The sequence below is a fragment of the Roseimaritima sediminicola genome, assembly GCF_009618275.1.
GTDB lineage: Bacteria > Planctomycetota > Planctomycetia > Pirellulales > Pirellulaceae > Roseimaritima > Roseimaritima sediminicola.
In genome coordinates this window covers 1-57,671 of sequence record NZ_WIAD01000029.1, presented here as the reverse complement: position 1 = coordinate 57,671, position 57,671 = coordinate 1, and the positions used below count along the sequence as shown (strand labels likewise).

Genomic DNA, 57,671 nt, shown 5'->3' with positions numbered 1-57,671 from the left:
GGATGTCGCGAAACAGGGGCCGCACGCGGCCGATCCAGGTGCGGTGCGTGATCCAGACCGCAGGCAACAGCATCAATCCGCCCAGCATCAATTTCCAGTCCACCCACATCAGGATCAGCAGACTGCCGGTGAACTGAATGATCGCTCGCGCCGGGTTGTAGAGCATGCTGAAGATCAGGTCGGACACCCCGCCGGCATCCTCGCGGATCAAGCTGGCCACGCCGCCGCTTTTCAGGCCGTGCACGTCGTGCAGCGGCAGCCGAATGGCGTGCTCGAAAACTTGATTGCGGATCGACACTTGCGATTTGTTGACGGCTTTGGTGGCCAGCCAACGGCTCTGCAAACGCACCGCGGTGGCCAGAATCGTCAGCACCGTGACCACCGCAGCGATGGCCACCAACAGACCCATCGGCGAGCTGGGCAGGGGCAGCGAGCGCAGGACCGCCGGCAGCGGTTTGGGCGGATCGGTCAACACCGAATCGATGGCCAGCTTGGTTCCGGCCGGCGGGATCAGACTGAGCAGGACGCCGATCGACATCAAGGCGACCGATTGCAGGATCATCGCTCGATGACCCGTGACCAGCGACCAAAACGCACAGAACAGCTCCCAGAATCCTCGCTGCCGAGTGCCTAGTTTGCGCTCGTGCTTTTCCTGGGCGGCCGGTCCTTTGGCAGGAAGCCCCGAGCGATGACGCTCGCGGATCTGCTGGCGGTACTGGCGAAAACGGATGCGTGACGGGGAAGTGCTTGACATGCCATTAGTCGTACGTCCCAAGACGCTGGCGGGCAACCGGGCGCCGGCGGACAACCGGGGCGCCGCTTTCAGGAACTGGCACTGCGGTAGCTGCCGAGGGCTCGTTTGAAGACCCAGCGGCTGACGAACAAACTGATGGCCGTGGCGGCGATGGCAAACAGCGCCAGCGGCACTTCCCACCAAGCTCGCGGATCCAAGGGGCGAGCCAAGATCCGTGCCGGGACGTTCACCACGACCAACACGGGAACGGCAAACGTGAACAGGCCCCACAACGACCACCCCCAGCTCCGCTGATAAATCTCCATCGGGTAACGGCTGAAGTTGGTGATGTAGAACCAGAAGTTATACAGCGTCTGGTTGCGGCCCAGCCAAATGCTGGTCGCCGACAAACAGATCATCAGGCTGTACATGATCATCACCCCGCACAGCACATAGAAAATGTACAGCGAGATCGCCAGCAGCGAAAAATCGATGGGGTCCACCGGCCGCGTGGCCAAATGCACCATGCTCCACACCAACATCACCACGCCCACCGCAAAATTCGATAGCGCGCTCCAGTCGACGCGGCGAAAGGAAATCAGGAACTGGGTGTCGATGGGTTTCAGCAGGGCAAAGTCCAGCCCGCCGGTGCGGATCAACTCGCTGAATTCCTCGGCGTTGGGCATGAAGAACGCCTGCACCAGACTGTTGATGAACCAGGTCGTGGCCAGGAACAAAAAGAATTGGTACTTGCCCCAACCGGTGTCCTCGCCGATCGACGAGGTGAACTGGAAGATGATCAGGTAGAAGCCCACGTTCATCAGCGTCCAGGAAATACTGCTGATGCACTGGAACAGAAAATTCGCTCGGAACGTCATGTCGCGCACCAGCGAATTCCGCGCAAAGGTCAGAAAGACTTTGGCGTAGCGAGTGCGGTGCGTCGAAAGCGGCGGAGTCACGGGAGTGGCGAGTGGCGAGTGGCGAGTGGCGAGTGGCGAGTGGGCTTGTACGTTGCGGTGGCACAGCATAACCGATCCGGCGCGCTGGCGGCAGCGCCGTCGGTTCTCCCGCTCAGATTAAGCACGTCGGCATGAATCTTTCGGTGAAACCCCGCGACAACACCCTCCCACGCAGCGGGAGGGTCGGGTTCTTAGGCCCGGGGAGGGCCCTACGAAAACCCTCTCCGGGCCTAAGAGCCCGACTCTCCCAGTGGGAGAGTAAAGCCGAATGAAATGTTGCGACGTGCTTAGTGTTGCATTAGTGAGGATTCGTGGTTTCCTCACGTCCACCGCCCGCGGGATTATTCGACGGGGATGGTGTCCATAAATCCGATCATCATCTCGTTCCAGCTTTGGTCGCCCCAGCCGACGGTTCGGCTGGGATCGGGATTGGCCAGATTCTCGGCGGAATTGTCGAACACGGCCGTGCACTGGATGATCGTGCCCCGCGGCAGCCGTTTGGGTTGCTCGAGGATGTACTTGAGTTGCCAGTTGAAATCGTATCGCGGCACGTCCAGCAAGGTTTCCTCGCGGCCGTCGGGATAGCGGGCGTCGTAGCGGAACGATTTACCGCGCAGGTGCATGTGCGGGGTCATGCTCAGCAGCATTTCGTCTTTGCGACTGACGTACCTTGCGACCACCTCGTGATCCGATTCCTCGGGGGGGATCTGAAATTGCGTATTGACCGCGATGCGACCTTTCACATGTTTCTCGACCTTCGACTCGTCGACAAAGCATACGCCGGCATAGCTCAAATCGGTCTGTTCGTATCCGTTGGGCGTGTAGTGCATTTCGAACAGCAGCTTGCTGCCGGCGGCGACGTGGATCGCGACGCCTTCGGGCAGTTGGACGGGCAGACCACCGGGAGCGTAGCCGACGATGATCTGGCGTAGGTCGGCGCGGCGTTTGCCCGGCGGGATCACGTACACCAGGATGTGATGCACGACGCTGCGGTTCTGCGGTCGCGCTTCGGCGGCGTAGATGTATTTGTCCTCGTCCCAGCCCGGATCGACCACGAACCGCTGGTAATCCACAACGCCTTCGGCCGGGACCGTAAACGGTTCGTCGTCCATGACGATGATCTGATCGGGTTTGGGGATCTGCCAGCCCGGTGTGAATTCCGGCGGCGTCGGCAGATCGGCCGGGTCGCCTTCGGGCATTCCGTTTTCGACCCATTTTCGCAGCAGTTCCTTGTCCTTCTCGCTCAGCCGCGGATCGTTGGCGAAACGGCCGTGGGCCGGATTGGCCGACCAGGGCGGCATGCGGCGGTCCTTGATCACTTCCAGGATCGTGTCCTCCCAGCCCAGGATGTCTTCGTAACCGGTCAGTGTGAACGGTGCGATCTCGCCTTCGCGGTGACAGCTGACGCAGTGAGCGTTCAAGATCGGCGCGATGTGCCGGGTGTAGGTGATGTCGCCGGTGGGGGCCAGTTCTTTGACGCGGCCGATGTGGCAACCGATCACTTCGGTTTCCGGCACGCTGACCTCTTTGCCGGCCAGCAGTTCATCGAGGGCGTTTTCCAGATCCGCTCGCACGGTTTTGTCTCGCGACACGCCCACGCCGTATTGGTCGTCGATGCGGCCGTGGTAGCGAACCACGCGCTGGCGGTCCAGCAGAAACACCTCGGGCGTCCGCTCGGCGCCCATGGCGTCGGCCACGCGATTGCCGCGGTCTTTGAGGAAGGGGAAATTCAGCTCGTGCCGATTGGCATACGCCAGCATTTCGCTGAGGCTGTCCTGTTTGTTGGCATCGATGCCCAGCACGGCGACGCCCCGATCGGCGTAGCGGCTGTGCAGATCGCTCAGCCGTCGTCCGTACAGTTTGGCCAGCGGGCATTCGGTGCCCAGGAAGGCGACGACCAGATAGGGTTTGTCGGCGTAATCGCGGGTCGAAACCGGTTTGCCGTAGCAGTTGTCCAGCGTAAAGTCGGCGATCGAACGACCGATCGCCGGGGGCGAAGCCGCGTCGGAGGCCATCGCCACCGTCGCACTCACCCCGCCCAGCATCACCAACATCGCCGTCCACACTCGCAGCATCATCATTGTCCAACCTCAAATCCGGTAACAACCATCCGCGTCCTGCGCGCGACACATCACAGCTTATCAGCTTGACAGATCCGCCCCGCAGCGTCAGCCGGAATCCTGTATCGTTTTCGTAACGAATTGTAGGCCGGCCCGGGTTCGGCGGGTTCAGGCGTCGTGTTCTCGCAGCACGTCCAGCGTACGCTGCATGTCCTCGTGCAGCGGCGCGGTGAAGGTCATGGGTTTGCCGGACTGGGGATGCCGGATGGTCAACTGATGCGCGTGCAGGGCCTGTCGCTGGAGCACCAGCGTTTTGTCGTCGGCCGCGGGCCGCTTGAGCAGCTGGGCCAGCGTGCGGGTGGCGTGTCCGCTGTACAGTTTGTCACACAGGATCGGATTGCCGATGTGATCGAGGTGCACGCGGATCTGGTGGGTGCGGCCGGTTTTGGGGCGGAGCCGCACGTAGGTGACCGTAGAGAACCGCTGGATGACTTCGTAAAAGGTCGAAGCCGGCTTGCTGGTCGCATGGTTCTCGCGGATCGCCATCTTGTCTCGCTGGAACGGATGGCGGCCGATCGGCGCTTCGATGCGGTCGCGATCGTGGTCGATCCTGCCGGCGGCAATCGCCAGGTATTCCTTTTCCACCGTCCGGTCGGCGAACTGCGCCGCCAAGTCGATGTGGACCGCGTTGGTCTTGGCGACCAGGATGACGCCCGAGGTGTCGCGGTCCAGGCGGTGCACGATGCCCGGTCGCGCCGGCCCGCCGACGTCGGAGAGGGATTGAAAGTGGTAGGCCAGAGCGCTGGTCAGTGTGCCCGACCAATTCCCGCGAGCGGGATGAACAACCATGCCGGCCGGTTTGTTGACGACCACGAACCCGTCGTCCTCGTAGAGGATGTCCAGCGGGATGTTTTCCGGCAACGGGCCATCGGCCGGCGGCTCGGGGACTTCGAAACGGATCTGTTGGCCGGTGCGAAGCCGAAAGCTGGGGCGGACCTGGCGTCCGTCGACCTGGGCCGCGCCCTGGTGCACGGCTCGACGCAATTGTTCGCGGCTGTAGCCGTCGATGGCCGCAGCCAAAAAGATATCGATCCGCGTACCGGCCACCGATTCGGGCACGGAGAACTCCCGCACCGCCACCGGCGTGGAGGTTTTGGATTCACCGTCCTGCGGCGTCGGATTACTCACCAGTTGCCGGAGCCAGTTCGGTCGGTCCGTCCTCATCGGCCGAAACCTCTTCGACCGGCGTTTCCTCAGCCGGCGCGTCTTCAGCCGGTGTGTCTTCGGCCGGTGTTTCTTCGGCCGGTGTTTCTTCGGCCGGTGTTTCTTCGGCTGGCATTTCTTCGGCTGGCATGTCTTCGGCCGGTTCCGAAGCGGGCGGCAGCTGCATTTCGGTTTCGGCTTCCTCCGGCTCGGCAGCCTCGTCGGCGCCGTCCTCCGCGGTCGGTTCGTCCGTGTCTTCGGCTGCGGGCACAGTCATTTCCGCCGCTGGGCTGGGGGCGGCCGGGGGAGCGGTTTGCGGCAGGCTGATATCGGGCGTGTCGGGCAACAGGTCAACCGAGGGAACATCGGGCGAGGCGGCGGGATCGATCAGCTCGGGTTTCTGTTCGGCGAACCAGGCGAGGAATTCTTGGGTTTCCGGCCGTTCCAGCTGGGCGATGCGTTCTTCGGCGGCTTCGATCATCGCCTCGGTTTCGGCCGCTTCGATCACCTGCCGGTAGGCATCGATGGCTTCTTCGACGTTGCCGAGCGATTCCTGAGCGCGAGCCAGTCCGAGGGCGGCTCGCGAGCGGATCAGCGGCTCTTCGGTTTCCTCCAACACTTGTTGGTAATCCACGGCGGCCGATTCCAGCTGGGCGATCGACTTGTCGCGCAGGGTGTACATCCCGTCGATGCCTTCAGCCAATTCGATATCGGCTTTGGCCAACAGGGCGAGGGTTGCCGCCGGGGTGCCCGGATAATCTCTTTCGACGCCGGCCAGGGCGTCGAGATCGGCTTGATTGGAGTACAGCAGATACGACAGCGTGGCATCGCTGCGTTGGTTGGCGGCCCGACTTTGCAGGTAGCCAAAGGTCAATGCGGCGATGACCAGGACAATCAATCCGGTCAGGATCGCCGGGGCGTAGGGTTCGATTTTCTTGAAGAATACCGCCAACGCATCGGCCAGCTCATTCTTTTGCAGTTCGTGCCGACGTTCGCTATTCATCGTTCCGGTCCGTCTCAGAGAATTGGGGGAAGCCGGTAAGTATAGAAATCGCTTTGAATTAGCGTCAACACCATGCCCGCTGAAGCAGCTGGGATCAGTCCGCGGTCTTCAGCACCGCGAGCACTTCGCGGTGCAGCCGACCGTTGGTTCCCACGGCGTCGGGGCTGTGGTTGGTGACGTTGCCCTTCCAGTCGGAGAAGGTGCCGCCGGCTTGTTCGATCACCGGCCGGATCGCCGCGACGTCCCAAAGGTTGACTTCCGGGTCCACCATCACGTCGGCTCGACCCGTGGCGACCAGCAGGTACCCGTACCCGTCACCCCAGCTGCGGGTGATCCAGGCGGCCTGCTCGAGTCCCTTGTAGGCAGCGGCCGCGCCGCGGGCATCGAAGCCGTCGACCTGGCTGGTCACAAACACCGCATCGCTCAGGCGTTTGCGCTGTGAAACGCGGGCCGGCACCCAGTCCTCGCTGCCCATCGGACGGTGCCAGGCGCCTTGTCCTGTCGCCGCGGCCACGCATTCGTTCAGGGCCGGAATAAAAATCACTCCGGCCACCGTCTCCTCATCGTGCTCCAGCGCCAGCAGAGTCGAGTACAGCGGGACCCCGGCCACGAAAGATTTGGTGCCGTCGATCGGGTCCACGATCCAGCGATACCCGCTGGAACCGGGCTGAGGATCGAATTCTTCGCCCAGCACTCCGTCTTCGGGAAACCGTTCGGCGACCATTTTGCGGACCAGCTGTTCGGCATGGCGGTCGGCGGCGGTCACCGGCGAAGCGTCGGATTTGGCTTCCACCGCCAATTCGGCATTACCGAAGTAGGCGCGCGTGCTGCGGCCGGCCGCTTCGGCGATCGGGACCAATTGTTCAAGCCGACCATCGTGCAGGTCGGACCAGTTGTCGGGGCAACGCATGGGCTCAAGGGCTCAGGGGCTGGATGGAGCGTCGGGAGATCGAGGGTGTGTGGGGGCTGTGCCGGGCGAGCCGCCGTCCGCAGGGGCGGCCTGGGTCGGCTCGGTCGGCTCGGGCGGCTCGGTCGGCTCGGTCGTGGCGGCCTCGGGCGGCTCGGTCGCAGGGTCCTCGGGCGGATCGGGAAAGAATGATTTCCACAGCAGCATCCCGGCGCCGGCAACCAGCAGGCTGTCGGCGATGTTAAAGTTGGGCCATTTCCACTGCGGGCCCGCTTGCCACAGGATCCAGTCGCGAACCCCGCTCTTCCAGGGGTCCGGATAACCCGGTTGCCACCACAGGCCCAGACGATCGTACAAGTTGCCGATGATCCCGCCCATCACACACCCCAGGGCGATGGTCAGCCACCACTGCCGAGCGGCTTTGAAGACGAACAGCCAAACCACGATCCCGATGGCGGCCAGGATCGATAGGGCGGCGAACATCAGTCCGCGGCCGGCGCCGATGCCAAACACCGCACCGATGTTCACGGCCGTCTCGATGCCGACGTAGCCATCGATCACCCACCACACGTCTCGGGTGCCCGGCAGTCCCCGCCAGGCAAAGACGGCCTGTTTAGTGATCAGGTCAGCGGCTGCGCCGAGCACGGCCAGCGAGAGAAACGTGATGATTCGGCTTTTCGGCAGCGGCCGATCAGCTTTGGAGCTTGCTGGCACAGGTCACGCAGTAGGCGGTGAAAGGGATGGCGGACAGACGCTGTTTGGGAATCAATTTCCCGCATTCCAGGCAGTCACCGTATTGGCCGGTTCGCAGTCGCTCAAGGGCGGCGTCGATCTGCTGCAGCGTTTCCTCGTCGTTTTCGACCAAGGACAGCGTGAATTCTTGATCGAAAGCGTCGGTCCCCTGGTCGGCCAGGTGGGTGGGGACGTGCGAGAGGTCCCCATCGGCATCGCCGCCGTGCAGGGCCGCGTCGGACATCGACTGGACGTCGCCCTGCAACCGTTTTCGCAACCCGCGGAGCATGTCCTCGAAGGGTTGGTAGTCCCGTTTCTTCTTGCTGGCCATAAGCTTCATCAAACCGGAATTCGTGAAAGAATACAAGTCGCAGTACCATAGAGGGGCCGCCGCCGCCGAGCGAGGGCGGGTATTGTAAAAAGCCCTAAAGTTCCCCTCCTCGGTAGGTTACGTTCGATTGTCGGCGTTGTTCGGCCGATCCTCATTATGGAAACGGTAGGGTTCCAGTAGACTAAGGACGGCCTGGACCAAGACCCCGACCGCGGATCGGCGGTCCGGGCAACGTTGAGTTCGTACCAGGCACCGTTGAGTTATTGTCAGCAAGCGACCCGGGTCGCGAATCGGGAGAAACCCATGCTTCAGTCGGCAGGTACCACCGCTTCGAGTCAGCCGCACACCGATATCGCCTTCCAACGCTGCATCAATCCGGCCTGCGCAGCGGTCTACGAAGCCCGCAGCGTGCACACCTCCTGCGAGCGTTGTGGCGATCTGGTGGATATCGACTACGAATGGGATCGCGGGGCGGTGCCCAAGTCGCTGGACGAGTTCGAAGCGATGTGGAGCCGGCGGTACGAACCGATGCGGTTCAGCGGCGTATGGCGATTTCACGAACTGCTGCCGTTTTGCCGGCCCGACGAAATCGTCACCGTGGGCGAAGGCCAAACCCTGTTGCAGCAGAGCGATGCGGTGGGCAAGTTCGTCGGGCTGGACGCGGGCCGGCTGCACCTGCAGTACGAGGGCATGAATCCCTCGGGCAGTTTCAAAGACAACGGGATGTGCGCGGCCTTCACGCACGCCTGCATGATGGAAGCCAAGCGGGCCGCCTGTGCCAGCACCGGCAATACCAGCGCCTCGCTGGCCCTGTACTGCAGCGCCACGCAAAAAATGAAAGCCGTCATCTTTATCGGCAGCGGCAAGATCTCCTACGGCAAACTGAGCCAAGCCCTCGACTACGGGGCGTTGACGGTGCAGATCGCCGGCGATTTCGACGACGCCATGATCCGCGTCAAACAGATCTCCGAACAACTGGGCATCTATTTGGTCAACAGCGTCAACCCGTTTCGGCTGGAGGGCCAGAAGACGATCATGTTTCGGATCCTCGAAGCACTCCGCTGGGAAGTGCCCGACTGGATCGTCGTGCCGGGAGGAAACCTCGGCAACAGTAGCGCCTTCGGCAAAGCGTTCGCCGAACTGAAACAGCTGGGGTTGATCGATCGGATGCCGCGGTTGGCCGTAATCAACGCCGCCGGCGCCGACACCTTGTACGAGCTGTACGAGCGACGCGGCGTGCGCTGGAACGGCGGCCATGTCGATATGGAACCGATCCGCAGCTACAACGACCACATGGATCGAGAAGGTATCAAAGCCGACACGATCGCCAGCGCGATCGAGATCAATCGGCCGGTGAATCTGAAGAAATGCCTGCGGGCGCTCGATACGATGGACGGCGTCGTCCGGCAGGTCAGCGATCAAGAGATCCTCGACGCCAAGGCGCAAGTCGGTGCGGGCGGGTTCGGTTGCGAACCGGCCTCGGCCGCCTCGGTCGCCGGCACTCGGCTGCTACGCCGCGAAGGCGTGATCGCGCCGAGCGACCGCGTGGTGTGCGTGTTGACCGGCCACGAGCTGAAGGACCCCACGGCTACGGTCGCTTATCACACGACCGATCAAGAAGTCTTTAACGACGTCCTGGCCAGCCGGGGCGTGCAAAAAGCCAGCCACGCCAACCGCGCCATCGCCGTGCCCAACGAACTGGATGACATCGTCAAAGCCATTCAGTTGTATTCGTAGGGAGCGATTTGAGATTTGCGGATTTGCGGATTTGCGGATTTGCGGATTTGCGGATTTGCGGATTTGCGGCGGAATCTATGGTTGGTTCGGCGCGATAGAATGCAACGTTTTCTCCCCTCTCCCCCGCGGCGCCGCGAGCGTCAGCGAGTGAAGCAGGGGTGGGAGAGGGGCCGGGGGTGAGGGGGCTCGGGTGCAACGGAATGACCGTTTGCGTACGGTTTTTAAGCCGCGCCCCGCCTCGAGACACGGCAATGCTGGTGCTGCTCTGCTGGTCCCCCTCACCCCCGACCCCTCTCCCCCGAATCCTGACTCGCTTAGGCTCGCCAGGCTTCGGGGGAGAGGGGAGAAAACGATTCTCTTCATACATTGACTCCGGCGGAACCTGATCGCGGGGCGGGCGATCGGTCTGGGACCACTAATCGGCATTAATCAAACACTAATCACAGACAGAAATTTTTAATTAGTGTGCGATTAGTGAAGATGAGTGGTCAAACATCTTTCTCCGCGTCGTTGCCTCAGCGCCGCGGGGCGGCGAACTTGATCTTCTCGATCAGCTTGATGATCTGGTCGCCTTCTTTGCGGCCGCTGACGTGCGTGATCGCTTCGATCACGTATTCGTAGCGGAGATTGAAATCGGTATCGATTTCGACCTCCGGCCCGTCCTCTTCGCTGGCATCGGGGCCGGCCTGATTTCCGACCAGAGACGTGACCATGCTGCGGAGTTGTTCGAAGTCCGTGCCGAGGTTCGTCTCGTTCAGCTTCATCGAGATCAGATTTCCGTCGGCGTCGGCCGTCATCCGCAGCGTGATCGGGACGTCAAAATCGTCCATCGAACTGGACGAGGCGCCGGCCAGTGGCATCTTGATCCCGAAGTCGCCTTCGAGTTCGACGATTTTGAAGGTCAGGATGAAGAAGATCAGCAGCAGGAACACGACGTCGATCATGCTGGTCATCGACAGTTCGGTCTTGGTGGGTGCCTCTTTGTTACGGATCTTCATCAGCCCTCTCCTTTGCGACCGAGGTCTTCTTTGGCGCGCAATCCAAAGTTCACGAACTCCAGCGCCTGGCAGGCTCGGATCACTTCTTGAACCTCACCGGCGGCGGTGTTGCGATGGGCGCGGATGATTACGTTGGCGTCCTTCGGGCCCATGTCCTGGGCGCGGGCCACGGCCAGTTCCGCCCGCAAACCACTGCTCAGCGTTTCGGCCGTGTAATCCTTGCCGCCCAGGAACACGCGAGCGTCCTGGGTGATGTGCAGCATGATCGGAAACTCGAACGGCTGGTCCGGCGGTTTGATCAATTGACTGCTGGGCAACTTCACCAAGTCGTGCGATTCGGTCTGAGCGAAATTGATCAACACCATAAAGAACGCGATCAACTGAAACGTCATGTCGATCATCGGCGTCAGATCGGCTTCGGCCAGTTCGGTGCTTTTGTTTTTGACACGCATCGTGGCTTACTTTTTCGCGGTCTGGGGCTGCACGTCTTCGAAACGGCTCATCAGGTTCTCGCTGCTCACGCCCACCTCCAGCAGCAGCCGAGCGACGCGGTTGCGGAGGATGTTGTAGGCGGCCAGTGCGGGGATGGCGATGGCCAGTCCCACCAGCGTCGTCAGCAGCGCGGTCGAGATCCCTTTGGCCAACTCGGCCGGCTCGGGCGTGCTGCCGGCGATGGCGATCACCTGGAACGATTTGATCATCCCGTGCACCGTTCCGAACAGTCCGATCATGGGGCTGAGGTTGCCGATCAGGGCCATGTAGCTGAGCCGATGATCCAGTTTCATGCTCTCCTCTTCGCCCACCTCTTGCATCGCTTCCAGGGCTCGGTTGTAGCCGCGTGACAACTTGGCCAGGCCGGCGGAGAGGACTTGTCCGAGGACCGATTCGTCGGTGCGGGCCATGTCGTAGGCCGCCTGGAATTCTTTCTCGTTCAGTTTCTCTTCAAAGCCATCGACCAATTCCTGCGGCACCAGGTTTTCGCGTCGCGAAGCCAGCAGGTTCATCACCAACAAACTGACCAGCGTGAACGACAGGGCCAGGAAGATCAGCAGGTAGCCCCAGCCCAGCGAATCGACGATCCAGCCCAGAAAGGTCTGATCGCTCTCGCGACTACTGTCACCGTCGTTACCGCCCGGATTGGCGTTTTCCTGGACAGGTGGTTGGTCGTCGGCGGGCTCCTCGACCGGTTCTTCGGCCACCGGTTCGTCCAATTCCAGCATGTCGTCTTGGGCCTGGGCCGGCAGCGACAGCGTCACCACGCCCACGGCCAACAAGGCCAGGACGAACAGTTTGATACGTAGAAGAACGGCGCTAGCACCGAGCGGCTGATTCATCGACAAGGCTCCGAGAACGGTTTCAATACGCGGTGTATTGGAGGTGTGAAGGGAAGGTGTGGAAGGACCTCGAGTGCGGGGTCCGACCGGTGAACGCTAGCCACCCCAGCCGGGATAGGTTTGCTGTAGGATCTGTCGCATCTCGTTGGCCCGATCGGTCTTGCCGACCTTGGGCCACAGCTGGACCAGCGCCTGGAGGGCTTCGACGTGGGCGTCGGGAACGCTGGAGAACATCAGGTGCGTGTGCAGGTAAGCTCGGATGGCAGCTTCGTTCTGGTCGGCCTGAGCGAGGGCTCGGCCGCGAGCGTTATAGATCCGAGCGGCCAGTTCGTTGTCGGTCGGCGAGAGTTCGGCGATCAGGTTCTGAGAAAGCTTGATCGCTTCGTCGGTCTTTCCTTGGGCCCCCAGGGCGGCCACCAATCCGGCTTTGGCCAAGCGTTGCAGGCGGGCGCCTTGCGGGGAATCGACGCGCGCCTCGGTTACTTTCTGAAAACCCGCTTGGGCCTGGTCGGCCTGGCCTTCGCGGAGCTGTACCCGGCTGGTTAGGTACACCGATTCTACCTTCCACTCCGGCGCGGCCGCTTTGCCGATCACGCCGTAGGAGCTGCGCGCCATCGAATACTTGCCTTCGGCCATCGCCAGGTCACCCAGCAAACGGGCCGCCTTGTAGTAGTGCCAGCTGTCGGAATGCTTTTGCACAAAGCCCACCAGGTTGGTCGTCGCGGTCGCTCGGCTGCCTTTACCGACCAGCGACAGTTTGGCTTCGGCCAACAGGCGATAATAGAGCGCGTCCTGGGTGATCAATTTGCGGCGGAGCTCGCCAAGATTAATTTTCTTCAGTTCCTCCAGCGCCATCTCGTACTGCCCGTCCAGAGCAAACTCGCGGCCGCGCGTCAGCGGGGCGGGGTCGCCGGCGTACATGATCTTTTCGATCCGGTTGGCCAGGATCTGTTGTTCCGCACCGCCGGCCAGGACGGCGATGCCGTTTTTGGTGACGGTTTGGACTTTGCCGGTGATGGGATTGCCGGTGACCGGAAAGATGCGATCGTTCTGGGCCCACACCGCGGGCGCGGAAAGGGCGATCGCCAGAAAGCAGATGGCAACTCGATGAAAGCGGGGCATGAGCATGGATGGCAGAAATGGATGAACGAACGGAGGCACTGAAGACAAGCATAATTCGGCCGCGGGGACCGGCCCGGCGGATCAGGACGATTCGAAGGCTTCCAGGCCCTCGGGTGGTTGGCCGGCGGCCGATTGCGCCTGTTGTAACAGCTGGTCGAACTTGGCCCGCCACTGCGGCCCCCCCATCTCAGGGTAGAACGTGTAGACGTCGCGGATCATGCTGATGCTGCTGAGGAAGATTTTCTTGTCGTTGATCGCTCGACCTTCGAGAAAGCGGTTGAGGGCCAGGTGGTAGCGGGCGTTGAAGAACGCTTCGCGGAACTTGGGATTGCCGGCGGTGCGTTTGCCGATCGTGTTCCAGCCCCAGATCTGATTCTTTTTGTTCGCGTCCGGATACACACCCCGCATGGCCCAGCCGTGCGCCTTCTGGGCTCGTTTGCCCTCGGAGGCCATGCCCCACTGCTCGAGTGCCAAAGCGGCTTCTTCTTGAGCGGTCAGCATCGTGGGTTTGCGTTTGACTACCTCTAGTAACTCTTTTACGGCCGCTGCGTACTCACCTCTTAGACGTTCGACACGTCCCAGCTGGTAATAAACGCGGAGCTCGGTGTCGGCATCCTCGACCTTGGCGAGGGCTTCGCGGAGCATCTCGCTGGCGCGGCCGAGCAGTTCGGCGGCTTTGCCCTCCGCCTTGCGGTCCGGGTTTTCCATCGCGCTTTCGCCGATCTGGGCGAAGGATTGACCGACCATGATCAGGGTCGACGCCTGGTTGTCGGCCGCCGCCAATCCGCTCATCAGGGTTTCAAAGGCCGACATCAGAGTGGCTTTCTTGGCCGGCGGCGCGGTTTCCAGTTGCTCGCGAATGTCACGGGCCAAGGAGCGAAAGTTGTCCGCCATGCGCGTTTTGGCTTCGTCACTGCCGGCGGCCACCTGCTGCATCTTGCCGACGATCTGCGACGCCTTGTCGGTCAGCGCCGCGGTGTCGGCATCCATGCTGGACATCTGGCCGATGATCACCTGCAGGGCGGTCGTGTAGGCTTTGAACTGGTAGTCCTGGTCGCCCTTGTCGGCATGCGTCAGCGGTCCGTAGGCGGGGTGTTCGAGGGCCGCGACGGCTTGTTGGTCTTTGTTCTGACGCAGCAGGACTTTGACGTAGACCAGTGCCGCATCCAATTCATTCTGGGTCAGGTCGGCGGGCTGGAGCGGTTTGAGTCCGGCCTGCAGATCGTTTTCGGCCACCGGCAACAGGTCCGCCGCCGCGGTGTCGTCGCTGTCGGCTTGCAAACGCAGCAGGTAACGATTCCACATCAGGTTGCCCATGATCCGCAGAAAATAGGCTTTGTCCGGCGCGTCATCGGGGGTGGCATCGAGGTGTTTGCGGGCGTCGTCCCAGCGTTCTTGATTGAGGGCCACGGCGATCAGAGCCCCGCGGGCGCTGGCGACCGAAGGATCGTTGGGCCAGTGTTGGATCAGCAGGGAACCGATGGCGTTCAGGCCGGTCAGCATCTCGTCGCGATGTTCGTCGTCGGCCGAGCGAACCAGGGACTGCATGGCGTTCAGGGCCGTCAGACCACCGCTCAGGCCCAGCGGGTCACCGGGGTTGGTCGTCGCCAGAAACTCGCCCACCGCGGCGGCTTCGCGAAAGCGTTCCAGCCGAAACAGCACGTAGCTGAGCAGGTTGCGGCCCACGTTCACCTGGTCCAGATCGCTGTCCGGGCGGACCAACGCCAAGCCCTGACGGAGCACGCTGGCGGCGGTCTGTCGCTGGGTGCGGAGGTTTTCGTGCAGGCTGTCCAGTTCGGCTTGCAGGGCCGCCTGGTCGCCGCCTTCCTTCATCTTGTTCTGCAAAATTTGCTCGGTCAGCACCAATTGGTCGCTGGTCTGGATCAGCGTTTTGGCGGCCGTGATGGCTTCATCCAAACTGGCCGGAGCTTCGGCGCTGGCCACCGGATCGGCCTCGCCGGTATCGATACCCAGCGAGGCGAGCAGGGTCTGTGTTTCTTCGACGTGGGGGCCGGGCACGCGGCGGGCATCGTTGAGCAATTGTCGGGCGCTGCTGAGAGCGTCCTTTTTCTCCTTGGGCGTCTCGGCGGTTTTGCGGTGTTCCAGGTAGGCCTTGGCCAGGGCCAGTCTCAGAGCCTGCACCTCGGGCATCCGTTTTTCGTTCGGCCGAGCGTCGTCGATCCAGGGTTGGCCACGCTCGATCGCCGCCAGGGGCTGCGGCGGCTTCTCGGCCAGACGCAGCTGGATCGTTCCCGTAGCCGCTTCGATCTTGGCCTTGCGAAGCCGGTCGTCATTGACCTGCTCCTGCACGCGTTGGTAGCTGTCCAGGGCCGCCTTGTCCTGTCCCAGCAACTGCTGGACCTGGCCTCGATACAGCATGGCCATCGCGCCGGGCGGAAACCCGCTGTACTTGTCACTGAATTCGGTCAGCCGCGCGAGGGCGTCTTCCAGCAGCGATTTGCCGTCTTGAGCTGGATTTTCGTAGGTTTCGGCGGCCAGGCGTCGCGCCTGTCCGGCTTGCAATTGGGCCTGCATGTACTCGCCGCGGTAGCGTTCACGTCGCTCGGTCAAACCCGGATTAGTCTCTTCGTCGATCTGTCCGGTGGGCATCGCCTCGAGTTCGGATCGCAGCGATTCGATGGCCGTGTCGAATGTTCCGGCGGCTTCGAGGTATTCCTCGCGGGCCTTGGTGCGCGTCGCATCGTCCAGGTTGCCCGACTGCATCAGGACCATCGCGTGGATCAATTGCCGCGTGCCCAGTTTCATGCGCGCTTCGCTGACTCGCGGGTGCTCCGGTTTGCTGTCGATGAATTCCCGCAGCGCCTCTTCGCCGGCTTCGAAATACTGCTCGCGTTCGTCGGCCAAACGCGTCGCTCCGGCGGCTTCCAGATAGATCTGTGCCCGCTCCAGGGCCACCGCATCGCGCAGCTCCGACGGTACGCCGGGGTAGGAATCCAGGTCTTCCAGGTAGTCCAAGGCCACGTCGTAGTAACCGGCCGCTCGCAATCGCTTCAGAAAGTTCTCGGCCGGTTCTCCGGCCGACCCCTGCGGACAGCCCATGCAGAGGATGGCCGCGGCGAGAACCGCCGCCGGCAGCAGGCGCGTGCGCCAAGCAGCGCGACCGGTACGAACGAGCACAGTGGGGTGACGCATATGGGCAATACCTGACCTAAGCGGGTCGACAAGAAAGGTGCGTTCCTTTCTTCAAGGATAACCGATCCATTCCATTATTCACACTAAAGCACGGGCGGCTTGATCCTGGCGGATCGGTTATGCTGAGGTTCGTAACGTTTGCAGGGTCCGTAGCGGTCCGCGCTGGTCGCCTGCGGGCTTTCTTGAATTCTCTCCGGTCGCCCTGTGCGAGTGCTGTTTCGATGCGGATCCCATCCAACTTCAGCGATCGCAACCTGTATCGTCAGCGCCGCGATGTTCGCCGTGAGTCGAGTCAGTCGATGCGGCGGGTGGTTCGGTTGGTGCTGGCCTTGGGGGTCGTGCTGGTGGTCATGCGCCAGGCCGCCGATCCGAAGATTTATCGGCCCTTCTTTCCCGAAGCCCCGCCCGAATTAATTCGCCCCGGTGCGGGTCCAACGTCTGGCGACTTCAGCGACGCGGCGGAGGAGGGTCCAAAGTCTGGCGAGGTCGGCGACGGGGTGGATGGGAGTCCAAAGTCTGGCGAGGTCGGCGACGGGGTGGATGGGGGGCCAAAGTCTGGCGACTTCAGCTACGGGGGGGATGAGGATGTGCGGCAGTGGGTTCGGCAGTTGGACCGGGAGCATCAGCAGCGATTGACGCGGTGGTTGGCCACGTGGCGCCAGCGGCAATCCGCAGCGTCGCCGGAGGAGTACGCGGTGCAAGCCGATCAGGCGGCGGCGCTGACGAATCTGCGGGCGGCCATCGAGTCGCAGGTGCCCGCCCACGATTCGGACGAAGCCGCAGCCACGCTCGGGGCGGTCCGCGCGGAGAACCTCCACGCGTTGCAGCAGGCGCTCGACCGGGTCTATCAGGCGGCCGTTTTGGATGGAACGATCTGGCGGGGCGCCGATGCCGATGCCTTTTATCGCTACCTGGAGCTGGCTGCGGAGCCGGGGTTTCGCGAAACCTTTTTAATGACCCAGCCGCCGCCGCGGCACGTGGGCGTGGTTCCGCTGATGCAGCAGCCCCAAGCGTATTTGGGCCGAGCCGTGTGGATGTACGGACGCGTCGCCCGCGCGGTGCCGGTCGAAGCCAAAGCGAATCCGTTTGGTGTCCAGCGGTACTGGGAGGTGTGGCTGCGCCCCGATGATGGGACCGAGCGAGCCGTGATCCTGTATGCGCCGGACGTTCCCGAAGACGTGGCCGCGGTGGGGCCGGAGGCGACGTTGATGCACGGGCCTCGAATCGCGGCGGCCGGCCGGTTTCTCAAGCGACGGTTGTACGGTGCGGCCGGCGGCGCGGCGGAGAGCCCCGTCATCGTCGGACGCGTCTGGCCTCGGCAACCCGCTGCGGCGGCTCCCGAGACCGCTCCCCAAGAACCATCGCTTGTCTGGCTGGTGGGAATCGCCGCGGCGATCGGCCTTGCCTTGGCCGGTGGCTTGCTGTGGCACAGCCGCGTGACCTCGCGGCAACTGCGGGCCGCACGCCGCTCGCCGCCGCTGGTCCCCAAGGGCCTGGGCGATCTGCAGACCAACGATCGCAATTCCCGGCCACCGCGTGACTCACCCTCCTCACACATCGAGAACGATTCGCAATGATCCGCTTCGGCACGTTTTGGTTCATCGCCGTCGGCTGGGGCCTGTTTCAGGCCGGCCCGCTGGCGACGCCGCTGCGAGGTGAGTCCGCCCTGCCCTTGTTGGCCGGCTATTCCCAACAGCAGGTCGAACAGGCGGCGCAGTGGCTGGCTCGGCCCCAAGATGAAGACGCTCGTACGGCCGCAGCCCAATTGTTGTATCAGTTGCGGCGCGCCGGCGAGACCGCGTTACAGAAACGTTTGCCCAAGGGCGACGAGGAAGCGGCCGCGCAGCGCTACGTCGCTGGCGACGTGATCCGCTGGGAGGGCCGGGCCGTGGACGTGGCCGGTGTCGCCGTGCCACAGCAGCAAGCCGAGGTGCTGCAGATGCCGCGGCTGTTTCGGTTTCGCCTGGACGATTCGGCTCGCTATGTGATCACCCATCAGGTGCCGAGGCAGTGGAGCAGAGGGGCAGGCAAAACGCAGCCGCACCGCGTGCGTGTCGTCGGCGTTGTGCTCCGCACCGACGAACGAGGCCAACCTCTGGTTGTCGCCGCGCCTCATATTCAGTGGTATCCGGCCGCCGACGAAGCGGTCGCCGTGGCGGGCCAACGCCTGCTGGCCGCGGTCGGCTTTGACGTCGGACGCATCGACAGCGTGGCCAGCAACGACAAACGGCCGCTGGCCGCGGACGAACCCTTTTTCGAACTGCTGGCCGCCGCGGAGGCCTATCGTGGCCACGACGCGGCGGACGCCGGTCCCCCGCCCTCCCCGGTCGATGTGATCGATCTGTTAAAGGATTCCAAGGGCCACATCGGCCAGTGGGTCACCATGCCGCTGGAAACGGTGCGTGTGACTCGGATCCAATTGTCTGCAGCCGAACAAACGCGTCTGGCGATTTCGCAGGACCACTACTGGCAACTGGATTGTTTCGGACGAGTCGAAGGGCGGGTGGTGATCCAGCCCGAGCCGGCGGAGGCCGAACCAGGACGCGGCGAACCGGGACGCGGCGAACCAGAACGCGGCGAAACAGGCGGCGAGGAAACCGAGTCGCCGATCGAGTTCGCCAATCGTTATCCGGTATCGGTGGTGGCTGTCACGTTGCCGCCGCAGTTGACAGAGCGGATGGACCGGCAGGTGGGCGCGGGTTCGGCCGTCACCATGCTCCGCGTCCCGATCCGCGTGAACGGGTTTTACTATCGCCAGTGGAGCTACGACACCGAGTACATGGACGCCCAGCAGGCCGGGCGTCAGTTCGGTCCGCTGCTGATGGCTTCGCAGATCTTTGTCCGCGACGTTCGGGTCGCCGGCGGCGGAATCGACGGTCAGGCCGTCGTCGCGATTGCTTTTCTGGTGGCGTTGGTCGTGATTGCCGGCGGCGTGTGGTGGGTGGGCCGCCGCGACCGCCGCCATGTCCAGCGGCGGCGAGAGCGGGAGATGGATCGTGAACTGCAGCGCGGCGCACCGCCCCCACGCTGACGTCTACTTGACCGCCGGCCCCCAACGCTGAGGATATGCGGGTGAGCAATCGGCACACATTTGCTTTTGACACACAGAACTCTACCTGACACACAAGGACACCGAGATGTCGCTACGACGCGCAAAGATTTCGATCGTGGGAGCCGGGAACGTAGGAGCCACTTGTGCACATTGGTGTGCCGCTGGCGAGTTGGGTGACGTGGTGTTGTTGGACATTCCGCAAACCGAAGACATGCCGCGTGGCAAGGCGTTGGACCTGATGCAGGCTTCGCCGATCATGGGCTTTGATTCGAACGTCATCGGCACCAACAGCTACGACGATGTGGCCGACAGCGATGTGATCGTCGTCACCGCCGGCATCCCACGCAAACCCGGGATGAGCCGCGATGATTTGTTGAGCACCAATGCCAAGATCGTGACCAGCGTGGGCGAAGAGATTCGCAAGTGCAGCCCGAACGCGATCGTGATCGTCGTCAGCAATCCGCTGGACGCCATGGTCCAACAGATGTGGAAGGTCACCGGGTTTCCGCCGGAGCGGGTGTGCGGCCAAGCCGGCGTGTTGGACACGGCGCGTTACCGCACGTTCCTGGCGATGGAGCTGGGCGTCAGCGTCGAAGACATCAGCGCCTTGTTGATGGGTGGACATGGCGACACCATGGTACCGATCCCCAGTTGTACCAGCGTCGGCGGCATCCCCGTAACGCAGTTGATTTCGGCCGAGCGTTTGGAAGAGATCGTCGAGCGGACTCGCAAGGGCGGCGCGGAGATCGTCCAGTTGCTCAAGACCGGCAGCGCCTACTACGCACCGGCGGCGGCTTGTGCGCAAATGGTCGAAGCGATCGTCAAAGACAAGAAGCGTCTGTTGCCGGCCGCCGCGCACTGCGACGCCCAGTACGGCGTCGGCGGTTACTACGTCGGCGTACCGGTGATCATGGGCAGCGGCGGAATCGAGAAGGTTGTCGAGTTGGATTTGACCGAAAAAGAACAAGCAGATTTTCGGCGCAGCGTTGACGCTGTGAAATCGTTGGTCGCCACGATGGAAGGCCTGCTGGCGTCGTAGAATCTGGGCGGCTTAAGGTTGACATCGGCCGCCTGGGCGCAGTAGATTTCGCCCCTTCAAGCTTGCTGAACCCGCTCGCGATCCCCTCCGGGAAAACCGAGCGGCGTTCTGGTGCATCCAACCTTTTTAAGCACCCCTTTTCGCGGCAACGTCATGTGATTGACCTCCCTTCTGCTTGCTAGCGTCAACATATGACGATCTTCTTGACCGCCGCTTTGGTCGGCGTCAGGATCATTCCTCCAGCTCCCTCCGCCCCCCTGCGATCATGAACCGACTGCCTCAATCGGATACGTGGAACACAAAAACGGGAACCAAGCAATCCAAGGGACGGCAGCCTCTGAAAGCTCCATTCTTGCTCGACGACGCCAAGGAAACTCCTTTGGCGTTTTTCTTGCCCACCCGCTACGAGAAAAACTACGCGTATCCGCTGGTCGTCTGGTTGCATGATGACGGGGCCGCCGAACAACAGATCTCGCAAGTGCTGCCGCATGTCAGCGTCCAGAACTATGTGGGCGTCGGCGTCCGTGGCAGCCGCGCCGCCGATGCGTCCGGTCACCGCTACGACTGGATGCACACGGCCAGCGGGATCGTCTCGGCCGAACAAGCCGTGATGGACGCCATCGACCAAGCTTCGCAGCGTTACTCGATCCACCCCGAACGGATCTTCATCGCCGGCTACAAGGGCGGCGGCACCATGGCCCAACGCATCGCCCTGCGGTCCCCCCGGCGATTCGCTGGCGTGATCTCGCTGGGCGGCGGATTCCCGGGCGGCTGCCGGCCGCTGGCGAATCTGCAGCAGGTCCGGGATCTGAATATGTTGTTGGCCATCGCAACGCAGTGCAAAGATTTCTCGCCGGATGCGTTGGCCGATGACCTGCGCCTGTTGAGCGCCGCCAAGATGCGTGTCGAAGTCCGCCAGTTCGAGTCCAACGACGAAATGCTGGTCCCGGTCTTGCGACAAATGGACCAGTGGATGATGAGCCTCGTGACCGGGCAGAGCCAACCGCGCTGCGTACCCGACTGGGACACCGTGCCGGTCGAATTCTCGGACAACTGAGCCGTTGGGGCGTTAGCCTCCGGTTCCTATCACGCCAAGCAGTGTATCGCCGGAAGCGCCGGAGCGTTACGCTAGGGGGGACGTGCGCCGCGTTGACGGGTCTGCTGGACCGACCTCCTTCCCTACGTGAACCCACCTGCCATGAGTCTCTCTGAATCGTCGCCTGACAAACCGGATAACGACAAACCGGATGACGACAAACCGGATAGCCAGGGCCCGAAAAAGGTCTTGATCGTCGATGATGATGTCGAGATCGTCGAGTCGATCCGCTATGCGCTCGAGGGCGAAGGTTTGCAAGTTGTCGTCGCCCGCGATGGCAACCAGGGTCTGGCGCTGGCCGAACGCGAAAATCCCGACCTGATGATCTTGGACATGATGATGCCCAAACGCAGTGGGTTTCTGGTCCTGGAAAAACTGCGCCGGGCCCGCGACGAATCGCTGCCGGTCATCATGATCACCGGCAACGAGGGCAGCCGGCACAAAGCCTACGCCGAACTGCTGGGCGTGAACATCTATCTGCGCAAGCCCTTCGCCATGGAAAAATTAATCCACAGCGTCCAGCAGTTGCTCGGCGCCTAGGTCCCCTGCAACGCGGAGCCTGTTGTTGTGTCCAGCCTTTCGGAGCGGCGACGCTTTGCGTGCCAGTGCGTGTGTTGGGCGGGGTTGATGGCCGCCCTGGGCGTGTTGCTGGGATCCTTTGGTGCCCACCTGATGCCGGGCTTCCTAGATGCTGGCGGCGGCTCGCCCGAGTGGGTGGAGAAACGCTTGGGCCAGTTCGACGTGGCGGTGCGCTACCATCTCTGGCACGCGATCGCTCTGCTGGCTTTGCCGGCGGCCACCACTTGCCTGTCCCCGGCTCGATTGCGTATCGTCATGTGGCTGTTGGTGCTGGGGATCGTGTTGTTCAGCGGCAGCCTGTATTTGTTGGTCCTGCTGGACGCATCCAAATTGGGCATGGTGACGCCGCTGGGCGGCGCGACCTGGATCGCCGCCTGGACCTTGCTGGCCGTCTCGGCATTTCGTGCGCTTGCCGCCCCACAACCTTGACGAACCATTCTGCTATGGACGACGAACCCGCTGTGACGGTGCCCTTCCCCGATGCCTGGACAAGGCGTCACCTGCTGGACCTCGAGTCGCTGTCGGCCGAGGAGATCACCATCCTGCTCGACACGGCCCAGCAATTGAAAGACGCGACGGATAATTGCCGGCGCAAGCTGAACCTGTTGGCCGGAAAGACGTGTGCCAACCTGTTCTTTGAAAACAGCACGCGGACGCGAAATAGTTTCTCGTTGGCCGCCAAACGGCTGGGCGCCGATACGGTGGAATTTTCCAGCGCCGGCAGCAGCGTCGCCAAAGGCGAAACCTTTATCGATACGGCCAAGACAATCGAAGCGATGGGCGTCGATTGGGTGGTCACCCGCCACAGCACGCCCGGAACCCCGCATCTGCTCAGCCGGGAACTGCGGTGTTCGGTGCTGAATGCTGGCGACGGCCCGCACGAACATCCCACCCAGGGATTGTTGGACATGCTGACGATTCGCCAGCACGGCAAACCCTTCGCCGACCTGACCGTCGCCCTGGTCGGCGACATCGCCCACAGCCGCACCGCCCGCAGCAACATCTGGGGCCTGAAGAAACTGGGCGCCCATGTGATCATCTGCGGGCCGGCAACGCTGGTCAGCCCACGCTGGGAAGAGCTGGGATTCGAGGTCGCCCATCGGCTGGACGACATCCTGCCGCGCTGTGACGTGTTAAATCTGCTCCGCGTGCAGTTCGAACGCCAGGTCGACCGGCCCTTTCCCAGTATTCACGAGTACGCGGCCCTGTACGCCATGACCGGTGAACGGATGGCGCGCAGCAAGTCCGATATCCTGATCATGGCCCCGGGACCCATTAACCGCGGCGTGGAGATCACGCCCGAAGTCGCCGATGGACCGCATTCGGTGATTTTGGAACAGGTGACCAATGGGATCGCCGTACGGATGGCTGCCCTGTGGTTGTTGTCCGGAGCAGCCGAGCGGGACCGAGGAGCAGACGCATGACGAGTTTATTGATCGAGAATGGCCGTCTGGTCGATCCCTCCCAGTCGCTGGACCGCGTCGCCAGGGTATTGGTCACCGGCGGCCGGGTCGCGGCGATCGATCCCGGCGATGGAGACCTGCCCGCTCAGGTGCAACGCTTGGATGCCAGCGGAAAGATCCTGGCGCCGGGGCTGGTGGACCTGTCGACCGAGCTGCGGGAGCCCGGCCGCGACGAAGATGAAACCATCGCTTCGGGCTCGCACGCCGCTCTGGCTGGCGGTTACACGTCGATCCTCTGCAGCTCCAACACCCACCCGCCGATCGATTCGCCGGGGGCCGTGGAGTTTGTTCGACAGAAGGCTGCCAAGGCGCATGCCGCGCGGATCTATGTGACGGGCTGCGTCAGCAAACAGCGCCGCGGCGAGGAAATGGCGGAACTGGGGCTGTTGGTCGAAGCCGGAGCCGTCGCGTTCAGCGATTCACCGGCTCCGCTGGCCAATAACGCGCTGTTGAAACGGGCGCTGGATTATTGCCGGATGTTCGACCGGCCGATTTTTGATCGTCCTCAGGTGCCGGAACTGGCCGGTCGCGGGGTGATGCACGAGGGCCGCGAGTCGTTGGTCCTGGGACTGAATGGGTTGCCCACCGAAGCCGAGGATTTGGCGGTGGCTCGTGACGTTCGCTTGGCCGAAGCCACCGGCGGGCGGCTGCACGTCGGTCCGGTCAGCACGATGGGCAGCATCGACTTGATCCGGCGGGTGAAGAGCCGCGGCATCCAAGTGACCGCTTCGGTCTGTCCGCACAACCTGTCGATGAGCGACGAGAAACTACGCAGCTTCGACGCGCGCTTCAAAGTCCACCCGCCGCTGCGCAGCGTCCGGCACGTCGAGGCGCTTCGCGCGGCGGTCGCCGACGGCACGATCGATTCGATTCAGACCGGGCACATGCCCAGAGCGCTGGAAAAGAAGATGGACGATCTGGACGTCGCGCCGTTCGGCATGACGTCGCTGGAAACCGCCCTCGCCGCGGTCGTTACCGCGATGGTCCGCAGCAACGTGATGGATTGGTCCACGCTAATTCAGCGGATGTCCACCGCGCCGGCCAAGATCGCCGGGATCGAAGGCGGCTCGCTGGCCGTCGGCGCGGTTGCCGACATGATCCTGATCGACCCCGAGCAACGCTGGCGAGTGGACGAAACCGCGTTCCGCTCGCGCTGCAGCAGCACCCCGCTGGCCGGCTGCGAACTGCACAGCCGCGTCACCCACGTCATCGTCGGCGGCGAAATCCGCTATCGGTCCGAAGCTGAGTAGCTGGGGTGTCCAAAGTAGCTCGGCTGTCCCAGCCGAGAGTCGCTCGCTGACAGCCACGGCAGTGGCGACATGTGGTAGCCCTGGGTGCCAACCCAGGGTGTGTAAAGCCCACGCAGCGTAAGTCCTGGAGGGACGGCATGAACTCGGGGGCAGACCGTTTCTGTCGCCCCTCCAGGGCTTTGCATTTACCTTCGGAGGTTTCCCCGGGCTCGCGCCCGGGGCTACCACATGCCATCGCTCCGCGATTCCGGAGATGGCTGTCCCAGCCGAGAGTCGCTCGCTGACAGCCACGTCAGGGGCGACATGTGGTAGCCCTGGGTGCCAAAAACCAGGGTGTATAAAGCCCACGCAGCGTAAGTCCCGGAGGGACAGCATGAATTACGGCTCGACGGCGAACTCTTTTAGTTCTTCCAGCGAGGCGAACTCTAGGGCCGAGATGTGGGTGGCGGCAAGGACCACCTCCGGAGCCATGCCCGCGTCGTAGGCTTCCTTCCAGCGGGCGGCACACAGGCACCACCGGTCTCCGGCTTTCAGACCCGGAAACTCGTACTCCGGAATCGGCGTGCTCAGGTCGTTGCCCTTCCAGCGGCTGAACCGCAGGAAATCGTCGTTCATCACACAGCAGACCACATGCAGGCCCATGTCTTCGGCACCGGTTCGGCAGCAACCGTCGCGGTAAAAACCCGTCAGCGGCTCGGTGCTGCAGCTGATCAAAGGCTGGCCAAAAACGTTCTTCTGGGTGCGTTGATTCATCGACCGGCGGGTGCGGGGTGGAGAGGGAAAACCGAAAGCGGGTGGCAGGTTTTAGTATCATACCAGAGCGTCCAGGCTCCAGAAACGCGGGGCCGGATGCTCCGCAGCTTGTCATCCGCCCCGCAGCTTGTCAGCCGCCCTGCCCTGCCCTGCCCCGCCTCGTCCTGCTCTGCTCTGCTCTGCTCTGTCCTGCTCTGCTCTGTCCTGCCCCGCCCCGGATGCCTTTGGTCGCTTTGCCTGCCGCGGCCCTGGCCTCACGGCCCGGATCTCCTAAAATCGTAGCATCTCCTTTCGCTCCGCCGAAAGCCGCCCTTCGACTCCTCCAGCACGCCACGTATCGCAGCCGCGATCGATCTCGATTTTTGGTGACCCATGGCCGATCAACTGACCGCCGCCCAACAAGAGGCGGTCGAACATATCGACGGACCGATGCTGATTCTGGCCGGGCCCGGCAGCGGTAAAACCCGCGTCGTCACCCACCGCATCGCCCATCTGTTGGACCACGGCATCCCGGCCTACCGCATCGCCGCGCTGACGTTCACCAACAAGGCGGCCGATGAGATGCGCGTTCGCCTGGGCAACCTGGCTCCGGGGCAGGACGTCTGGATGGGCACCTTCCATCGCTTCTGCGCTCGCCTGCTGCGCCGCTACGCCTCGATGGTCGGGCTGCAGGAGAATTATTCCATCTACGACACGGCCGACAGCAAACGGGCGATGAAGCGGGCGGTCGAAACGGCCGGCGTGTCGACTTCGCACACCTCACCCGATCAGATTGCGGCCGTGATCAGCCGGGCCAAGAACCGGTTGGTCGGACCGGAAATGATGCAGGGCCAATCGCTGAGAGCCAACGAGACGGTGGCGGCCAAAGTCTACCCGGTCTACCAACAGCAATTGCTGACCGCCAACGCGGTGGACTTCGATGACCTGCTGTTTCACGTCGCGCGGCTGCTGCGCGAGAGCCCCGAGCTGCGGGCCGAACTCGATGGACGCTACCAGTACATCATGGTGGACGAGTACCAGGACACCAACCTCGCCCAGTACGCGATCGTGCGGGCCCTTTCGATCGATTACCCGAATCTGGCTGTCACCGGCGACCCGGATCAATCGATCTATGGCTGGCGCGGCGCGGACCTGAACAATATTCTCGACTTCGAGAAAGACTATCCCAACGTCAAAACCGTTCGTCTGGAAAAGAACTATCGCAGCACCCCGAACATCCTTCGCGCGGCCGACCAACTGATCCGGCACAACACCCGGCGCAAGAACAAACGCTTGCTGACCGATCACGAAGAAGGGGCTCCGGTGGTGATGCGGATGTACGAGGACGGTTACCGCGAAGCCGACGATATCGCCGACCAGATCGTCGCGGCCATCGCGACCGAAGGTTGCCGGCCGCGCGACTTTGCGGTTTTTTGCCGGATGAATGCGCTGACCCGGTCGCTGGAGCACGCCTTCCGTTCGCGCGGATTGCCCTATCAGATCGTCAACGGCGTCGAATTCTATCAGCGCAAAGAGATCAAGGATCTGCTGGCCTACCTGCACCTGATCAACAATCCGGCCCACGACGTGGCGCTGCTGCGAGTGATCAACGTTCCGGCTCGTGGCATCGGGGCGAAAACCATCGAGCGGGTGCGGCGGTTCGCCGACGAGCATCGGATCCCCTTGCTGGAAGCCGCCCGCCGCGTGGACGAGATCGACACCCTGCCGGCACGCTCGGCGACCAAGGTGCGTCAGTTCGTCGAAATGTTCGACCGCTTGTCGGTCAAAGCCACCGCGGCTCTGGAGGATTTGGTCCTCTATCTGCTGGACGAAACCGGGTACCGCAAGCATCTGGAAAAACATTCGGTCGACGAACAGGACAACAGTCCCTTGGCCAACATCGACGAGTTCGTGACGGCGACCGTGGAGTTCGATCGGCAGCACCCCGATGACGGTTCGTTGGAAGCCTTTTTGGAGCAGGTCGCCCTGGTTTCCGATACCGACGCTTGGGAGGAATCGAATGACCGCGTGACGCTGATGACCATGCACGCGGCCAAGGGGCTGGAGTTTCCTCGCGTGTTCATCATCGCCGTGGAAGACGACCTGTTGCCTCATTACCGCTGCAAGGAAGACCCGATGCAGGTGGAGGAGGAACGGCGTCTGTTGTTCGTCGGTATTACCCGAGCCGAGCAGTGGTTACAGCTGAGTTGTTGCAAGCGGCGGGCGGTTCGCGGGGACATGAAACCCGTCGTCGGCAGCCCCTTTCTGATGGAGCTGCCGCGGGAAGAAATGCGATTCATCGAACCCGAAGAATCCAATCGCTTCTTCGACGCTCCCGACGAATTCGACTACCCCGATTCCTGGGACCTGCCGGCGGCCGATCCCGAGCCGGAGGACGACCTGTGCCAGTTGCCGCCGGAGGAACGGCTGCAGGAGGCAAAGGCAAAGGCAAAGCCCGCCGCGTCGATCCCCGCCGCCTTGACCACCGCGGCGCAGTTGCTGGGCGGTCAAGCCGAAACCGACCGCGTGCCCTGGACGGCGTTCAAAAAAGGCATGGTGGTCACGCACGCCGAGTACGGCGATGGCAAGATCGTCAAACTGACCGGCCGCGGTCCCAAATGCACCGCGACGGTGGACTTTTTCGACGGCAGTTCCCGAGCGTTTCGACTGGCCTTCGCCAAACTGACGCCCGTGGACGTCGACGGCTAGAACCAGTGGCATAGGCTTCCAGCCTGTGAGTGGCACAGGCTTCCAGCCTGTAAGTGGCATAGGCTTCCAGCCTGTGAGTGGCACAGGCTTCCAGCCTGTGAGTGGCACAGGCTTCCAGCCTGTAAGTGGCATAGGCTTCCAGCCTGTGAGTGGCACAGGCTTCCCGCCTATGTCACATCGTACACCACCAAATACAGAGGACACAGCATGCAGCGCCGAAGATTGGGCAGCAGCGGAATCGTGGTCAGCGAGATCTGTATGGGCACGATGACCTTTGGGGGTCAGTGCGACGAAGCGACTTCGTTTGCGATTCTGGACCACGCTTGGGAGGCGGGGATCGATTTCTTCGACGCCGCCGAGCTGTATCCCGTGCCGCCGCAGGCCGAGACGGCCGGGGAGACCGAACGAATTCTGGGCCGCTGGATGGCGACCAAGCCGCGCGATGCGCTTGTGGTGGCGACCAAAGTCACCGGTCCGGGACACGGTTGGTTCACGCCGCCGATCCGGCATGGCAGGACGGCCTTGGATCGACATCAGGTTGTGCGAGCATGCGAGGATTCGCTGCGCCGGCTGGGCACCGATTACATCGACCTGTACCAGGTGCACTGGCCCGACCACGGCCTGCCCTACGAGGAGCTGCTGGGGGTGCTGACGGAGCTGCGTCAAGCGGGCAAGGTACGCGCGATCGGCTGCAGCAACGAGACCTGCTGGGGCGTGATGAAAAGCCTGTGGGCGGCGGAGAATCACGGTTTGGATCGGTACCAAACGGTGCAGAACAATTTCTCTTTGATCAATCGCCGTTGTGAAAGCGAACTCGCTCAGGTTTGCCGCCGCGAGGGCGTCGGCCTGTTGCCCTATTCACCGCTCGGTGGCGGCGTGTTGACCGGCAAATATCAAGAGGGTCCGCCGCCGGGAGCTCGCTTCACCGCCTACCTGACCGAAGGCCAACCGCGACAGCAGCGGATGGCGGAGCGCTTCGTCAACGAGCGGACGCTGGAGACCACGGCGCGGCTGGCAGAAATTGCCGCGGAACTGGAGATCTCGCTGGCGACGCTGGCGCTTGCGTGGAGCAAGCAGCACGACTTCGTCGCCTCGACCATCGTCGGCGCGACCTCCGCCGAACAGCTCGAGGAGTCCCTGCCCGCCGCCGATTTCCGGCTGGACACCGAAGTGCTGGAACGGATCGACCAGATCGACGTGGAGATCCCCAATCCGATGACCGAAGACGGCCTGCGGCGGCTGTAGGGCGGTGCCTAGCCGCATCGGTTTGCGCCGCTGCAATCGTGCGCAACGAACCGCGGTGATCAGCTGGGCTGGTTGACGGCGACGCGATAGGCGTCGGCGATTTCGTCGGTGCCGGCGATCGTGACGTTCAGGTCGCGGATCAAACCGTCTTTGATCGCGTAGATCCAGCCGTGGACGGCCAGCTCGCGGCCCTGCTCCCAGGCCTCCTGCACGACGGTGGAATGGCACACGTTCAGGGCCTGCTCGACCACGTTCAGCTCGCACAGTCGATCGAGCAATTGATTCTCATCGTCGATCCCCTGCAGCAGTTCGTCGTGCTTCTGCCGGATGTCGCGGATATGACGCAACCAACCATCGATCAACCCGACATGGTTGTTTTGCGTGGCCGCCTGGACGCCCCCGCAGCCGTAGTGTCCACAGACGATGATGTGTTTGACCTGCAAGGCGCTGACCGCATACTCCATGACGCTTTGGCAATTAAAATCGCTGTGAACGACCACATTGGCGATATTGCGATGGACGAAGACCTCGCCCGGTTTCAGGCCGATGATCTGGTTCGCCGGCACCCTGCTGTCGGCACAACCGATCCAGAGGATCTCCGGTTTCTGGCCCTTGGCCAGCTTGCTGAAAAACTCGGGATCCTCCTCGAGGATGTTCTTGGCCCAGGTGCGATTGTTCTCGATCAGGTGAGGCAGTAAACGCATGTTTCTGTCTTCGGATTCGGGATAAGCGAGTGGGTTTTGGGGCAACGGCGTCCATTGTAGTGAGCGACTCGCAGGGAAAAAGTCGGGGTGGCCGCCTGATGCTGGACGGGCTGGGGCGCCGTCCGCTGGCAATTTTAACGCTTGTAGGAGGGAAACCACCTGGTTCGGTCGCCGGCACGTTTGTGGGCTTTGCCGACCCCGAACGGCTCAAGCGAGCTGGGCGGGCCGACGATTTTTCTCCAGGCCCGATCTTTTTCAGGCCATGTTCGGGCTGCGACCGCGGTAAATCATACGGCCTTGTTAAAGTTTGACGGTTGTAACGCCGATGTTGATGGTGCGTAGACGCTGTCGACTGCGGGGGGCGCGACCAGCGGCCTTGCCAAAACTTCAAAACACGGATGGACCAAGCGATGAAGATGATGAATTGGTTGTGCTCCCTGGCCGTCGCCGTAGCGACGGTGGGAATCGCGTGCCCGCAAGCCGTGCAAGCCGGCCGAGCGGCGACGAGCCAACAGAACCCGGCACTGCAGATCAAAAACGGCGGTCTGATCCAGCTGGGTGCCGACGGCACGCTGCGTGGCGCCCTGGTCGATGCCAACGGCCGCGGTGTGGACGAAGCCCCGGTGATCGTCGTTCGCGACGGACACGTCGTCGCCGAACTGAAGACCGACGCCGAAGGTCGGTTCGCCGCGAAGGATCTGAAGGACGGGCGCTACCTGGTCGCGACCCACGATGGCATCTACCGCTACCAGATGACCACCGAGGCTCCGGCCGGACAGCAGGTCAAGCAGGGAGCGATCATCAAAGTCGACGGCGAAGTCGCTCGCGGGAAGTGGTTCACTGGTATGAGTGGCGGCCTGTTGGCCTCGCTGGCCATCGCCGGCATCGTCGCCGGGATCATCATCGCCACCGATGATGACGACGACGCCAGCTGAGCGGAGCCAGCCGGGGATCCGGGAAAACTGCCGTTTTCGTTCGGCCAGGGTTTTGGTACTAGGGAGTGGAAACGAGAAACCACCCCGTCGCGCGCCGCAGCACATCTTGCGCTTGCGGCGGATCGCCCTACCCTGCTGAACGAGAGTCGCAATGAAACTGCCCAAATGGATCCATGTTGCTCTGGCCCTCTGGATGTCCGTCTACCTGGTCGCGCCTCGAGTGATCGCCGCCGACGGTGCGACCGCTGCGGGTGCGATCGATACCGGCCAGCACGCACCGGCACCCTCGGTGCAAATTAAACGCACCATCGGCGATGTCGTCCTGCACGACGGCCAGCTCCGCGGAGCCCTGGTCGATGATGCGGGCCGAGGCGTCGAAGATGCGCCGGTCGTTATCGGACAGGACGGCAAACCACTGAAAGAATTGCGGACCGACAAACAAGGGCGTTTCCGTTACACGGTGCCCAAGCCCGGTCTGTATCAAGTGGTCAGCCACAGCACGGCTGCGGGATACCGCTTGTGGACCGCCGAAACCGCACCCGAAGGTGCCAAGCAAGGCATCGTGCACCAGGTCGATCCCCAGGTGGCTCGCGGAGCCCATCCCGGCGGCCTGTGGGCTTGGTTGACGAACCCCGTCTTCCTGGCTCTGTTGATCGCCGCGGCCATCGCCATTCCTTTGGCACTGGATGACGACGACGATCCCGCCAGCTGAATCAGGCACGACTCGGAGAGCCGCCGCCGAACCAGCCAGAGTTTGGACGGCAGCCCCCCGTTTTGTCGCTCCCGCTGTCTCAGCCGAGCGTTCACCGATAGCGGCGGAGCTTGGGTTCACAGGCTGGAAGCCTATGCCACAGAGTAGCTCGGCTGTCCCAGCCGAGGGCAGGTAGCTTCACAGGCTGGAAGCCTATGCCACAGAGTAGCTCGGCTGTCCCAGCCGAGGGCAGGTAGGTTCACAGGCTGGAAGCCTATGCCACAGAGTAGCTCGGCTGTCCCAGCCGAGGGCAGGTAGGTTCACAGGCTGGAAGCCTATGCCACTGTTCACAGGCTGGAAGCCTATGCCACTGGTTTCACAGGCTGGAAGCCTATGCCACTGTTTGGTCCGAACTCTGGCCAGTTCGGCTATGGGCACAAGAAGCCTAGGGCGACGACGGCCTACTTCGCTTCGGCGTCCAGTTTCTGCTGGGCTGCCTTCATCACCTCGGCAATCGTGACCGGCTCGCCGCCGCGACGTTTGCTCTCGTCGGCCGCCTCCATAAAGGCGTACATCTCGATCGTTTCCTGCGGATCGATCGGTGGCTTGCCGCTGCGGAAGAACTTGGCGATCTCCACAACCAACGGCCGGTAGCCTTGGTAGTCGCCGATCTGCTGGATGGCTTTGTCGGTGAAGGCCGTTCCGCCGTAGCCGCGTTTGCCGGTTCGCAGGCCACGGAACGTGCCGATGCGACCGTCGGACCACTTGCCGACGACCAGTTCAAAATCGTCGGTGCTGGTCCGGGTTACGCTCTCGCAGCCGGCCTTCATGCACGTGAACAACGTCTCCACGCCGTGGATGCCGTACCAAACCAGATCCGTGTGCGAAGGTTCCAGCGCACAGGGGCTGTACGCGTCGCAGCCCAGCACCTGGCCGTGTTTGCCGCTGCGGATCGCTTGGGCTCCGTCGGTGTAGCGTAGCGAGGAACTGGAGAAGATCGGCACGTCGTGTTTGTCGGCCAAGCGGTAGATCGCCAGGGTGTCGACCAGATCGGCGGCCACGGGCTTGTCGATAAACATCGTCTTGCCGGCGGCGATCACCTGAGCGGCTTGCTCGCGGTGCAGCGTCCCGTCGTTGGTTTCCAGCAGCACACAATCGACTCGTTCCAGCAAGGCGTCGATCGAGTCGACGATTTCGATGCCCATCTCCGACATCTGTTCGGTGTACTTAGGGATCCGGCTGGCGCTGGATTCGATTTTCGAGCTGCCGTAGGGATAGGCCGCCACGACGCGGCAATTCAGCATTTCCGGGTCGGCGGGGTCGGCGTTAAAGGTTTTGGCAAAGGCCGGAGCGTGGGACGTGTCCAGGCCGATGATGCCGATTTTCAAGGTGTCGGCATCGGCCGCAGAGGTCGAACCGGCCAGCACCGCGGCAACGACCGCGGCGGCAAACAGATGCAGGGAGAGGAAGGTGCGCATGGAAGGATGAAGCTTGTCGTTTGGGGAGGAAGAACTTGAGGTGTCAATCAGCACCCGCGCCGCGTCTGGAGCCCGAAGCGGCGCGGGGAAACGAAATCATTGCCGGGGGAATCAGACCTGCGGTTCCCAGCCCGGTTCGTACTGGCGGGTCCACAATTCGGCCGCGGCCGGGTTGTCCTGGATGTGGCCGTTGGAGGGATCGGTCTGCAGGACGCTGTCGGTGCGGTAGGCGATGTTGCCCAGGTGACACAGCAGCGTGCTGCGATGCGATTCGACGATGTTCGAATTGGAGGCTCGCGAGGTGCGGATCGCGTCCAGGAAGTCGGCCAAGTGATCGCGGTCGCCGCCCGCGCCGCTGTTCTCGGCCACGACTTTTTCCTGTTGGTCGAACTGGGTGTAGCCCGAGCCGCGAATCACGAGCGAACCCTTGGTGCCGTGGAAGCTGATCCCGAAGCGCGAATCGTGCGGGCCGAGCGTCGACCAACTGAGGCCTTCCCAGGTGATGGTTTTGCCTTCGTCAAAGTCGTAGGTGACCATCATCGTGTCGGGGGTTTCTTGGTCGTCATCATGACGGTACTTGCCGCCGCCGGCGGTGACCCGCGTCGGGAAGGCGACGTCCAGACCCCAGCGGGCGACGTCCAGGGCGTGGATGCCGTTATTGCCCAGTTCGCCGTTGCCCCAGTGCCAATGCCAGTGCCAGTTGTAGTGCACGACGTTGTCTTTGTAGGGCATGTGCGGCGCAGGCCCCTGCCAGGATTGCCAGTCCAACCACTGCGGCGGCTCGGTGATCTTACCGGTACCGATCGAAGGACGGCGATTGTTGTACCAGGTACGAGAATACAGGACTTCGCCGATGTCGCCTTCGTGAATCTTTTGAACCGCTTCCTGCAGCGCGGGCCAGCTGCGGCGTTGGTTGCCCATCTGGACGACCCGCTTGTGCTTCTTCGCGGCGGCTTCCGCCCACTCGCCTTCCTGAGCGGTGTGGCTGCAGGGTTTTTCGACGTACACGTGTTTGCCGGCATCGCAGCCGATAATGGTGGCCGGAGCGTGCCAGTGGTTCGGCGTGGCGACGACCAAGGCGTCGATCGACGAATCGTCCAGGATGCGGCGGAAATCGCCAACCGTCTCCGGTTTGGCGTGTCCTCCCTTTTCCAGTTCGGCGGCCGCTCGGTCCGCGGCTCGCGAATCGACGTCACAGACGTAAGCCACGCGAGCCCCGCTGTCGGCCGCAAACCCCTTGGCCAGCGCTCGGCCGCGGCCGTTTACCCCCATGATGCCCACCGTGACGACGTCGGCAGCGTCGCTCGAGCCGGTCTCCTGAGCTTGGCTGCGAGCTTGCATGGCGACGGTCGCGGCCGCCACCGTCGCACCGGCTTTGAGAAATAATCGACGGTCACGGGCGTGTTGCGAGGCGGGGTCAGAATGCATAGGGAGGACTCCAAAAAGGAAGGGAAGGTGTAGCCTAATCTACACCGGACGGGATGGAACGCTCATCATACACAACCTGCGGTGCCGAAGGGAAATCCCTCCTGCTCGGCGGCCTCGAAAAGCGGGGGGCGTGCGGAGTCCTGCCCCCCCTTTCTCTTTAAGCACGTCGGCATGAATCTTTCGGTGAAACCCCGCGACAACACCCTCCCGCGCAGCGGGAGGGTCGGGCTTTTAGGCCCGGGGAGGGCCCTACGAAAACCCTCTCCGGGCCTAAGAGCCCGACTCTCCCAGAGGGAGAGTAAAGCCGAATCAAATGTTGCGACGTGCTTATTTGGACATCACGCCGCTGCCTTTCAGCCGCCACAGAAAGAACAGAGTGCCGGCAGCCATCATTACCGAACACAGCAGGAAGATCCGCTGGGGCGAGTCGCCGAAGGGAGCTCGCACGGCGTAGTAGACCACCGCCGAGACGGTCATGAACGCAAACGACACGGCGTTGGCTGTGCCCAGGAAACGACCACGCTCCCCGTCGGGCGACAGTTTCTGCAGCAGGGCCTGTAGCGGAATGATGTAAAAGCCGGCAAAGAATCCGGCGCCAAAAATGAACAGGGACACGTTGCTGAGGGCGACCTCCAGCACCGAAGCTTCGCGCTTGGGCACCGCGATCACGCCTGACAGCGCGGCCGGTTTGCCATCGACTTGCACCTGCGGCCCAGCGGCCCCTTCCGCGGCGGCGGCCGCCGCCGGCGTCTCGCCCGCCGCTCGGGGGACGCCGTAGAGTTTCGGTTCGACGAAGCCCAACAGAGCGAAGAACACCACCAATCCGGCCGCGCCCAGGGGAATTAATCGCACTTCGATGCGGTGCCCGGAAACCAAACCGGCAAAGGCACAGCCGACGCCGACCGCGACGCCCAGCACGCCCATCAGGATGCCTGTCGAACCGCGGTCGATGTTCAGCACGGTGCTGTATTCGGGCAGAATAAAAAACGCCAATCCGGCCAGTAGATAAAAGTATCCCCAGGCCATCATCACCATCAACATCCGCGTCTGCGCCATCTCCTTGATGGCCGTGATGTAGATCGTAAACGGGTTGTAGTCGTACTCTAGATCGCGGTCGCCCGGTTCCAGACGGTCCAGGAACAATACGGCCAGCAACCCGGCCGCGGCGATCAGGACCATCGCCGCACAGGGCAACCACAGCAGACCGGGGGTCGTCGAGCCGTCGGCCGCCGGCAGAGGATTGTAGGCGTCGCTGATGTAACCGGCGGCCAGGGTGCCGGAGATCACGGCGATGTTGGTCATCATGTTGATTGTGCCGTTGGCGCGGCTGAGGTCTTCATCCTTGACCAGTTCGGGGATCATCCCGTACTTGGCCGGTCCAAAGAACGCGCTCTGACAGGTCAGCGCGATCAGGGCCCCGAGGGTCAACCAGAGGTTGCCGCTCCAGAAGCCGATCCCGGCAGCCAACGCGATCGGAATCTCCAGCGTCTTAACGGCAATGCTGACCGAGCGTTTGGAGAAGCGGTCGGCCAGTTGTCCGGCGTAACCCGACAGCAAGATAAAGGGCAAGGTAAAGCACAGGCCCACGATCGCCTGGCCGCCTTTGCCCAGTTGATCGGCCCAGACCCCGCCGGTGATGACCATGTAGGTCAGGACGAACTTGAGGATATTGTCGTTGGCCGCGCCGAAGAACTGCGTCACCAAGAGGCTTGCAAAGCCACGTTTCAGGATTCTGCTTTTCACTGCGCGAGGTTCCGCCTGATAGGGATGATGCGTCAATCGCCGCGATACTTGCGGATCGCTTCGGCCAGCGGGTACTCGGTGACATCGCGGTCGCCGCCGGTCGCCGCGATCTCCAGCAAGCGGACGAACCCGCGGGTCACCAAGGCTTCTCGGTCCGCCACGTACTGGGCGTCCAACTGTCGACGATCAAACGGACCGTCGACGTTGACGGGTTCAAAATCCGGATGCCGGATGAACTGGGCCAGCACGGGATTGCAGCGGAGGTGGCGTTCGGGTGAGGTGTGCAGGACCTCGGGGTCCAGTTCCCCGATCACATAGCGGAGGTACAGGTCGCTGTCGGCAATCCCGCTGACGTCCAGGCCGCAGACCTCGCACAGATACCCCTGTTCGCAACGCACCGCGTGTCGGCCTCCCCGATCTGCTGTCAGGCTCTGTGTTGCAGAGCCCGGTTTACATGTCCAGAACGTCAAACATCGAATACAGGCCCGGCGGTTTACCGTCGAGCCACTTGGCCGCCGCGAGCGCTCCGGCGGCGTAGCAATCGCGATTGGAGGCGGCGACCTTCAGTTCGATGGTTTCGCCCAACATCCCAAAGACGATCGTATGCTCGCCGGGATTGTCGCCGGTGCGTACCGCGTGGTAACCGATCTCGTTGCGGCCGCGTGCGCCGGTCTTGCCTTCGCGGCCGTGCACGTGTTCGATCCCGCGGCTCTGGTCATCGGTGGCGAACGCCTGTTCGATCAACTGGCCGAATTTCAATGCGGTTCCGCTCGGGGCGTCTTCTTTGAAGCGGTGGTGCCGTTCGATGATCTCCACGTCCAAGCCGCCGGCGATGTCCTTCAGGGCCGCGGTGGTTTGCTGGGCCATTTTCATCGTCAGGTTCACGGCCAGCGACATGCTGGGCGCCCAGACGATCGCGATCCGCTCGCTGGCTTCGCGCAGCCGTCGATGGTGCTGGTCGCTCAGTCCGGTCGTCGCCATCACCAACGCGGCGCCGGCCTGCAGCGATTGTTCGACCACCCCTTCGACGGCTTCGGGCAAGGAGAAATCGATCACCACATCGATCGCCTCGGGCCACGGACTCGAGACCGGGACGCCTTTCTCGCCACAGCCGGCCAGCGTGCCGGCGTCCTGACCGATGCAGCGATGTTCGGGTTGTTCGATGGCGGCCACCAAACGAAAAGCGGGGTCATCGGCGGCCAAAGCGACCACGCGGCGTCCCATTCGACCGGCAGCACCGTGAACGGCAAGTCGCATCATGGGAATGGATCAACCTAAGTGGAAGGAAAACGATCTGGAGGATAATCAGCCGTGTGGGCACTAGCCCAATGCCACTTCCTTTGTAGCGGCACGGCGCGAGCCGTCCGGTTTTGCGGTGCGAATCTTCACACACCGGGCGGCTTGCGCCGCTCCGCTAACGCTTCAATCGCAAGCGATGGTGAAAGTAGATGGCATTGGGCGCTAACCCCCGGTTCAGCGTGACAACCGTGGCGAACGCCAAAACGGTTGATAAACCGGAAGCCTCCCGCCTACCTGCTCCCATCGGCTTCTTCTGTGGCCAGCGCAGTGTAGCGAACCAGGCCTCGGTTTGTCAGGTACGGGTTGACCGGGCCTGCCCTACCCTGCCCGATGGCCTCTGCGTAGCTGGAGCCCCCAGGGATGCAACCGCTACGCAGAAATGGGGCGAATTCGCCTAAATGGCTCACTAAAAAGACCGACCCGTATCAGCTGCGGGGGTGGAACTGTTGGTGCACACGTTTCAGCCGCGAATGGTCGACGTGGGTGTAGATCTGTGTGGTCTGGATGCTGGCGTGGCCGAGCATCTCCTGCACCTGCCGCAGGTCCGCTCCGCCGGCCAACAGATGGGTGGCAAAACTATGTCGCAAGCTGTGCGGGCTGATCTCGCTGCGAATGTCGGCGACCACGGCGTAGCGTTTGACCAAGCGCCACAGCTGGATGCGTTCCAGAGGCCGGCCGGTACGCGACAGAAACAGGGCCTCGGTCGGTCGGGGGCCGCGCTGGAGCAACCGCGGACGCAGCTCCCTCAGGTAACGCTCGATCGCTTCGATCGCCCGCCCGCCGATCGGGACGATGCGTTGCTTGCCGCCTTTGCCCTCGCAGCGGAGGTGGCGTTCGGGCAGGGCCAGGTCGCTCAGCCGCAGCCCACACGTCTCGCTGGCTCGGCACCCGCTGGCATACAGGACCTCCAGCATCGCGCGGTCGCGCTGCCAGAACGGTTCGCGGCGGCTGGGTGCGGACAGGAAGCGTTCGACCTGTTGCGGTGAGAGCACCTTGGGCATCCGCTGCCAGGCTTTCTGGGCCACCAACAATTCCGCCGGGTTGTCGGTTACCGTGCCTTCCAGCTGGAGGTATTTAAAGAACGTGCGGACGGCCACGATGTTGCGGGCGATGCTGGCCGGCGCCAAACCTGCGTCGTGCAGCGTGGCGACGAACTGCGACAGGTCGTTGATCTTCAGCTGGCCCACGCGCCGCGAGCCCAACCACTGGGTGAACTTCGTCAAGTCGCGCCGGTAGGCGGCGACCGTGTTCTCGGCCAAGTGGCATTCGCCGCGCAGGTAAGCGATGAAGTCGTCACACAACGACAGCGTATTGGCGGCCGAAGCCTTGGTAGCGCTAGGGCCTTTGTCGCGCAGACGCTGGAGTTTGGTTTGTCGCATGCAAGGTCCCGGGCTGGTTCGCGGGCAACGGCTGGTTCGCGGGCAACGGCTGGTTCGCTGGCAACGGATGGTTCGCTGGCAACGGCTGGTTCGCGGGCAACTGGCAAGTTCGATGGCACAGACAGCCACTGCCGATTATCTTGTGCATCGGCCGGCGGCCGCCGGCGACGTGTTTCCGGCCGGTCGAATACAGGTAACAACAGTCGCAATCAATCTGCGGGACGAATGATGAATATCCTTGTTGTGGGCGGTGCGGGTTATGTGGGGTCGCACTGCGCGCGGCTGCTGCGCGGGCAGGGGCACGAGGTGTACGTCTACGACAACCTGTCCCGGGGGCACCGCGAGGCCGTACCGGACGACCGGCTGATCGTCGGCGAGGCGGCCGACCGAGCGTTATTGGTGCAGACGATGCGCGCGCACCAGATCGAGGCGGTGATGCACTTTGCCGCCTTTGCGTTGGTGAACGAATCGGTCAACGATCCGGCGCTGTATTATCGCAACAACGTGATCGCCGCCCTGGAGTTGCTCGACGCGATGCGTGAGGCCGGTGTCTCGAAGCTGGTCTTCAGCAGTACGACGGCCACCTACGGCGAGCCGGACACCATTCCGATTCCCGAAACCACGCCGCAGCAGCCGATCAATCCGTACGGCTTTACGAAACTGGTCTTCGAACAAGCGTTGGCCGATTACGCGGCCGCTTACGGCCTCGGCTACGCCGCCCTGCGGTACTTCAACGCCGCCGGAGCGAGTCCCGAGGGCGGCATCGGCGAAGACCATGATCCGGAATCGCATCTGATCCCGATCGTCCTGCAGGTGGCGCTGGGACAGCGGGAATCGATCACGGTCTTTGGCGACGACTACCCCACGCCCGATGGAACGTGCATTCGCGACTACGTGCACGTCGACGATCTGGGCAGCGCCCATCTGGCGGCGCTGGAGCGGCTGGAGCCGGGCAAGGGGATCTGTGTGAATCTCGGCACCGGCAATGGGTACAGCGTGCGGCAGGTGATCGAGGCTTGCCGCGAGGTCACCGGGCATCCGATTCCCGACGTCATGGGCCCGCGCCGCGCTGGCGACCCGCCCGAGTTGGTCGCTGACGCTTCTCTGGCCAAGCAGCTACTGGGCTGGACCCCGCGCTACACCGACGTCCGCTCGATCGTGGAAACCGCCTGGAACTGGCATCGAAACCACCCGCGGGGGTTCGCGGGGGGCTTTTGAGATCTAAGATTTCCCAGTACATGAGGGGGGCATTTTGCGTTTCTTTTTGGGGCGCGGTTTACAATGGTGGTTTCCGCGCTTCGGCGTGTTTGGTTGATCGTCCCCTGCCCTTTCTGTGCGAGCCCCCATGTTGCGTTTCCAGCGACTGTGTTGTTTGGTCCTCTTGATCTTTGGCGGTGGACCGGTGGTCTATGCCGAGTTGACGCCGCAGCAGCGGCTGGCGGTCAAACGTGTCGAGGACGCGGTCGCCCAGGCGGGACGCAGTTACCAAGCAGGCCAGTACGAGCAGTGCGGCCAGCAGATCCGCGAAGCGATCCAGCGGATTGGCACCGCCATGGAGATTGCGGACCGGGAGGTGTACGAGAAGCTCGCGCCCAGCTTTGGCCGCATCATTCGGGCCTCGGCCCTGCTGGAGCTGGAGGGCGTGCGGGTGCCGCCGTTTAAGCGTCCCGCGATGCCGACGCCCAAGTCGCAAACCCCGGCCACCGAGACAAGCGGCGACGACGAACCGGCCGAGCAGCCGATGACGCCGGACGGCGACTCCGGCGACGGAGTCAGCTTCGCCAGCGATGTCGCTCCGATCTTGGTCCAGCAGTGCGGTCGATGCCATATCAATGATGCCAAGGGGCGTTTCTCGTTGGCGTCGTTTGCCGAATTGATGCGGGGGCCGCCCGAGGGCGTCGTGGTCTTTGCCGGCGATACGGTCGGCAGCCGGTTGATCGAAACCATCGAAACCGGCGACATGCCGCGCGGCGGTACGATGCCGCCCGACCAGTTCCAGGTGCTGAAGGACTGGATCAAACAGGGGGCCAAATTCGACGGCCCCTCGCCGCAGGCTCCGCTGACGTCCTATGCCCGTGGCGGTACCGAGGACGCACCGGCACGGCCCAGTCCGCAACTGCAAACCCAACGCGCAACCGGCGAGGAGACCGTCAGCTTTGCCCTCGACGTCGCTCCGCTGTTGGTCGCCAATTGCAACGGCTGTCACATCGATGCGATGCAGGTGCGCGGCGGGTTGCGGATGGACACGTTCGCCCAGTTGCTGCGCGGTGGCGACAGCGACGCGATCATCCAGCCCGGCAATGGCGACGAGAGTTTGTTGGTGCAGAAGCTGCGCGGCCAAGCCGGCGACATCATGCCCGCCGGTGGACGGCCGCCCCTGGCGGATGAGGAAATCCAATTGATCAGTACCTGGATCGATGAAGGCGCAAAACTGGACGGCAACAGCGAGGACCAACCGCTGCGGACGATGGCCGGACTGGCTTGGGCGCGCAGTGCCACGCACGAAGAACTCGCCGAGCGCCGCAAGGAGCTGGCCGCCGACAATTGGAAACTGGGGGCTACGCCGGCCGCCCGGAAAAATACCGTTACCGCCGAAAGCGATCACTTCTTTGTGGTCGGCAACACCAGTCCGCAGACGCTGGACATCGTCCTGGAGAGCGCCCAGCAGGCGCTCGACAAGGTGCGGACAATCCTGCCGGCCCGCTCCGACGCCCCGCTCTTCAAAGGCCGGGTGACGTTGTTCGTACTGCCGCGACGCTACGATTACTCGGAGTTCGCCAAGATGGTCGAGCGGCGCTCGATCCCATCGGCTTGGCAGGAGCACTGGCGCTACGACGGTATCGATGCCTACGCCGCCGTGGTGGTGACGACCCAGGACACCGAGGCGGAACTGGAGGCGAGGCTTCTGGCGCCGTTGACCAGTTTGGCGATCGTCATGCAAGGCCAAGCCGTACCGCGGTGGTTTGCCGAGGGAATTGGACGGGCCGCGGCGGCCAAGCTGGGCGACGGCGATAACCCGCAAGTCGAGGCGTGGCGAGAGCGATTGCCCGAGGCGGTTGCGGCCATGGACAAACCCGATGCGTTTCTCAAAGGCCGATTGACGCCCGAGGACGCCGACCTGGTCGCCTTTGGAATCGGCACTCAGATGCTCGGACGCACCAGCCGGCGGCAGTTCGATCAACTGATGCGAGCCCTGCTGGGGGATGCCTCGTTTGAAGAAGCGTTCGAGCGGGCGTTCCGCGGAGCGCCCCAGGGCTACGTCGATGCCTGGCTACAGTATCAAGGCAACGCAGGCAGCCGCCGACGACGTTAGTGGCATAGGCTTCCAGCCTGTGAAAAGTAGCACGGCTGTCCCAGCCGTGAACCCACACACGTCCCGGCGGGAACAAGACAGTAGGATGCCCCGCCGTATAATCCGTCCCGCTTCGACGCCATTGCCATGACGCCCGCCGACCCCGAGACGCCCGCAGCCCCCGAGACGCCCGCCGACCCCGAGCGACTTCGCCTGCAGCGACGCTTCGTGCGTCAGCTGCGCCGTGGCGAGAAACACTTGGTGGCCCAGTGCCATCGGCTGGGGCCCTGGGTCACGGAAGCCGGACGCAGCACATGGCAGGTCGATTGGGACCGTGACCTTTACCAAGCCCTGGTGAGATCCATCGCCTACCAGCAGCTGCACGCCAACGCGGCTCGGGCCATTCTCCAGCGATTTGAGGACAGTTTTCGCGGCAACCACTTTCCCACCCCGCATCAGGTTCGCCGAGCCAGCGAAGAAAAACTTCGCGCGGTCGGGTTCTCGGCTACGAAAGCCGCCGCCGTGGGCGGGATTGCTCGTGCGGCCGCTCGCGGCGAGTTGCCGACCCGCGAACAAGCAGCCGAGATGAGCGACGAGGCGTTGATCGAGCAACTGATTCGGCTTCGCGGCGTCGGTCGCTGGACCGTGGAGATGCTGTTGATCTTCACCCTCGGCCGGATGGACGTCATGCCGGTCGACGACTTCGGCGTCAAAAGCGGCTTGGCGGCCCTCCATGATCTGCCCAAGCTGCCGGCCCGCCGCCAGTTCGCGGAGCTGACCGATCACTGGCAGCCCTACCGTTCCCTGGGCGCTTGGTACCTGTGGCGTCTGGCCGATACGAGAAAAGCAAAGTAGCTCGGCTGTCCCAGCCGAGACGTGTGTGGGTTCACGGCTGGGACAGCCGTGCCACTTTTCACAGGCTGGAAGCCTATGCCACTACTTTTGCTTGAAGCGGATGTCCTTGAACTCCACCCACATCGGTTTGCCGGCGTGCAGCTGCAGGGCGAGTTTGCCGTCGCGGAGGGCCAGTTCCGGATGGTTGTCGGTGAAGTCCAGCGTTAGGCGACCGTTCATGTAGTGACGGATGTGGTTGCCCTCGGCGATGATCACCACATCGTTCCAATCGTCCAGGCGAAACAGTTCGGCGAAGGCTTCTTCGTCGATCAGTTTCTCGTCGGCCACGTGTTTGCCATCTTCGTCCCAGGTGGCCCGTTCGCCGACCAGGCAGATGCGACCGCGGCGACCGCCTTCGTCGTAGATGAAACCGGAGACGTTGGGCAGGTTTTCTTCGTTGCGGATCTCGTGCTGGTAGCCGCGAACGACCCAGGGGTTGCGAGGTTTGCCTTCGGTGATGTGCCGCGAGCGGTACTGGATGCCGGAGTTGTTGGTGGCGTTGCAGCGGAAGGACAGACGCAATTCAAAATCCTTGGTGTTGCCACCCTGCCAGATCAGGAACGTATTCCCATTGGTGGATTCTTCTTTGGTCGTTTCGCCGTGGATCACACCGTCCTTGACGCTCCACAGCCGCGGATCGCCGTCCCATCCGCTGAGGTCTTTGCCGTTGAACAGAGACGTCATGTTCTCCGGTTCCGGGGGGGCCTTGTGGCCGTCTTCGCCCTGGGCACGGCCCGTCAGACCGAGAACGGCGACGCCGGCACACAACACAATTCGAACGCTGGAGGGGAAAGTTGGGGTCGTCACTGAGAGCTCCGAGGTGAGGAATGGTAAAGGAAGGAGATTAAACTTCGACGCGGACCGTAGTCCCGGCGCCGGGGGTCGAATCGATACTGGCCCGCCCGCCTACCGCTTCGGCGCGGGCGCGGATATTGCGCAGGCCGAATCGATTCGGGTCGACCGCGTTGGAATCAAAGCCGCGGCCGTCGTCCACGATGTCCAGCACCGCGTGCTCCGCACCGTCGCCTCGGCAGGTCACTTCGATCCGGCGTGGCGCCGCGTGGCGGAGGGCGTTGCGGATCGCTTCTTGCGCAATCCGGTACAGAGCCAACGCCACCGGTCCAGGAACCGACGCCGTGGCCGGCTCCAATTGTAATTCAATCTCCACCCCGTGCGGCGGCAAACCTCGCTGCAGGTAATGCTCGAGCGCCTGATGCCAACTGGATTGCTCCAGTTCGGGCGGGTGCGTTTCAACGATCAAACGCCGAGCTTCGGCCGACGCCTGCTGGAGATAGTCGACCAGCCGCGCCAACGGTTCTTGCTGGTCTTGCCGGTCTGGGGCAGACGACGCAGCGGCCGTGTCCCGCACCTGTTCGGCCTGCAGACGGGCGGCGAACAGCAGCGGCATCAGCACATCGTGCAGCTCGTGCGAAAACCGTTGTTGCTGCTCTTCGAGCAGACGTTCGACGGCCGGCGACCGCTCGCAAGAAGGCTCAACCGAACCAACCTTTTTTGTCGAAGCTGGCGATGGCTTTCTCTTCGCTGTCATAGATGTCGAACAACTTGTTCAGCTTGGTGATCTTGAAGACTTCCATGACGTTGGGCGAAACATCCGAGAACTTCAGGGTGATCCCTTGGGCTTTGCAGGTCTTGTTCAACATCACCAGTTTGGTGATCATCGCCGAAGACATGAAGGACACCCCACGGAAGTTCAATACCAGGCGTTTGTGGGTCGCCTGAGGGACGGTTTCCTGCAATTCGCGGCCAACCTGCTCGATGCGTTGGCTATCTAAAATCTTCCCGTCGGTGAAATACACCACAACAACTTCTTCTTTGGTCTCAACGGTGATCGCCGACATGGGCCGTCTCGTCAATTGAAGTGCACTGCAAGGCGGGGCCTGCATTCGGATCTATTCGAATCAAACGATTCAATTCGTTTGTCCCAGGATAGCAGCCGACACCCCACGCGGCAATTCTGGGCCGCCCTAGAACGGGCGGGGGTTACAGATCCAGATCGTTCAGGTCCTGGACCAACGCATCGAGCGAATCATCGCTGGCGCTGGCCGAGCCGGGCCGGGACGGTGGGGCGACCTCAGCCGCGGCGGGGCGGGCTTCCGGCCGGCGGCGAGCCGCGGGTTGCGAGTCGCTGCCGGTGGTGGCCGAACCGGTTGCGGCCGCACGCTGCGGCGGGGCCAGCTGCAGCGGAATGGTGACCGTCTGCTGCTCGGCCAGGATCTGCTCGAGGGCTCGCAGCAGCGCGTCGCCGGTTCCGGCCGCGGACCAGTCCAGGCAAAAAATCTTGCGGCCCGTTCCGGGGTCGGCCTGCGGATCCAGACGATGGGCGGCTCGGCGACCGGAGATGCCCAGCGAGGTCAGGACGTCGATGGCTTGTTCTGGCGGCAGCGCGGACACCAGGGCAAAGTCTCGCTCCTGGGATTCCAGCACCAGGCGGTCGGTGTCCGAGAGGGTGTCGCGTCCCAGCGGCCCGATCAGGCTGACGTCCAGACCGGCGACGCCCAACAGCCCCATCACCGTTTCGGTCTGGCGCTGTTGCTGACGGCTGGAACCGTCGGGGCTTTGGCTGAGGAGGACGGGCAGGCGGACAGCCATGGTGAAAAATCCAAGAACGACGGGGAACAGCGTTTCTGACGGATCCTGCCGCTATCGCGTGGCGGTTCGCGCTATCGCGTGGCGGTTCGCGCTATCGCGCGGCGGTTCGGCGATGGTGTTCGAAATCGTCGTACATGTCAAACCACAGATTGCGCAGATTGCGCTGCCCACGCTGCCAGTGGGCTTCGAAGCAAGCCATCATCGCCGGCCGTACGTCGCCGTAATCGGCCAGCAGGCGGAGGGTCAGTCGTCGCGCCAGGTGGTAGTCGATTTCCGCTCGCCAAAGCGTCGACAGTGGGGGTTGGTCGCGGTGCGCGGTAACCAGCAGGCGGCCGTGACGCAGCCGCACCCAGTGGACGATGCCGCGACGCAGCGGCGCGGGCAGTTGTTCAAAGCCGTCGATGATCGTCAGCGAATCGTCGCGGCAGCGGAGGATGTGTCCCAGCAGGCTCAGCGGGACGCGGCGGCCGGCTTGCAGCCGCCACAGATGCACCTGGGCGTAGCGCTCGCGCAGTTCCACCAGCAGGGTCTGCAGGAGGGTGGATTTGCCGTTGCCGTGCGGGCCCACGATCGCCGCCTGGTGGAGCTGGTCGAACCGCTCGCACAGGCCGCGGATATCGCTGGGGTTGTCGGCGGCAAAGCGAAGTGCGCCGGGCCTCGTGAACCGTGTGGCGAAGGGGTTGGACCGCCGCCAACGCGGTGCGGTGCGATCCGGACGCGGTCCCCGCTGGTGTCGCGGGGGCCGGGAGGTGCGTTCAATCGATAGCATGGGTGGCCGTCAGCAGAAAAGGATGCTGGGCCACGATTTCGTCGCCGCCTTGCAGGAATAAACGCAGCCGCACGCACCAGCAAATCCGTAGTAGCTGGCCTTCGTAACTGTGCGGGCTGTAGGGGAGTTCGGCTTCCAGAATCTGAGGCTCGGACAACTCCATGGCCGCCAGTTCCGCCATGCCGTAGCGGCGGAAAGCGTGCACCTTGAAGTCCTCTTCGCCCTTGCCCTCGGTGTACCACATCACCGACGTCTCGAGCGACTGGATGATCGAGGCGTCCCAGGCCTCTTCGCCCGTGGCCGCCGAACGGCTGGCCGGCGGGTGGATGCACCACCGCACCGACAGCGTGTCGCCGCCGCTGTAACGCTGGTCCTCCCGGCAGAACATCAAGCTTACCGCGGGTTCCGTTTCGGGAGCGGTGCTGCTGGCTGAACGACGACGGGAAAACTTTGGCAAAACGATGGCCACGGTCGGGCTTCTCCACTAACGATGACCTTCCAATGAACCGCATTATGAGGGCTGCGGAAGGAATGCATCGCGCCGGACGGGATCTGGAGCTGGAATTCTTGTTCCCAAGGCCGCCCCAGGTCAATGGTTACATTGTATTGTTCTTGAATTATTTCCGAAAGAATCCGATGCCGGTCAACCCGAATATCGGTTCCCTGCCGAAAAGTCGACTCTTCTTCGCAAATCAACTCAACCCGCAATCTCCGCAGCGTCATCCGGCCCAGCTGAATCACGTGGGCGCGGTAGCTGCCGCCGGGCTGCAGCGGATGCTCGTCGATTTCCACGATCGTCGCGCCCACGCCCGAGGCCTCGCGGAGGCAACGCACATAGTACCGCAGGACCCAGACGCCGATTCCGGCCAGTGGGAACAGCAGCGCGGTCAGGACCCACCGCGGGGAATCCGACCAGAAACCGGCGATCACCGCCGCCAACAACACCAACCACACGGTGTTCCACATCAAGGCCAGAGCCGTGGCGGCGGCCAGGCGTTTGCCGGGCCAGGATGTGGCCGGCAGCCGATAGGTCAGCCGTGTGCCGGGGCTGTCGGTCAGGTTCACGCCCCGCGGCACCGCGGGAAACTCGCGGGCCGCCCGGCCCATCAGTTCCAGTTCTTCGGCTCGGCCCGCCATCACATTGCGGCGTTCGCGGCTGGAGCCGATCTGCAAAACGCCCCACAGCAAACTCGTGCCGGCCATCAGGATCATGCCCGCGGCCAACGCAACCAGGGTCCAGAAGCCCAGTCCGGTGGCCAGCGGGGGCCAGGGACCGGCAACAAAACGCTGGGCCAGCGTGAGGGCCAAGATGAATACGCCGGCCAAGAACAATGCCGCAAAGAAGGCGGCTTCACCGACCGTGCCGACCAACGCGCGGCCCACCTGACGGCTGCCGCGTTTCTTGCTCCAAGGTTTGGGAAATCGCACGGGGTTGGTTTAGGGTTGGCCTACACTTCCACCGGTTTGCGGCCGGGACGAAAGAATCCCAGCGTCTCCAACGCTCCGTAAACCTCTTCCAGCGTCTTCTCGCCGAAGTTGGAAATCGAAAGCAACTTCTTGGGGGTCGCGTTCAGTAGATCGCGAACCGTAAAGATCCCTGTCTCTTCCAGACAGTTGGTCGTTCGGACCGAGAGCTTCATCTCCGCAATGCTCATCTGCAAGCGTTCGCTACGCAGTCGCATCTGCTCTTCAGCCTGACTGAGTCGAATACGGGTCATCGCAAGTTCCTCCTGTGCTTTGCAGTTACCCTGCGATCACAGCCCCAAAAGCAGCACCCCTTGCTGACACGGTGGCCGATCGCTGGCCAAGATCATAGGCGACCCGGCGGGGTTTCGCAAAGCCGGTTTCAGGGAGATCGTTTTTTGCCGCGGCCCCGGCGGCTCAGCGGCCGGTCAGTGTCGCCGCACTCGCAGGATCAGCACGATGCCGATCGCCACCAGGACCAGGTTCCCCAGCCACACGGCGTAGGGCGGCAACACGCCGTCCTTGGCTTGATCCAGCCCGAAAATGAACAACGGATAATAAACCAACAGGATGGGCAGAAAACACATTCCGAACGTGGTCCAGTAGTCGGCCGTGCGCGTGATCATGCCCAGCGGGGCGCCGACGATCACAAAGCACAGGCAACTGAATCCGCCGGCCCAGCGTCGCCAGGGCTCGGCGCGCAGACGTACCAGGCGGTAGCTGCCGCCGGCGATGCGGTTCTCCAGCGGGCGGACAGGATCGGCCGCGATGTCCTGCCAGCGGGCGGTCAGCAGCGAGAATCCGACCTGCGCGGCCAGCCGGCCGCGATCGCTTTCCACCTGTTTCTCGGTGCGAATCGCTTCGGTTCGCATCTGGTTCAGCGGCAGATGGCTGGGGCTGGTATCGGCGGGGCTGCGGGTGACGACCGCATTGTCCAGCGAGATTTCGATGACGTCCTCGCCGTCAAAACTGCCCCGCAGCGAATCGCCGCCGGTCAATTGGCTGTCCACCACGCGGAGGATCAACGCCATCCGCTCCGGGTCCAGTTCCAGTTGTCCCTGGCGAGCGGAAATCTGCGTGGGCGCCTCGTCGCGATCGCCGTACAAGGTGACGGTCAGGCCCTCGAGCGTCTTGCCCTGGACGTCGCACACCGAGATCGAAAACACGCTGTCGCGGGTGTAGGAATGCTCGGCGTTCAGCACGCGATAGGTGATCTCTTCCAGCGAATGCAGGGCCACGCGGCGCACGCCGGGCTCGCCCCAGGAGACGGCGATATCGCCCAGCCAGACCGCGGCCGGGCTTAGCAGCGCCGCAAACACAAACGCCGGTTTCATCAGCTGGACCGGCGAGATGCCCACGGCCTTAACCGTCGAGATCTCCCCGTCGGCAGCCATTTTGCCGTACACACAGCAGACCGCGAACAACGCCGTGGCCGGCAGGGCGAATTGCAGGCTGATCGGCAGCACGTACGGCAACAGCTCCAGCACGGCCATCGGGCCCATGCCTTCGCGAATCAATTGACGCGCAACTCCGATCACCAGGATCAACAACGTCAACGCAATCAGCGCCACGAGGAAGATCCGGAAGATCTCAAACAGGATGTATCGCGTCAAACGCGTGGGCATACCACAGCCGAGCCGGTCGAGCGGAAGCGGAAGGAGGGCAACAAAACGGCACGTTAGCAAGCCCCAGCGAATCGGTGCAATGGGAATCCAGTGTCGCCTTTCGCTCCGCGAAAGTAGCCGAACTCCCGTAGCTGAACTCGCCAGAGTTTGGACCGGCAAGGCTTTCTTCTTCCGCGGTACTCGTGCTCGTGCTCGTGCTCGTGCTCGTGCTCGTGCTCAGCGCAGCGGTACTCGTGCTCGTCATGTCGCGGGAAAAGAGCCGTTGACGCGACAATCAACGCGTGGGGTTCGAGTACGAGAAAGAATGTTTCACAGGCTAGAAGCCTATGCCACTGGTTCACAGGCTGGAAGCCTATGCCACTGGTTCACAGGCTGGAAGCCTATGCCACTGGTTCACAGGCTGGAAGCCTATGCCACTGGTTCACAGGCTGGAAGCCTATGCCACTCTACGGTTGCTCGAACAGCACGCAGATCGGGCTGGGCACCATGGCCATTTGACGCTGGTAGGTCAAATGCCCGCTGTCGGCGTCGACGGCGAAGACGGCTGCGGTGTGGCTGTCGCGGCCCGCGGCGATCAACCAGCGACCGCTGGGGTCCAAGGCAAAGTTGCGAGGCCAGCCGCCGCGGATCGGTTCCTGTTCAATTAATTCCAGTCGACCGCTCTGGGAATCCACCGCAAAGGCCGTGATCGAATCGTGGCCGCGGTTGGCGCTGTAGACGAACTTGCCCGAAGGATGCACGCGGATTTCCGAAGCACTGTTGAAAGCTTCGCCGGCCTTTTGAGCCTCGCTGAGCGTTTCGATGGTTTGGATCGGTTGCATGCGACCGGCCTCGGCATCGTACGCGAACACCGTGACGCTGAGGGCCAGCTCGTTCAGGACGTAAACAAAGTCTCCATCGGGATGGAACTTCATGTGCCGGGGGCCGGAGCCGGGCGGGCACTGTCCCGCGCCGTGAGCGTGCAGCTGCGGTGGGTTGGCGCCCAGGTCCAGGCGGTAGATGACCACTTGGTCCAAGCCCAGATCGGGAACAAACACGAATCGGTTGTCCGGCGATGTGCCCACCCAGTGTGCGTGAGGAGCATTCTGCCGCCGCTCGACGACTCCCGAGCCACCGCGGTGTTTGACGAGCTGGGCACGGGGTTGGATTTCGCCTTGTTCGTTCAGCGGAAACAGCGCCGTCGAACCGCCACCGTACTGAGCCGTCAACAAGACGCGGCCGCTGCGGTCGACGCTCAGGTGCGCAGCGCCGCCGTCGCCGATCGGCTGGGCATTGATCGGCGTCAGCTGGGAACCGTCGTTTTCGTCGACGCGGTAGGCCACCACCGAAGGCTCGCCTTCCCAGCTGCCGACGCTGTACAGGATCGGCAGCCGCGGGTGCAGCGTCAGGAAGCCGGGTGAGGAAATCTCCGCCGCCAGGGTCGGCTCGGCCAGTTTGCCCGATGCGGTGTCGAAGCGGGCGTGGTAGATGCCTTTGCTGAGCCCGCCGCGGGGTGTGGTCGTGCCGAACCAGACGTCCGTCACCGTGTTGCCGGGACCTTGGGAGCCGGAGTCCTGGGCGGTGACGACGCCGCCGAGCAACAGCGTGACGGCCAGGGAAGCGAACAGGAACGAGGCGGGACTGGCCATGGTGGGAAAACCTGCGGAGTTCAGAAGAATACGGATGTGCCTACAACTGTTCCAGCACGCGCCGCACGATGGCATCGATCGTTTCCCGGTCACCGCGATTGGCCGCCGTGGGGTTGCTTGATAATTGCGTGACCAGGCGTTCGATCTCGCCCTTGGCCGCATCGATGGCCGCTTGCTGCGACGGTGTGGTGGGTTGTCGTCCGGCGCCCATCTCCCAGCCTCGCGCTCGAGCGCCCTGGCGGAAGCCTTCGGGGAATTCGCCGGCACCAATCATCGTATCGAACAACGGCAGCAGTTGGTACTGCATCTGCATCGCGGCATCGATGTCGCCGCGACGGACCGCTTGATACAGGGCACGCGTCAATTCGGGGACCACGCCGCTGGTCGCGTTGGTGCCGCCATCACAGCCAGCGATCAACATCGGCACCAGGGCCGCATCCCAGCCGGTCAAGAACGTAAAGTCGTCGCGCTGGGGACGGACCGCTTGGATCATGCGCATCATGTTCGGCAAGTCGCCCGAGCTGTCCTTGATCCCGACCACGCGCGGACATTCCAGAGCCAAGCGGCGCACGGTGTCGACATCGATGGGCGAAGCGAACAGCGGGATGTTGTACAGCGTCACGTCCACCGACACGGCATCGGCGATCTCGCGGAAATACGCGTACACGCCTTCGGGGCTCAGCCGGTAATAGTAGGGAGCCACGATGGCCACCGCACGCACACCCATCTGGCCATAGGCGTGACAGGCTTCGATGGTTTCACGGGCGTTGGCTTCGGCCGCACCGGCCAGGACGGGCACGCGGCCGCGGGTTTGGTCGACCACCACCTCCACGATTCGGCGACGCTCCTGAGGCGTGAACCGCACGAATTCGCCGGTGCTGCCGTTGGGATACAAACCATCGACGCCCCGTTCGATCAACCAGTCCACGTAACCTCGCAGGCAATCCTCGTCGACTTGGCCTCGCGAATCGACGGGGGTCAGGTTGGGGGTCAGGATGCCGGTGATGCGTTGGGAAGTCATGGTGGGGAGCGGATTGGGAAACGTGGGAGGGAAGAAGTTCGCCGCCGACTGGCTCCTTCGGCGGCCGTAGCCACTGGGGATTGTCGTGTGGGCCGCCGCAAAAAAGCCAGCGGACACCTACAATGTAGTCCGCCATATCGAGATGAACCTTGTCTGCCCGTGTCGAATGCCCAGCAAAAAAACGAAAACGTCGTCGGCTCCGGATAATTCGTCCAGCCGATCCAAACGGAAACGCCATTCGCCCGCCGCGGACGAGCGGAGCCAAGCCCCGCCGTGGCAGCGCATTGTGCTGGCTGCCGCGTTCCTGCTGGCCGCCCTGTGGTGTGCGCTGTACCTGCTGGCCCCGCAGTGGCCCGCCGCGATCATGCCGGCCGATGGCGAAGGCAACGGGCCGCGGGTTCTGCTGTTGTTTGCTCCGGAGTCCATCCTCGAGGGGTGGTTCGCCGGCCCGGTCAGCGGCGCCGGCCTGCTGCAGCGGATGAAGGTCCTGGCCGTGGCCGCCGGCGTGTTGACGCTGGCCTGGGTGTGCGGCCGTTGGTTGTTGTCGGCCGCGCCGCCGTTTTCGACGCGGTCCGAATCAACGTCGTGGGGGCGACGCGCCGAAGCGCTGGCGATGGCTCTGGCCGTGGGGCTGAGCATGCATTCGCTGGTCGTCTTTGCCGTGGGCTTGGCCGGCGGGATCGGTCGCTGGTGGAGCGGTCCGCTGGTGGCCGTCGCGACCCTTGCGCTGACCGCCGTGGCAGCCGGTCTGCTGCGCCGGCGATCGGTGCCGGCCAGCGAACCGGCCAGCGAATCAGCTGCGGAAACCGCCAGCGAGACGGCGACCTCGGGGGCTGCCTTCGCCTGGGCCGATTATGTGGCCCTCTTTGCAGGCGTCGTGTTGGCCCTGGTCGTCGTCGCGCGGGCCCTGTTGCCGCCGGCGGAGTACGACGTGCGGGAGTACCATCTGCAGGCGCCCAAGGAGTGGTCCCAGCAGGGACAGATTGTTTTTCTGCCGCACAATATTTACAGCAGCATGCCCATGGCGGCGGAAATGCAGGCGTTGGCCACGATGGATTGGTGGCGCATCGCCACCAACGATTCGCCGTGGTGGTGGGGGGCGCTGTCGGGCAAAGTGGTGATCGCGGTTTACGCCCTTCTAGCGGCCGTCTTGTCGGCGTGTGCGGTGGCTCGCTTTGCCGGGCGGACGGCCGGTTTATGGACTGCAGCGCTGGCGCTGGCCATGCCGGAAATGATCGAAGGCGCCGCGCTGGGGCTGATCGACGCCGCGGTCGCTTGTTACCTGGCTGCCGGTGTCTTAATCGTGGTGATCACGCTGCAGCATCGAGACGAAAATAAAAACGTCGCGGCGGGCTGGGCCGGTTTCTTTGCCGGTTCGGCTTTGGCGTGCAAGTATCCGGCGCTGGTGTTTGTCGTCCTGCCGCTGGGGTTGGCCTGTTGGTTCTGGCAATCCGACGTGCGGGCGGCGCGGCGAGCCTCGGCGCTGTTGTGCTTTGCGTTGGTCGCCGGCATCGTCGCGGGGCCGTGGTTCCTGAAGAACTTGGTCCAGACCGGCAACCCCGTGTATCCGCTGCTGGGCGAAGTGTTTGGCGGGCGTTCATTCAGCCAGCAACAGATTCAGCAGTGGGATCGCGGCCATGCGACCGGGCCGATGTCCTGGCAAGAGCTGACGGCCGCGGCAGCACGACTGTCCTGGCAAGCCAAGGGCCAGAGCCTGTTGCTGGTTCCGTTGGCCCTGCTGGCTTTGGCGGACCGTTGGTGGCAGCGTCCGGTTCGCTGGGCGGCCGGCGGACTGCTGCTGTCGCTGCTGCTGTGGTGGTTGTTGACGCATCGCATCGCTCGCTTTCTGGTCCCCGTCCTGCCCTTGCTGTTCCTGCTGGCCGGCGCCGGCTGGCACGTGCTGCGGCAGCGCTTGGGCACGCGTGCGGCCGTCGGCATCGGCGCCTTCGGCATCGCCCTGAACGGATTGATGATCAGCGGTCCGTTGCTGGGCGACGTCCGCCTGGCCGTCGATCTGTCGGCGCTTCGCGTCGATCGCACGGCCGAGGGCCCATCGCGGGTCGGTGCCCACGTGCGGTACGTGAACCAGCGGTTGCAGCGGAGCGACCGAGTGTTGTCGGTGGGCGACGCCGCGGTGTTCGATTTCGAAGTGCCCGTCGATTACTCGACCACCTTCGACGATTCGCCCCTGACCGCGATCACGTCAACATTGCCCGAGTCGCAGTGGCACGAAGCTTTCGAGCAAGCCGGCTGGACGCACGTGCTGGTCCACTGGGGCGAGATCCAGCGGCTGCGATCCACCTACGGGTTTGATCCCCGAATCACGCCCGAGTTATTCGAGCGGCTCGAACAAGCCGGCGTCCTGACGCGGACGCAGCAAGCCATCGAAGGAGGCCCGGTGGAGCTATACGAGGTGCGGTAGGGTCTGAGATTTGAGATTTGCTGACTCTATCGGAATCCATCGCCGTTGTCGTCTTGACGGTAATGCGACCAGTTGCCGGTCGGATCAAGCGTCCAGCACTGCGCCAAGTCGAGCGTCTGAATCGCCGAATGAGCCGTGTTGAGCTGGCCCCGATCCGCCGATTGCAGGCGATGCAGTCCGTCATACCGGTACAGCCAATCATGTTCGGCCAGGACCGTGGAATCGTCGTCGGTCCGCGTGGCGACGCGGTTGGAGAAATCATCGATCGAATCGCTGCTGCCGTATCCATAAGCAACCGTGCGGCCATCGGGATAGCTGATACCGGTCGGACGAAGCGTGTTGTTGCTGCCATCGGTAAAGGATGCGCCGACCGAGGGCGTCGTCGATGTGTTGACCGCTCCGCTGTGGGTTTGAAACGTCTGTGTCACTTGACCGAACCCATTGAACTGGCGCGTGACCTGATTGATCACGCTGCCGCTGCCGACCGTAGCGTTATTGTAACAGGTTGCGGCAGAGACATTCCCGCGAACATCTTACGATTGCTCGATGCGGCGGATCTAGCCGAAGATGGCGACTTCCTCTAGTCGCCCCCCGATCATCGTCGCTTTGCTCCGGTGCAAGCTTCAGAATGCTCGTCAAAGAAGCCTGACCCGTTTGATTGCTGTGACCCGTTTGATTGCTGACCCGTTTGATTGCTGACCCGTTTGATTGCTGACCCGTTTGATTGCTCGATGAACCATTTGATTGACCTGGGTTCAATTCCTCAGTCATCAATGAGACGAAAATACCGCTTGGCTGTCCATGCTTCTCCACTGATCTTTGGGTCCACCTGGGTGTCAAAATCTATCCGAACATTTTTTTGATGCAATATATCATCCGAAATATCTTCGACTCGTATTAAATCATAGCTTTCAATGTCAATATAGAAAACGTACGAACCGAAGGTTCTATCCGATTTTACCTCAAGCACCGTGTGGTTCCGGACAGTTCGAACGCGAATGCCTTTGCCTTGCGACAAAAAGAAGAAAAGCGTCCCGGGTCCGTCTTGCCAGAATGCTAACTGAAAGACGTAGCGACCTGCGCGGCCTGTGCTGCCTGTGAGCGACGGCATGACAGCCGATCGGTCCGCCCAAACTCTCGGCTCATTCATGTATGACGCTTTCTGAACAACCTTTCCTTCGCTTCCCAGTAAAGTCATTGAATAGCCGCGGCGATATTCAAAGCGAAAACGGTCGTCCAGACCTTTCAGCATGCCGAAATTCGCGTGCTTCTGCCAACCTGCCTGCTCAGACCCAAGGCTCAAACTGGCCTCCAATTGAATTGCCTCACTTTCTTTATATCGACGTTTGCATTCACGCACGACCCGGCGAGTAAGACTGGCAAGGTCTTCGCCTCCAAAAGCACCCTTGCTGGCTGAGTCGCTGACACAGCAGGCGAAAACAATAAGGGAAACAAAATATTTCGCGACCATTGATCCAGCGACACTACTTGCGTTCATGTGGGGGAGAAGCTTCGAGAATCTCAAGGAAATCATAGAATTCTTCCAATTCTGAAGGCGTCATTTGCTCAAGCTCCGCAGGGCGTATAGGTGGAGCTATGCCCTGAGGGAACACTTGGTTGCACCTCGCAATACATTGATGGGCTTCCCTGATAGCGTTGCCTATCATCCAGTCTCGAATTAAAGTCGCCTCATTCCTGCATTGCTTGAGATCATCGGTGCAGGCATCGAGCCGTCTCTGTTGCGTCTCGCAAGCCGTCTCATCATAGCATGTCCACCACTCCTGTTCACATACTCGCATCAGATACTCGTATTCCCCTATAGCTTCCTCCACGCTGCTGTCTTGGCTCGAAAGACATCTTATGTAACATCGAATAACAGCAATTCTAGGATGTGGTTCTCTTCGCGGCGTTGGCCGTTCTGGAACGAGACGAACTAGCCCGAATGGATCGATCAGTACCAAAGGTTGGTTCACCAAATAATTAAATAGATGCATGCCATCGCCATACCCAATCGGATCTCTGGAGCAGAACCGTCCCAACTGCGCGCTGTACCAACGGTTGCGGAAGTAGTAGATCGCGGCGTCCGGAGTCCATTCTCGATTGGTGTAGGTGTAGCGGGTGTCGTACGAGCTGGTGGTCCTAACGGTGTAATCCGCTGCGAAGAAGGACAGCTGACCGTAGGGATCGTACTCGTAGCGCTCCGCGACGCTACCGCCGCTATCGACGACGGTCACGGTGTTCCAATTGGCATCCGCACAGTGGTACAGCCGCTCGTCGAGTGTTCCGTCGGCATTGGTATCCCGATCCCGAACGACCAAGTCGTCGATGTAACGCAGCCCCCACACGTGCTGCCGCTCAGGCGTCGTGCCACTGCCCAGTCGTTCCTCGACGCACTGCCAGCTGTCGGTGAAGTAAAAGTGCCGGGTGTCCGACAGCGTGCCACCGCTGTACTGCTTGGCGACAATCCGGAAGTTGCGACCGTCGAATTCGTTCTCAAGCAACGTGTTCGAGGTCGAGTTGTCGACCAGCTTGGTCATCCGGTTCCAGGCATCATAGGTAGCGGTCATCGATGCACCGCTGCCCAAATCAGGCCGGGGAATACTAGTGCTGTTCCCGTTCTTGTCGTAGGCGGGAGTGGCCCACGGCGTCCCGGAAGGGTTGTCGATGTCGGTGATCTCGTTGACGGTGTTCGCCGTCCGGTCCTGGATCAAATTCCAAGTCCCATTCCCGTTGTCGTCTTGGCGATAGTGCGACCAGTTGCCGGTCGGATCAAGCGTCCAGCACTGCGCCAAGTCGAGCGTCTGAATCGCCGAATGAGCCGTGTTGAGCTGGCCCCGATCCGCCGATTGCAG

Annotated in this window: 53 protein-coding genes (1 of these 53 running past the window's edge); 18 read left to right on the top strand and 35 right to left on the bottom strand. The window is 62.8% G+C overall.

Features of this window, described 5'->3' with window-relative positions:
- The 8 genes from GE027_RS14480 to GE027_RS14445 all read right to left on the bottom strand — a co-directional run.
- On the bottom strand, positions 1–754 hold the 5' end (the start) of the coding sequence (locus tag GE027_RS14480) for an ABC transporter ATP-binding protein (protein WP_153557921.1). It extends 1,196 nt beyond the left edge of the window; the window shows 754 of its 1,950 coding nt (coding positions 1–754); it begins with the start codon at positions 752–754; its stop codon lies beyond the left edge, outside the window.
- Positions 755–822: 68 nt separating this feature from the next.
- Complete coding sequence (locus GE027_RS14475) at positions 823–1,692, bottom strand: ABC transporter permease (RefSeq protein WP_237607547.1); 870 nt, start codon at positions 1,690–1,692, stop codon at positions 823–825.
- Positions 1,693–2,033: 341 nt separating this feature from the next.
- Positions 2,034–3,773, bottom strand: coding sequence for a redoxin domain-containing protein (locus GE027_RS14470; protein ID WP_153557919.1), 1,740 nt, complete (start codon positions 3,771–3,773; stop codon positions 2,034–2,036).
- Positions 3,774–3,920: 147 nt separating this feature from the next.
- Positions 3,921–4,886: an RluA family pseudouridine synthase gene (locus tag GE027_RS14465; RefSeq protein WP_390621601.1), complete on the bottom strand. Its 966-nt coding sequence runs from the start codon at positions 4,884–4,886 to the stop codon at positions 3,921–3,923.
- A gap of 46 nt (positions 4,887–4,932) precedes the next feature.
- Entirely contained in the window at positions 4,933–5,958 is a 1,026-nt protein-coding gene (locus GE027_RS14460; RefSeq protein WP_153557917.1) for a YfgM family protein, read from the bottom strand.
- A gap of 94 nt (positions 5,959–6,052) precedes the next feature.
- A complete protein-coding gene (gene hisN / locus GE027_RS14455; RefSeq protein WP_153557916.1) occupies positions 6,053–6,868 on the bottom strand; it encodes a histidinol-phosphatase in 816 nt (271 codons plus the stop codon).
- Between the two features lie 12 nt (positions 6,869–6,880).
- Entirely contained in the window at positions 6,881–7,579 is a 699-nt protein-coding gene (locus GE027_RS14450; protein ID WP_153557915.1) for a signal peptidase II, read from the bottom strand.
- Positions 7,557–7,937: a TraR/DksA family transcriptional regulator gene (locus GE027_RS14445; RefSeq protein ID WP_237607552.1), complete on the bottom strand. Its 381-nt coding sequence runs from the start codon at positions 7,935–7,937 to the stop codon at positions 7,557–7,559. Before GE027_RS14445 ends, GE027_RS14450 begins: the two co-directional genes overlap by 23 nt.
- Positions 7,938–8,231: 294 nt before the next feature.
- Between GE027_RS14445 and thrC the strand changes: the two genes are divergently transcribed.
- Positions 8,232–9,665: a threonine synthase gene (gene thrC / locus GE027_RS14440; protein WP_153557914.1), complete on the top strand. Its 1,434-nt coding sequence runs from the start codon at positions 8,232–8,234 to the stop codon at positions 9,663–9,665.
- A gap of 515 nt (positions 9,666–10,180) precedes the next feature.
- Here the strand turns inward: thrC and GE027_RS14435 are convergent.
- The 5 genes from GE027_RS14435 to GE027_RS14415 all read right to left on the bottom strand — a co-directional run bounded on the left by GE027_RS14435 (position 10,181) and on the right by GE027_RS14415 (position 16,272).
- Complete coding sequence (locus tag GE027_RS14435; RefSeq protein WP_153557913.1) at positions 10,181–10,663, bottom strand: ExbD/TolR family protein; 483 nt, start codon at positions 10,661–10,663, stop codon at positions 10,181–10,183.
- Positions 10,663–11,115 (bottom strand): ExbD/TolR family protein, encoded by a 453-nt coding sequence (locus GE027_RS14430; RefSeq protein WP_153557912.1) that lies wholly within the window; start codon positions 11,113–11,115, stop codon positions 10,663–10,665. The genes GE027_RS14435 and GE027_RS14430 overlap by 1 nt, the downstream gene beginning before the upstream one ends.
- 6 nt (positions 11,116–11,121) lie before the next feature.
- Positions 11,122–11,997, bottom strand: a complete 876-nt coding sequence (locus GE027_RS14425; RefSeq protein WP_153557911.1) for a MotA/TolQ/ExbB proton channel family protein — start codon at positions 11,995–11,997, stop codon at positions 11,122–11,124.
- A 96-nt stretch (positions 11,998–12,093) separates the two neighbouring features.
- A complete protein-coding gene (locus GE027_RS14420; protein ID WP_153557910.1) occupies positions 12,094–13,119 on the bottom strand; it encodes a tetratricopeptide repeat protein in 1,026 nt (341 codons plus the stop codon).
- An 81-nt stretch (positions 13,120–13,200) separates the two neighbouring features.
- On the bottom strand, positions 13,201–16,272 hold the full coding sequence (locus GE027_RS14415; protein WP_153557909.1) for a tetratricopeptide repeat protein: 3,072 nt from the start codon (positions 16,270–16,272) through the stop codon (positions 13,201–13,203).
- A 221-nt stretch (positions 16,273–16,493) separates the two neighbouring features.
- On the opposite strand from GE027_RS14415, the gene GE027_RS14410 reads away from it, so the two are divergent.
- The 8 genes from GE027_RS14410 (at position 16,494) to GE027_RS14375 (ending at position 24,751) form a co-directional block, all read left to right on the top strand.
- Positions 16,494–17,849, top strand: a complete 1,356-nt coding sequence (locus GE027_RS14410) for a hypothetical protein (RefSeq protein ID WP_153557908.1) — start codon at positions 16,494–16,496, stop codon at positions 17,847–17,849.
- Positions 17,846–19,303 carry a hypothetical protein gene (locus GE027_RS14405; protein WP_153557907.1) on the top strand — a complete coding sequence of 486 codons (1,458 nt, stop codon included), beginning with the start codon at positions 17,846–17,848 and terminating at the stop codon, positions 19,301–19,303. The genes GE027_RS14410 and GE027_RS14405 overlap by 4 nt, the downstream gene beginning before the upstream one ends.
- A 106-nt stretch (positions 19,304–19,409) precedes the next feature.
- A complete protein-coding gene (gene mdh, locus GE027_RS14400; RefSeq protein ID WP_153557906.1) occupies positions 19,410–20,363 on the top strand; it encodes a malate dehydrogenase in 954 nt (317 codons plus the stop codon).
- Positions 20,364–20,628: 265 nt separating this feature from the next.
- A complete protein-coding gene (locus tag GE027_RS14395; RefSeq protein WP_153557905.1) occupies positions 20,629–21,420 on the top strand; it encodes an alpha/beta hydrolase in 792 nt (263 codons plus the stop codon).
- Between the two features lie 141 nt (positions 21,421–21,561).
- On the top strand, positions 21,562–21,999 hold the full coding sequence (locus GE027_RS14390) for a response regulator transcription factor (protein WP_153557904.1): 438 nt from the start codon (positions 21,562–21,564) through the stop codon (positions 21,997–21,999).
- Positions 22,000–22,026: 27 nt separating this feature from the next.
- On the top strand, positions 22,027–22,467 hold the full coding sequence (locus GE027_RS14385; RefSeq protein WP_237607546.1) for a DUF423 domain-containing protein: 441 nt from the start codon (positions 22,027–22,029) through the stop codon (positions 22,465–22,467).
- Positions 22,468–22,481: 14 nt separating this feature from the next.
- Positions 22,482–23,462, top strand: coding sequence for an aspartate carbamoyltransferase catalytic subunit (locus tag GE027_RS14380; protein ID WP_153557903.1), 981 nt, complete (start codon positions 22,482–22,484; stop codon positions 23,460–23,462).
- Positions 23,459–24,751, top strand: coding sequence for a dihydroorotase (locus GE027_RS14375; RefSeq protein WP_153557902.1), 1,293 nt, complete (start codon positions 23,459–23,461; stop codon positions 24,749–24,751). Before GE027_RS14380 ends, GE027_RS14375 begins: the two co-directional genes overlap by 4 nt.
- A gap of 378 nt (positions 24,752–25,129) precedes the next feature.
- On the opposite strand, the gene GE027_RS14370 is transcribed toward GE027_RS14375, so the two are convergent.
- Entirely contained in the window at positions 25,130–25,504 is a 375-nt protein-coding gene (locus GE027_RS14370) for a DUF2237 family protein (protein WP_153557901.1), read from the bottom strand.
- A 372-nt stretch (positions 25,505–25,876) separates the two neighbouring features.
- On the opposite strand from GE027_RS14370, the gene GE027_RS14365 reads away from it, so the two are divergent.
- Entirely contained in the window at positions 25,877–28,192 is a 2,316-nt protein-coding gene (locus tag GE027_RS14365; protein WP_153557900.1) for an ATP-dependent helicase, read from the top strand.
- Positions 28,193–28,399: 207 nt separating this feature from the next.
- Positions 28,400–29,437 carry an aldo/keto reductase gene (locus tag GE027_RS14360; RefSeq protein ID WP_153557899.1) on the top strand — a complete coding sequence of 346 codons (1,038 nt, stop codon included), beginning with the start codon at positions 28,400–28,402 and terminating at the stop codon, positions 29,435–29,437.
- 59 nt (positions 29,438–29,496) lie between these two features.
- On the opposite strand, the gene can is transcribed toward GE027_RS14360, so the two are convergent.
- On the bottom strand, positions 29,497–30,141 hold the full coding sequence (gene can, locus GE027_RS14355; RefSeq protein WP_153557898.1) for a carbonate dehydratase: 645 nt from the start codon (positions 30,139–30,141) through the stop codon (positions 29,497–29,499).
- Between the two features lie 410 nt (positions 30,142–30,551).
- Here can and GE027_RS14350 point away from each other — a divergent pair, with 410 nt between their 5' ends.
- Positions 30,552–31,076: a carboxypeptidase-like regulatory domain-containing protein gene (locus GE027_RS14350; RefSeq protein WP_162006743.1), complete on the top strand. Its 525-nt coding sequence runs from the start codon at positions 30,552–30,554 to the stop codon at positions 31,074–31,076.
- 151 nt (positions 31,077–31,227) lie between these two features.
- Complete coding sequence (locus GE027_RS14345) at positions 31,228–31,788, top strand: carboxypeptidase-like regulatory domain-containing protein (RefSeq protein ID WP_153557896.1); 561 nt, start codon at positions 31,228–31,230, stop codon at positions 31,786–31,788.
- Positions 31,789–32,228: 440 nt separating this feature from the next.
- Here GE027_RS14345 and GE027_RS14340 read toward each other — a convergent pair whose 3' ends face one another.
- The 6 genes from GE027_RS14340 to xerD form a co-directional block, all read right to left on the bottom strand.
- Complete coding sequence (locus tag GE027_RS14340) at positions 32,229–33,245, bottom strand: Gfo/Idh/MocA family protein (RefSeq protein WP_153557895.1); 1,017 nt, start codon at positions 33,243–33,245, stop codon at positions 32,229–32,231.
- Positions 33,246–33,356: 111 nt separating this feature from the next.
- Positions 33,357–34,673: a Gfo/Idh/MocA family protein gene (locus GE027_RS14335; RefSeq protein ID WP_153557894.1), complete on the bottom strand. Its 1,317-nt coding sequence runs from the start codon at positions 34,671–34,673 to the stop codon at positions 33,357–33,359.
- Between the two features lie 327 nt (positions 34,674–35,000).
- The gene (locus GE027_RS14330; RefSeq protein WP_162006742.1) at positions 35,001–36,416 is read right to left on the bottom strand and encodes an MFS transporter; all 1,416 of its coding nucleotides are present in this window, start codon (positions 36,414–36,416) and stop codon (positions 35,001–35,003) included.
- Between the two features lie 32 nt (positions 36,417–36,448).
- Positions 36,449–36,814, bottom strand: a complete 366-nt coding sequence (locus GE027_RS14325; protein ID WP_153557892.1) for a hypothetical protein — start codon at positions 36,812–36,814, stop codon at positions 36,449–36,451.
- A gap of 52 nt (positions 36,815–36,866) precedes the next feature.
- Positions 36,867–37,676 (bottom strand): 4-hydroxy-tetrahydrodipicolinate reductase, encoded by an 810-nt coding sequence (gene dapB / locus GE027_RS14320; protein ID WP_261344053.1) that lies wholly within the window; start codon positions 37,674–37,676, stop codon positions 36,867–36,869.
- 464 nt (positions 37,677–38,140) lie between these two features.
- Complete coding sequence (gene xerD, locus GE027_RS14315) at positions 38,141–39,094, bottom strand: site-specific tyrosine recombinase XerD (protein WP_153557891.1); 954 nt, start codon at positions 39,092–39,094, stop codon at positions 38,141–38,143.
- A 228-nt stretch (positions 39,095–39,322) separates the two neighbouring features.
- Between xerD and galE the strand changes: the two genes are divergently transcribed.
- The 3 genes from galE (at position 39,323) to GE027_RS14300 (ending at position 43,241) form a co-directional block, all read left to right on the top strand.
- Positions 39,323–40,312 (top strand): UDP-glucose 4-epimerase GalE, encoded by a 990-nt coding sequence (galE, locus tag GE027_RS14310; protein ID WP_153557890.1) that lies wholly within the window; start codon positions 39,323–39,325, stop codon positions 40,310–40,312.
- 127 nt (positions 40,313–40,439) lie between these two features.
- The gene (locus tag GE027_RS14305) at positions 40,440–42,407 is read left to right on the top strand and encodes a c-type cytochrome domain-containing protein (RefSeq protein ID WP_153557889.1); all 1,968 of its coding nucleotides are present in this window, start codon (positions 40,440–40,442) and stop codon (positions 42,405–42,407) included.
- Positions 42,408–42,533: 126 nt separating this feature from the next.
- Positions 42,534–43,241: a DNA-3-methyladenine glycosylase family protein gene (locus tag GE027_RS14300; RefSeq protein ID WP_153557888.1), complete on the top strand. Its 708-nt coding sequence runs from the start codon at positions 42,534–42,536 to the stop codon at positions 43,239–43,241.
- Positions 43,242–43,322: 81 nt separating this feature from the next.
- On the opposite strand, the gene GE027_RS14295 is transcribed toward GE027_RS14300, so the two are convergent.
- The 11 genes from GE027_RS14295 to GE027_RS14245 form a co-directional block, all read right to left on the bottom strand.
- Positions 43,323–43,964, bottom strand: a complete 642-nt coding sequence (locus GE027_RS14295; RefSeq protein ID WP_153557934.1) for a 3-keto-disaccharide hydrolase — start codon at positions 43,962–43,964, stop codon at positions 43,323–43,325.
- Between the two features lie 160 nt (positions 43,965–44,124).
- Positions 44,125–44,829, bottom strand: coding sequence for a sensor histidine kinase (locus tag GE027_RS14290; RefSeq protein WP_153557887.1), 705 nt, complete (start codon positions 44,827–44,829; stop codon positions 44,125–44,127).
- A complete protein-coding gene (locus GE027_RS14285) occupies positions 44,774–45,139 on the bottom strand; it encodes an STAS domain-containing protein (protein WP_153557886.1) in 366 nt (121 codons plus the stop codon). Before GE027_RS14285 ends, GE027_RS14290 begins: the two co-directional genes overlap by 56 nt.
- Positions 45,140–45,281: 142 nt before the next feature.
- On the bottom strand, positions 45,282–45,890 hold the full coding sequence (locus GE027_RS14280; protein WP_153557885.1) for a hypothetical protein: 609 nt from the start codon (positions 45,888–45,890) through the stop codon (positions 45,282–45,284).
- Positions 45,891–45,981: 91 nt separating this feature from the next.
- The gene (locus tag GE027_RS14275; protein ID WP_153557884.1) at positions 45,982–46,659 is read right to left on the bottom strand and encodes a hypothetical protein; all 678 of its coding nucleotides are present in this window, start codon (positions 46,657–46,659) and stop codon (positions 45,982–45,984) included.
- The gene (locus GE027_RS14270; protein ID WP_153557883.1) at positions 46,646–47,050 is read right to left on the bottom strand and encodes a hypothetical protein; all 405 of its coding nucleotides are present in this window, start codon (positions 47,048–47,050) and stop codon (positions 46,646–46,648) included. The genes GE027_RS14275 and GE027_RS14270 overlap by 14 nt, the downstream gene beginning before the upstream one ends.
- 2 nt (positions 47,051–47,052) lie before the next feature.
- Complete coding sequence (locus GE027_RS14265) at positions 47,053–48,087, bottom strand: hypothetical protein (RefSeq protein WP_153557882.1); 1,035 nt, start codon at positions 48,085–48,087, stop codon at positions 47,053–47,055.
- Positions 48,088–48,107: 20 nt separating this feature from the next.
- A complete protein-coding gene (locus GE027_RS14260; RefSeq protein ID WP_153557881.1) occupies positions 48,108–48,377 on the bottom strand; it encodes a DNA-directed RNA polymerase subunit alpha C-terminal domain-containing protein in 270 nt (89 codons plus the stop codon).
- A gap of 174 nt (positions 48,378–48,551) precedes the next feature.
- Positions 48,552–49,748, bottom strand: a complete 1,197-nt coding sequence (locus tag GE027_RS14255) for an LptF/LptG family permease (protein WP_153557880.1) — start codon at positions 49,746–49,748, stop codon at positions 48,552–48,554.
- A 446-nt stretch (positions 49,749–50,194) separates the two neighbouring features.
- Positions 50,195–51,376 carry a lactonase family protein gene (locus tag GE027_RS14250; protein WP_153557879.1) on the bottom strand — a complete coding sequence of 394 codons (1,182 nt, stop codon included), beginning with the start codon at positions 51,374–51,376 and terminating at the stop codon, positions 50,195–50,197.
- Positions 51,377–51,416: 40 nt separating this feature from the next.
- Positions 51,417–52,397 carry a dihydrodipicolinate synthase family protein gene (locus GE027_RS14245; protein WP_153557878.1) on the bottom strand — a complete coding sequence of 327 codons (981 nt, stop codon included), beginning with the start codon at positions 52,395–52,397 and terminating at the stop codon, positions 51,417–51,419.
- Between the two features lie 166 nt (positions 52,398–52,563).
- Here GE027_RS14245 and GE027_RS14240 point away from each other — a divergent pair, with 166 nt between their 5' ends.
- A complete protein-coding gene (locus GE027_RS14240) occupies positions 52,564–54,819 on the top strand; it encodes an ArnT family glycosyltransferase (protein WP_162006740.1) in 2,256 nt (751 codons plus the stop codon).
- Positions 54,820–54,845: 26 nt separating this feature from the next.
- Here the strand turns inward: GE027_RS14240 and GE027_RS14235 are convergent, their stop codons facing one another.
- On the bottom strand, positions 54,846–55,247 hold the full coding sequence (locus tag GE027_RS14235) for a hypothetical protein (RefSeq protein WP_153557876.1): 402 nt from the start codon (positions 55,245–55,247) through the stop codon (positions 54,846–54,848).
- On the opposite strand from GE027_RS14235, the gene GE027_RS14230 reads away from it, so the two are divergent.
- The gene (locus tag GE027_RS14230) at positions 55,248–55,403 is read left to right on the top strand and encodes a hypothetical protein (protein ID WP_153557875.1); all 156 of its coding nucleotides are present in this window, start codon (positions 55,248–55,250) and stop codon (positions 55,401–55,403) included.
- 179 nt (positions 55,404–55,582) lie between these two features.
- Here GE027_RS14230 and GE027_RS14225 read toward each other — a convergent pair whose 3' ends face one another.
- Both GE027_RS14225 and GE027_RS14220 read right to left on the bottom strand, forming a co-directional pair.
- Entirely contained in the window at positions 55,583–56,317 is a 735-nt protein-coding gene (locus GE027_RS14225; RefSeq protein ID WP_153557874.1) for a hypothetical protein, read from the bottom strand.
- A partial coding sequence (locus GE027_RS14220; RefSeq protein WP_162006739.1) for an RHS repeat domain-containing protein occupies positions 56,304–57,671 on the bottom strand: 1,368 nt, incomplete at its 5' end. The genes GE027_RS14225 and GE027_RS14220, both read right to left, overlap by 14 nt.

Coding starts and splice junctions, on each gene's coding strand:
- GE027_RS14340 (WP_153557895.1), bottom strand. CDS start 33,245: ATGCGCACCTTCCTCTCCCTGCATCTGTTTGCCGCCGCGGTCGTTGCC.
- GE027_RS14415 (WP_153557909.1), bottom strand. CDS start 16,272: ATGCGTCACCCCACTGTGCTCGTTCGTACCGGTCGCGCTGCTTGGCGC.
- GE027_RS14350 (WP_162006743.1), top strand. CDS start 30,552: ATGAAGATGATGAATTGGTTGTGCTCCCTGGCCGTCGCCGTAGCGACG.
- GE027_RS14250 (WP_153557879.1), bottom strand. CDS start 51,376: ATGGCCAGTCCCGCCTCGTTCCTGTTCGCTTCCCTGGCCGTCACGCTG.
- GE027_RS14405 (WP_153557907.1), top strand. CDS start 17,846: ATGATCCGCTTCGGCACGTTTTGGTTCATCGCCGTCGGCTGGGGCCTG.
- GE027_RS14445 (WP_237607552.1), bottom strand. CDS start 7,937: ATGAAGCTTATGGCCAGCAAGAAGAAACGGGACTACCAACCCTTCGAG.
- GE027_RS14410 (WP_153557908.1), top strand. CDS start 16,494: ATGCGGATCCCATCCAACTTCAGCGATCGCAACCTGTATCGTCAGCGC.
- GE027_RS14435 (WP_153557913.1), bottom strand. CDS start 10,663: ATGAAGATCCGTAACAAAGAGGCACCCACCAAGACCGAACTGTCGATG.
- GE027_RS14375 (WP_153557902.1), top strand. CDS start 23,459: ATGACGAGTTTATTGATCGAGAATGGCCGTCTGGTCGATCCCTCCCAG.
- xerD (WP_153557891.1), bottom strand. CDS start 39,094: ATGCGACAAACCAAACTCCAGCGTCTGCGCGACAAAGGCCCTAGCGCT.
- GE027_RS14345 (WP_153557896.1), top strand. CDS start 31,228: ATGAAACTGCCCAAATGGATCCATGTTGCTCTGGCCCTCTGGATGTCC.
- GE027_RS14380 (WP_153557903.1), top strand. CDS start 22,482: ATGGACGACGAACCCGCTGTGACGGTGCCCTTCCCCGATGCCTGGACA.
- GE027_RS14430 (WP_153557912.1), bottom strand. CDS start 11,115: ATGCGTGTCAAAAACAAAAGCACCGAACTGGCCGAAGCCGATCTGACG.
- GE027_RS14245 (WP_153557878.1), bottom strand. CDS start 52,397: ATGACTTCCCAACGCATCACCGGCATCCTGACCCCCAACCTGACCCCC.
- GE027_RS14305 (WP_153557889.1), top strand. CDS start 40,440: ATGTTGCGTTTCCAGCGACTGTGTTGTTTGGTCCTCTTGATCTTTGGC.
- GE027_RS14390 (WP_153557904.1), top strand. CDS start 21,562: ATGAGTCTCTCTGAATCGTCGCCTGACAAACCGGATAACGACAAACCG.
- GE027_RS14300 (WP_153557888.1), top strand. CDS start 42,534: ATGACGCCCGCCGACCCCGAGACGCCCGCAGCCCCCGAGACGCCCGCC.
- GE027_RS14420 (WP_153557910.1), bottom strand. CDS start 13,119: ATGCCCCGCTTTCATCGAGTTGCCATCTGCTTTCTGGCGATCGCCCTT.
- mdh (WP_153557906.1), top strand. CDS start 19,410: ATGTCGCTACGACGCGCAAAGATTTCGATCGTGGGAGCCGGGAACGTA.
- GE027_RS14240 (WP_162006740.1), top strand. CDS start 52,564: ATGCCCAGCAAAAAAACGAAAACGTCGTCGGCTCCGGATAATTCGTCC.
- galE (WP_153557890.1), top strand. CDS start 39,323: ATGAATATCCTTGTTGTGGGCGGTGCGGGTTATGTGGGGTCGCACTGC.
- GE027_RS14360 (WP_153557899.1), top strand. CDS start 28,400: ATGCAGCGCCGAAGATTGGGCAGCAGCGGAATCGTGGTCAGCGAGATC.
- GE027_RS14365 (WP_153557900.1), top strand. CDS start 25,877: ATGGCCGATCAACTGACCGCCGCCCAACAAGAGGCGGTCGAACATATC.
- GE027_RS14285 (WP_153557886.1), bottom strand. CDS start 45,139: ATGTCGGCGATCACCGTTGAGACCAAAGAAGAAGTTGTTGTGGTGTAT.
- dapB (WP_261344053.1), bottom strand. CDS start 37,676: ATGATGCGACTTGCCGTTCACGGTGCTGCCGGTCGAATGGGACGCCGC.
- GE027_RS14260 (WP_153557881.1), bottom strand. CDS start 48,377: ATGACCCGTATTCGACTCAGTCAGGCTGAAGAGCAGATGCGACTGCGT.
- thrC (WP_153557914.1), top strand. CDS start 8,232: ATGCTTCAGTCGGCAGGTACCACCGCTTCGAGTCAGCCGCACACCGAT.
- GE027_RS14255 (WP_153557880.1), bottom strand. CDS start 49,748: ATGCCCACGCGTTTGACGCGATACATCCTGTTTGAGATCTTCCGGATC.
- GE027_RS14395 (WP_153557905.1), top strand. CDS start 20,629: ATGAACCGACTGCCTCAATCGGATACGTGGAACACAAAAACGGGAACC.
- hisN (WP_153557916.1), bottom strand. CDS start 6,868: ATGCGTTGCCCCGACAACTGGTCCGACCTGCACGATGGTCGGCTTGAA.
- GE027_RS14295 (WP_153557934.1), bottom strand. CDS start 43,964: ATGACGTCTCTGTTCAACGGCAAAGACCTCAGCGGATGGGACGGCGAT.
- GE027_RS14280 (WP_153557885.1), bottom strand. CDS start 45,890: ATGGCTGTCCGCCTGCCCGTCCTCCTCAGCCAAAGCCCCGACGGTTCC.
- can (WP_153557898.1), bottom strand. CDS start 30,141: ATGCGTTTACTGCCTCACCTGATCGAGAACAATCGCACCTGGGCCAAG.
- GE027_RS14470 (WP_153557919.1), bottom strand. CDS start 3,773: ATGATGATGCTGCGAGTGTGGACGGCGATGTTGGTGATGCTGGGCGGG.
- GE027_RS14290 (WP_153557887.1), bottom strand. CDS start 44,829: ATGACAGCGAAGAGAAAGCCATCGCCAGCTTCGACAAAAAAGGTTGGT.
- GE027_RS14225 (WP_153557874.1), bottom strand. CDS start 56,317: ATGAACGCAAGTAGTGTCGCTGGATCAATGGTCGCGAAATATTTTGTT.
- GE027_RS14370 (WP_153557901.1), bottom strand. CDS start 25,504: ATGAATCAACGCACCCAGAAGAACGTTTTTGGCCAGCCTTTGATCAGC.
- GE027_RS14275 (WP_153557884.1), bottom strand. CDS start 46,659: ATGCTATCGATTGAACGCACCTCCCGGCCCCCGCGACACCAGCGGGGA.
- GE027_RS14335 (WP_153557894.1), bottom strand. CDS start 34,673: ATGCATTCTGACCCCGCCTCGCAACACGCCCGTGACCGTCGATTATTT.
- GE027_RS14460 (WP_153557917.1), bottom strand. CDS start 5,958: ATGAATAGCGAACGTCGGCACGAACTGCAAAAGAATGAGCTGGCCGAT.
- GE027_RS14425 (WP_153557911.1), bottom strand. CDS start 11,997: ATGAATCAGCCGCTCGGTGCTAGCGCCGTTCTTCTACGTATCAAACTG.